Annotated in this window: 50 protein-coding genes and 1 pseudogene (1 of these 51 cut by a window edge); 27 read left to right on the top strand and 24 right to left on the bottom strand. The window is 58.0% G+C overall.

Annotated elements, in window-relative coordinates:
• From bcsB to CSK29544_RS05625, 6 genes are all read left to right on the top strand, one after another.
• Positions 1-282: the 3' portion of a cellulose biosynthesis cyclic di-GMP-binding regulatory protein BcsB gene (bcsB, locus tag CSK29544_RS05600; RefSeq protein WP_029039098.1), read on the top strand. 2,151 nt of this gene lie to the left of the window's left edge; the window shows 282 of its 2,433 coding nt (coding positions 2,152-2,433); its start codon lies beyond the left edge, outside the window; the stop codon is at positions 280-282.
• A gap of 6 nt (positions 283-288) precedes the next feature.
• On the top strand, positions 289-1,404 hold the full coding sequence (gene bcsZ, locus CSK29544_RS05605) for a cellulose synthase complex periplasmic endoglucanase BcsZ (RefSeq protein WP_007852866.1): 1,116 nt from the start codon (positions 289-291) through the stop codon (positions 1,402-1,404).
• Positions 1,386-4,889, top strand: coding sequence for a cellulose synthase complex outer membrane protein BcsC (gene bcsC, locus CSK29544_RS05610; protein ID WP_007895637.1), 3,504 nt, complete (start codon positions 1,386-1,388; stop codon positions 4,887-4,889). Before bcsZ ends, bcsC begins: the two co-directional genes overlap by 19 nt.
• A 123-nt stretch (positions 4,890-5,012) precedes the next feature.
• Positions 5,013-6,971: a sensor domain-containing phosphodiesterase gene (locus CSK29544_RS05615; RefSeq protein ID WP_029039097.1), complete on the top strand. Its 1,959-nt coding sequence runs from the start codon at positions 5,013-5,015 to the stop codon at positions 6,969-6,971.
• Between the two features lie 180 nt (positions 6,972-7,151).
• Entirely contained in the window at positions 7,152-8,438 is a 1,287-nt protein-coding gene (locus tag CSK29544_RS05620) for a dicarboxylate/amino acid:cation symporter (protein ID WP_004387635.1), read from the top strand.
• A gap of 199 nt (positions 8,439-8,637) precedes the next feature.
• Positions 8,638-10,128 (top strand): M16 family metallopeptidase, encoded by a 1,491-nt coding sequence (locus CSK29544_RS05625; RefSeq protein WP_007895643.1) that lies wholly within the window; start codon positions 8,638-8,640, stop codon positions 10,126-10,128.
• Positions 10,129-10,214: 86 nt separating this feature from the next.
• On the opposite strand, the gene kdgK is transcribed toward CSK29544_RS05625, so the two are convergent.
• On the bottom strand, positions 10,215-11,147 hold the full coding sequence (gene kdgK, locus CSK29544_RS05630; protein ID WP_007895646.1) for a 2-dehydro-3-deoxygluconokinase: 933 nt from the start codon (positions 11,145-11,147) through the stop codon (positions 10,215-10,217).
• A 232-nt stretch (positions 11,148-11,379) separates the two neighbouring features.
• Between kdgK and pdeH the strand changes: the two genes are divergently transcribed.
• The gene (gene pdeH / locus CSK29544_RS05635; protein WP_004387638.1) at positions 11,380-12,153 is read left to right on the top strand and encodes a cyclic-guanylate-specific phosphodiesterase; all 774 of its coding nucleotides are present in this window, start codon (positions 11,380-11,382) and stop codon (positions 12,151-12,153) included.
• Positions 12,154-12,217: 64 nt separating this feature from the next.
• Positions 12,218-14,275, top strand: a complete 2,058-nt coding sequence (locus tag CSK29544_RS05640; protein WP_029039096.1) for an AsmA family protein — start codon at positions 12,218-12,220, stop codon at positions 14,273-14,275.
• Between the two features lie 319 nt (positions 14,276-14,594).
• Here CSK29544_RS05640 and CSK29544_RS05645 read toward each other — a convergent pair whose 3' ends face one another.
• From CSK29544_RS05645 to CSK29544_RS05655, 3 genes are all read right to left on the bottom strand, one after another.
• On the bottom strand, positions 14,595-15,923 hold the full coding sequence (locus CSK29544_RS05645) for an MFS transporter (protein WP_004388299.1): 1,329 nt from the start codon (positions 15,921-15,923) through the stop codon (positions 14,595-14,597).
• A gap of 274 nt (positions 15,924-16,197) precedes the next feature.
• Positions 16,198-17,232 carry an inner membrane protein YhjD gene (gene yhjD / locus CSK29544_RS05650; RefSeq protein ID WP_029039095.1) on the bottom strand — a complete coding sequence of 345 codons (1,035 nt, stop codon included), beginning with the start codon at positions 17,230-17,232 and terminating at the stop codon, positions 16,198-16,200.
• A gap of 52 nt (positions 17,233-17,284) precedes the next feature.
• Positions 17,285-18,184: a LysR family transcriptional regulator gene (locus tag CSK29544_RS05655; RefSeq protein WP_007892707.1), complete on the bottom strand. Its 900-nt coding sequence runs from the start codon at positions 18,182-18,184 to the stop codon at positions 17,285-17,287.
• A gap of 118 nt (positions 18,185-18,302) precedes the next feature.
• On the opposite strand from CSK29544_RS05655, the gene CSK29544_RS05660 reads away from it, so the two are divergent.
• Positions 18,303-19,061: an SDR family NAD(P)-dependent oxidoreductase gene (locus CSK29544_RS05660; RefSeq protein WP_004388302.1), complete on the top strand. Its 759-nt coding sequence runs from the start codon at positions 18,303-18,305 to the stop codon at positions 19,059-19,061.
• Positions 19,062-19,105: 44 nt separating this feature from the next.
• Here CSK29544_RS05660 and CSK29544_RS05665 read toward each other — a convergent pair whose 3' ends face one another.
• Both CSK29544_RS05665 and CSK29544_RS05670 read right to left on the bottom strand, forming a co-directional pair.
• On the bottom strand, positions 19,106-19,504 hold the full coding sequence (locus CSK29544_RS05665; RefSeq protein WP_007797247.1) for a YdeI family stress tolerance OB fold protein: 399 nt from the start codon (positions 19,502-19,504) through the stop codon (positions 19,106-19,108).
• A gap of 314 nt (positions 19,505-19,818) precedes the next feature.
• A complete protein-coding gene (locus CSK29544_RS05670; protein WP_007892709.1) occupies positions 19,819-20,385 on the bottom strand; it encodes a GNAT family N-acetyltransferase in 567 nt (188 codons plus the stop codon).
• Positions 20,386-20,418: 33 nt separating this feature from the next.
• Here CSK29544_RS05670 and CSK29544_RS24540 point away from each other — a divergent pair, with 33 nt between their 5' ends.
• Both CSK29544_RS24540 and CSK29544_RS05675 read left to right on the top strand, forming a co-directional pair.
• A complete protein-coding gene (locus tag CSK29544_RS24540; protein ID WP_162140774.1) occupies positions 20,419-20,583 on the top strand; it encodes a hypothetical protein in 165 nt (54 codons plus the stop codon).
• Positions 20,584-20,656: 73 nt separating this feature from the next.
• Entirely contained in the window at positions 20,657-22,258 is a 1,602-nt protein-coding gene (locus CSK29544_RS05675; protein ID WP_007892712.1) for an STY4199 family HEPN domain-containing protein, read from the top strand.
• A 390-nt stretch (positions 22,259-22,648) separates the two neighbouring features.
• Here the strand turns inward: CSK29544_RS05675 and nudI are convergent, their stop codons facing one another.
• From nudI to CSK29544_RS05700, 5 genes are all read right to left on the bottom strand, one after another.
• Complete coding sequence (gene nudI, locus CSK29544_RS05680) at positions 22,649-23,074, bottom strand: nucleoside triphosphatase NudI (protein WP_029039094.1); 426 nt, start codon at positions 23,072-23,074, stop codon at positions 22,649-22,651.
• Position 23,075: 1 nt separating this feature from the next.
• Positions 23,076-23,783: a deoxynucleoside kinase gene (locus CSK29544_RS05685; protein ID WP_029039093.1), complete on the bottom strand. Its 708-nt coding sequence runs from the start codon at positions 23,781-23,783 to the stop codon at positions 23,076-23,078.
• On the bottom strand, positions 23,773-24,645 hold the full coding sequence (locus CSK29544_RS05690) for a radical SAM protein (protein ID WP_029039092.1): 873 nt from the start codon (positions 24,643-24,645) through the stop codon (positions 23,773-23,775). Before CSK29544_RS05690 ends, CSK29544_RS05685 begins: the two co-directional genes overlap by 11 nt.
• A gap of 282 nt (positions 24,646-24,927) precedes the next feature.
• Positions 24,928-26,280 carry a glutathione-disulfide reductase gene (gorA, locus tag CSK29544_RS05695; RefSeq protein WP_007852840.1) on the bottom strand — a complete coding sequence of 451 codons (1,353 nt, stop codon included), beginning with the start codon at positions 26,278-26,280 and terminating at the stop codon, positions 24,928-24,930.
• A gap of 74 nt (positions 26,281-26,354) precedes the next feature.
• A complete protein-coding gene (locus CSK29544_RS05700) occupies positions 26,355-27,197 on the bottom strand; it encodes a 23S rRNA (adenine(2030)-N(6))-methyltransferase RlmJ (protein WP_007899956.1) in 843 nt (280 codons plus the stop codon).
• A gap of 192 nt (positions 27,198-27,389) precedes the next feature.
• Between CSK29544_RS05700 and prlC the strand changes: the two genes are divergently transcribed.
• Together prlC and rsmJ are read left to right on the top strand one after the other, a co-directional pair.
• Positions 27,390-29,432: an oligopeptidase A gene (gene prlC, locus CSK29544_RS05705; RefSeq protein ID WP_007899954.1), complete on the top strand. Its 2,043-nt coding sequence runs from the start codon at positions 27,390-27,392 to the stop codon at positions 29,430-29,432.
• Positions 29,433-29,440: 8 nt separating this feature from the next.
• Positions 29,441-30,193 (top strand): 16S rRNA (guanine(1516)-N(2))-methyltransferase RsmJ, encoded by a 753-nt coding sequence (gene rsmJ, locus CSK29544_RS05710; protein WP_007899951.1) that lies wholly within the window; start codon positions 29,441-29,443, stop codon positions 30,191-30,193.
• Positions 30,194-30,255: 62 nt separating this feature from the next.
• Here the strand turns inward: rsmJ and CSK29544_RS05715 are convergent, their stop codons facing one another.
• The 3 genes from CSK29544_RS05715 to uspA form a co-directional block, all read right to left on the bottom strand.
• Positions 30,256-30,531, bottom strand: coding sequence for a type II toxin-antitoxin system RelE/ParE family toxin (locus CSK29544_RS05715; RefSeq protein ID WP_007797229.1), 276 nt, complete (start codon positions 30,529-30,531; stop codon positions 30,256-30,258).
• Positions 30,531-30,722 carry a type II toxin-antitoxin system RelB family antitoxin gene (gene relB, locus CSK29544_RS05720; protein WP_007899949.1) on the bottom strand — a complete coding sequence of 64 codons (192 nt, stop codon included), beginning with the start codon at positions 30,720-30,722 and terminating at the stop codon, positions 30,531-30,533. The genes CSK29544_RS05715 and relB overlap by 1 nt, the downstream gene beginning before the upstream one ends.
• Positions 30,723-30,896: 174 nt before the next feature.
• The gene (uspA, locus tag CSK29544_RS05725) at positions 30,897-31,334 is read right to left on the bottom strand and encodes a universal stress protein UspA (RefSeq protein WP_004388310.1); all 438 of its coding nucleotides are present in this window, start codon (positions 31,332-31,334) and stop codon (positions 30,897-30,899) included.
• A gap of 390 nt (positions 31,335-31,724) precedes the next feature.
• Between uspA and uspB the strand changes: the two genes are divergently transcribed.
• Positions 31,725-32,060 (top strand): universal stress protein UspB, encoded by a 336-nt coding sequence (gene uspB, locus CSK29544_RS05730; protein ID WP_007899947.1) that lies wholly within the window; start codon positions 31,725-31,727, stop codon positions 32,058-32,060.
• A gap of 50 nt (positions 32,061-32,110) precedes the next feature.
• Here the strand turns inward: uspB and pitA are convergent, their stop codons facing one another.
• Positions 32,111-33,613 (bottom strand): inorganic phosphate transporter PitA, encoded by a 1,503-nt coding sequence (gene pitA / locus CSK29544_RS05735; protein ID WP_004388312.1) that lies wholly within the window; start codon positions 33,611-33,613, stop codon positions 32,111-32,113.
• A 229-nt stretch (positions 33,614-33,842) separates the two neighbouring features.
• Here pitA and CSK29544_RS05740 point away from each other — a divergent pair, with 229 nt between their 5' ends.
• On the top strand, positions 33,843-35,033 hold the full coding sequence (locus tag CSK29544_RS05740) for a BaiN/RdsA family NAD(P)/FAD-dependent oxidoreductase (RefSeq protein ID WP_007899945.1): 1,191 nt from the start codon (positions 33,843-33,845) through the stop codon (positions 35,031-35,033).
• A gap of 137 nt (positions 35,034-35,170) precedes the next feature.
• On the opposite strand, the gene CSK29544_RS05745 is transcribed toward CSK29544_RS05740, so the two are convergent.
• Positions 35,171-36,586, bottom strand: coding sequence for a glutamine synthetase family protein (locus tag CSK29544_RS05745; protein ID WP_075199979.1), 1,416 nt, complete (start codon positions 36,584-36,586; stop codon positions 35,171-35,173).
• A 294-nt stretch (positions 36,587-36,880) separates the two neighbouring features.
• On the opposite strand from CSK29544_RS05745, the gene CSK29544_RS05750 reads away from it, so the two are divergent.
• Complete coding sequence (locus CSK29544_RS05750) at positions 36,881-37,393, top strand: NlpC/P60 family protein (protein WP_029039090.1); 513 nt, start codon at positions 36,881-36,883, stop codon at positions 37,391-37,393.
• A 4-nt stretch (positions 37,394-37,397) separates the two neighbouring features.
• On the opposite strand, the gene CSK29544_RS05755 is transcribed toward CSK29544_RS05750, so the two are convergent.
• The gene (locus CSK29544_RS05755) at positions 37,398-38,462 is read right to left on the bottom strand and encodes an AI-2E family transporter (RefSeq protein ID WP_014727870.1); all 1,065 of its coding nucleotides are present in this window, start codon (positions 38,460-38,462) and stop codon (positions 37,398-37,400) included.
• 147 nt (positions 38,463-38,609) lie between these two features.
• Here CSK29544_RS05755 and CSK29544_RS05760 point away from each other — a divergent pair, with 147 nt between their 5' ends.
• Positions 38,610-39,800 carry an MFS transporter gene (locus CSK29544_RS05760; protein WP_007899942.1) on the top strand — a complete coding sequence of 397 codons (1,191 nt, stop codon included), beginning with the start codon at positions 38,610-38,612 and terminating at the stop codon, positions 39,798-39,800.
• A gap of 38 nt (positions 39,801-39,838) precedes the next feature.
• On the opposite strand, the gene CSK29544_RS05765 is transcribed toward CSK29544_RS05760, so the two are convergent.
• The gene (locus CSK29544_RS05765; protein WP_007899941.1) at positions 39,839-40,396 is read right to left on the bottom strand and encodes a DcrB family lipoprotein; all 558 of its coding nucleotides are present in this window, start codon (positions 40,394-40,396) and stop codon (positions 39,839-39,841) included.
• Positions 40,397-40,469: 73 nt separating this feature from the next.
• Positions 40,470-41,135, bottom strand: a complete 666-nt coding sequence (locus CSK29544_RS05770) for a 7-cyano-7-deazaguanine/7-aminomethyl-7-deazaguanine transporter (RefSeq protein WP_007899940.1) — start codon at positions 41,133-41,135, stop codon at positions 40,470-40,472.
• A 205-nt stretch (positions 41,136-41,340) separates the two neighbouring features.
• On the opposite strand from CSK29544_RS05770, the gene tusA reads away from it, so the two are divergent.
• From tusA to CSK29544_RS05790, 4 genes and pseudogenes are all read left to right on the top strand, one after another.
• Positions 41,341-41,586, top strand: coding sequence for a sulfurtransferase TusA (gene tusA / locus CSK29544_RS05775; protein WP_007899939.1), 246 nt, complete (start codon positions 41,341-41,343; stop codon positions 41,584-41,586).
• Positions 41,587-41,773: 187 nt separating this feature from the next.
• Positions 41,774-42,757, top strand: a complete 984-nt coding sequence (locus CSK29544_RS05780) for a TRAP transporter substrate-binding protein (protein WP_007871738.1) — start codon at positions 41,774-41,776, stop codon at positions 42,755-42,757.
• Between the two features lie 48 nt (positions 42,758-42,805).
• Entirely contained in the window at positions 42,806-43,315 is a 510-nt protein-coding gene (locus tag CSK29544_RS05785) for a TRAP transporter small permease (RefSeq protein WP_007899938.1), read from the top strand.
• Positions 43,316-43,326: 11 nt separating this feature from the next.
• A pseudogene (locus CSK29544_RS05790) lies at positions 43,327-44,616 on the top strand (TRAP transporter large permease); the annotation flags it as partial.
• A 295-nt stretch (positions 44,617-44,911) separates the two neighbouring features.
• Here CSK29544_RS05790 and zntA read toward each other — a convergent pair.
• The gene (gene zntA, locus CSK29544_RS05795) at positions 44,912-47,128 is read right to left on the bottom strand and encodes a Zn(II)/Cd(II)/Pb(II) translocating P-type ATPase ZntA (RefSeq protein ID WP_007899933.1); all 2,217 of its coding nucleotides are present in this window, start codon (positions 47,126-47,128) and stop codon (positions 44,912-44,914) included.
• A gap of 107 nt (positions 47,129-47,235) precedes the next feature.
• Entirely contained in the window at positions 47,236-47,862 is a 627-nt protein-coding gene (locus CSK29544_RS05800) for a lysoplasmalogenase (protein WP_004384836.1), read from the bottom strand.
• 140 nt (positions 47,863-48,002) lie between these two features.
• Between CSK29544_RS05800 and CSK29544_RS05805 the strand changes: the two genes are divergently transcribed.
• Positions 48,003-48,368, top strand: coding sequence for a DUF2500 domain-containing protein (locus CSK29544_RS05805; protein WP_007899908.1), 366 nt, complete (start codon positions 48,003-48,005; stop codon positions 48,366-48,368).
• A 57-nt stretch (positions 48,369-48,425) separates the two neighbouring features.
• Here CSK29544_RS05805 and CSK29544_RS05810 read toward each other — a convergent pair whose 3' ends face one another.
• Positions 48,426-48,695 (bottom strand): DUF1145 family protein, encoded by a 270-nt coding sequence (locus CSK29544_RS05810; protein ID WP_007899903.1) that lies wholly within the window; start codon positions 48,693-48,695, stop codon positions 48,426-48,428.
• Positions 48,685-49,281 (bottom strand): 16S rRNA (guanine(966)-N(2))-methyltransferase, encoded by a 597-nt coding sequence (rsmD, locus tag CSK29544_RS05815; protein ID WP_007899901.1) that lies wholly within the window; start codon positions 49,279-49,281, stop codon positions 48,685-48,687. The genes CSK29544_RS05810 and rsmD overlap by 11 nt, the downstream gene beginning before the upstream one ends.
• 189 nt (positions 49,282-49,470) lie before the next feature.
• Between rsmD and ftsY the strand changes: the two genes are divergently transcribed.
• The 4 genes from ftsY to rpoH all read left to right on the top strand — a co-directional run bounded on the left by ftsY (position 49,471) and on the right by rpoH (position 53,862).
• Positions 49,471-51,024 carry a signal recognition particle-docking protein FtsY gene (ftsY, locus tag CSK29544_RS05820; RefSeq protein ID WP_029039089.1) on the top strand — a complete coding sequence of 518 codons (1,554 nt, stop codon included), beginning with the start codon at positions 49,471-49,473 and terminating at the stop codon, positions 51,022-51,024.
• 2 nt (positions 51,025-51,026) lie between these two features.
• Positions 51,027-51,695 carry a cell division ATP-binding protein FtsE gene (ftsE, locus tag CSK29544_RS05825; RefSeq protein WP_004384842.1) on the top strand — a complete coding sequence of 223 codons (669 nt, stop codon included), beginning with the start codon at positions 51,027-51,029 and terminating at the stop codon, positions 51,693-51,695.
• On the top strand, positions 51,688-52,743 hold the full coding sequence (gene ftsX, locus CSK29544_RS05830) for a permease-like cell division protein FtsX (protein ID WP_007899897.1): 1,056 nt from the start codon (positions 51,688-51,690) through the stop codon (positions 52,741-52,743). The genes ftsE and ftsX overlap by 8 nt, the downstream gene beginning before the upstream one ends.
• 261 nt (positions 52,744-53,004) lie before the next feature.
• Complete coding sequence (gene rpoH, locus CSK29544_RS05835; protein WP_007899894.1) at positions 53,005-53,862, top strand: RNA polymerase sigma factor RpoH; 858 nt, start codon at positions 53,005-53,007, stop codon at positions 53,860-53,862.
• A 48-nt stretch (positions 53,863-53,910) separates the two neighbouring features.
• Here the strand turns inward: rpoH and pdxR are convergent, their stop codons facing one another.
• Entirely contained in the window at positions 53,911-55,404 is a 1,494-nt protein-coding gene (pdxR, locus tag CSK29544_RS05840; protein WP_029039088.1) for a MocR-like pyridoxine biosynthesis transcription factor PdxR, read from the bottom strand.
• 118 nt (positions 55,405-55,522) lie between these two features.
• Here pdxR and CSK29544_RS05845 point away from each other — a divergent pair, with 118 nt between their 5' ends.
• Entirely contained in the window at positions 55,523-56,788 is a 1,266-nt protein-coding gene (locus CSK29544_RS05845) for a 4-aminobutyrate--2-oxoglutarate transaminase (RefSeq protein WP_015387162.1), read from the top strand.
• Positions 56,789-56,936 lie beyond the last annotated feature (148 nt).

The following is a 56,936-nucleotide window of genomic DNA, read 5'->3' on the forward strand; positions in this document are numbered from 1 at the left end:
TATGAGCTGCTCAACGACGCGCTCAACGATAGCGGTAAACGTGCCGCGATGTATGGCTCGGTCTCGATTATTCGTGAATCGGGCGTGAACAGCCTGCGCGTGGGTGATGTTTACTACGTGGGCCACCTGCCGTGGTTCGATCGTATCTGGTACGCGCTGGCGAACCACCCGATTCTGCTGGCGATTTTCGCGGCTATCAGCGTCGTGCTGCTGGCGTGGGTGCTGTGGCGTCTGTTGCGTATCCTGAGCCGCCGCCGTCTTGATCCGGGCAACCATGAGTAACGCGCCATGAAGAATCTGTGCAGATGGCTTGCGGCGGGGCTGCTGCTGGCGACCGTTTCAGCCCATGCCGCCTGTGGCTGGGCTGACTGGGACCGCTTTAAAGGCGGCTATATCAGCGAAGAAGGACGCGTGATTGACCCAAGCGATCCGCGCAAAATCACGACGTCCGAAGGGCAGAGCTACGCGCTGTTCTTTGCCCTTGCGGCCAACGACCGCGAGGCGTTCGATAACATTCTTCAGTGGACGGAAAATAACCTTGCGCAAGGCTCGCTGAAAAACACGCTGCCCGCCTGGCTGTGGGGCATGAAAGGGCCGGACGAATGGACGGTGCTCGACACCAATTCCGCTTCCGACGCCGATCTGTGGATAGCCTGGAGCCTGCTTGAAGCGGGACGCTTGTGGAAAGAGCCGCGCTACAGCGACACCGGCAAAGCGCTGCTGGACCGCATCGCCAAAGAAGAAGTGGTGAACGTGCCCGCGCTTGGCGACATGCTGCTGCCGGGTAAAGTGAGCTTTGCCGAGCCGACGCTCTGGCGCTTTAACCCGAGCTATATGCCGCCGCAGCTGGCGCGCTATTTCACCCGTTACGGCAAACCCTGGACGACCATCCGCGATACCAACCTGCGCCTGCTGCTGGAAACGGCCCCGCAGGGCTTTTCGCCGGACTGGGTGAGCTATGAGGCGAAGAAAGGCTGGGTGATGAAACCTGCGGCACCGCAAAAACCGCTGATTGGCAGCTACGACGCCATTCGCGTTTATCTGTGGGTCGGCATGATGAACCCGGCGGATGAACAGCAGGCGCCACTGCTCAAAAAACTCAGCCCGATGGAAACCGCCACAATCAAAGCGGGCGTGCCGCCGGAAAAAGTCCGTGTTATCGACGGTAAAACCCAGGGTAACGGGCCGGTGGGCTTCTCCGCCGCGCTGCTGCCGTTCCTGCAAAACCGCGATATCCAGGCGCTGCAACGCCAGCGCGTGGCGGACAACTATCCGCAGCAGGACGCCTACTTTAGCTATGTATTAACCCTGTTTGGCCAGGGATGGGATGAACACCGTTTCCGCTTCACCGTTGACGGTGAGCTGCAACCCGCCTGGGGAGAGTCATGCACAAGTTCGCGTTAAGTATCACCGCGCTGGCGCTCGGCGTCGCCCTCAGCGGGCCGGCGCAGGCGCAGACGGATATCCGACAGCAGTTGCTCGAACAGGTGCGGCTTGGCGAAACGGCCAAACGAGACGATCTGGTGCGCCAGTCGCTCTACCGTCTGGAGCTGATGAACCCGGACGATCCCGATTTTATCGCCGCTAAAATGCGTTATCTGCTGCGTCAGGGCGATAACGCGGGCGCGCAGCAGCAGTTTGCGCGCTTGGGCAAGCTCGCTCCGCAATCCTCAGCGTACCAACAGGCGCGTATCACGCTTGCGCTGGCCTCGCCGGAAGGGCGTCAGCAACTGCAACAGGCGCGTCTGCTCGGCACGACAGGGCATACGCAGGAAGCGCTGGCGGCGTATCAGAAGCTGTTTAACGGCGCGCCGCCGGATGGCGATCTGGCCGTTGAATACTGGGCGCTGGTCGCAAAAGATCCGGCGCGGCGTGACGAGGCTATCCGCCAGATGCAGGCGCTAAACGACCGCGCGCCGGGCAATGACCAGCTACGCACGCAGCTTGCGCTACAGCTCTTTTCCGCCAACCGCCAGCAGGAAGGTTTCAGCGTGCTTGAGCAGATGGCGAAATCGGGCGGCGGGCGTGAAACGGCGGCAGACCTCTGGTATCAGCAGATTCAGGGTATGCCCGCAAGCGACGACAGTGTCGCCGCGCTGGAGCGTTTCTTACAGGTGTTCAGCAGCGGTGATACCGCCGATAAAGCCAAAGGGCTGCTCGCTGAACAGCAAACTAAACTCGCCGATCCGGCTTACCGCGCCAGAATGCAGGGCATCGCGCGGGTGGAAGAGGGCCAGGGCGCCAAAGCCGTTTCGGAACTGACCAGCGCCGTAAAAGCGAACCCGAATGACAGCGAAGCGCTGGGCGCGCTGGCGCAGGCGTATTCTCAGCAGGGCAACCGCGCGCGCGCCGTGCCGCTGCTGGAGCAGGCGCTCAAACAGGATCCGAACAGCCCTAACAGCGGTCGCTGGCAGAGCCTGTTACAGGTGAACCGCTACTGGCTGTTGATACAGCAGGGCGACGCGGCGCTGAAAGCCAACAATCTGGCGCTGGCGCAGCAGAAATATCAGCAGGCCGCGACGGTGGATAACACCGACAGCTACGCGGTCCTTGGCCTGGGCGATGTCGCCGTGGCGAAGAAAGACGACGCGGCGGCCGAGCGCTATTACCGGCAGGCGCTGCGCATGGATAACACCAACAGCAACGCGGTGCGCGGGCTTGCGAATCTCTATCGTCGTCAGTCGCCGGAGCGCGCCGAAGCGTTTATCGCCACGCTCTCCGCCAGCCAGCGGCGCAGCATTGACGATATCGAACGCAGCATGACGAACGATCGCCTTGAGCAGCAGGCCGCCGCGCTGGAAGCCGAAGGGCGCTTCGCCGACGCCGCCGCGGTGCAGCGTCAGCGTCTGGCGCTCGACCCGGACAGCGTCTGGATAACCTACCGGCTGGCAAGCGATCTGGCTTCTGCCGGCCAGCGCCGCGACGCCGATACCGTGATGGGGCAACTGGCGCAGCGTAAGCCGGGCGACCCGGAGCAAGTGTACGCTTACGGGCTTTATCTCTCCGGCAGCGATCGTCAGCGCGCCGCGCTAAGCCACCTCAATACGCTGGCGCGCGACAAATGGACGCCGAATATTCTTGAGCTGTCGCAGCGTTTACAGACCAATGAACTGATGGAGACGGCCAACCGCCTGCGCGACAGCGGGCAGGAGGCGCAGGCCATTGCGCTGTTACGCCAGCAGCCGCCTTCAGACCGTATCGATTTAACGCTGGCCGACTGGGCGCAGCAGCGCGGCGATAACGCCACGGCGCGCGCGCAGTATCAGACGGTATTAACGCGCTCGCCCGCCAGCGAAGAGGCGCGGCTGGGGCTTGCGGAAGTGCTGATCGCGCAGGGTGATAACGCGGCGGCGCGTGAGCAACTCGCGGCGCTGCAAACGCCTGCCGCAGGCGGCGAACCTCGCTCGCCGGGCACGCAGCGGCGCATTGCCAATGCCGAGGCGGCGCTTGGCGACACGGCGCGTGCGCAGCAGGCTTTCGCCGTGCTTGCCGCTACCGCGAAAACGCAGCCGCCATCGCAGGAAAGCGCGCTGGTGCTGCGCGACGCGGCGCGCTTTCAGCGTCAGAACGGGCAGCCGCAGCAGGCGTTGCAGACCTATCGTGACGCGATGGTCGCCTCCGGCATCACCCCGACGCGCCCTGGCGATAACGACGCTTTCACGCGGCTTACCCGCAACGACGCCAGCGACGACTGGCTGAAGCGCAGCGTGCGCGGCGATGCGGCGGATCTCTATCGCCAGCAGGATTTAAACGTCACGCTCCAGCACGACTACTGGGGCTCCAGCGGTACGCCGGGGTATTCGGATCTGAAAGCGAATACCACGATGTTGCAGGTGGATGCGCCGCTGCGCGACGGGCGGCTGTTCCTGCGTACCGACGCGGTGAACATGAATCCGGGCAGCTTTAGCGGCAACAGTTATAGCGAAACCTGGGGCACCTGCGCCGAAACGCCCTGTTCCGGCAACGCGAAACAGCGCGCCTCCGGCGTGAGCGTAGCGGCGGGCTGGCGCAACGACACCTGGGATATGGATATCGGCACCACGCCGATAGGCTTTGATGTTGTCGATGTGGTGGGCGGCTTAAGCTACAGCAGCGATCTGGGGCCGATTGGCTACACGCTGAACGCGCATCGACGTCCGATTTCGAGCTCAATGCTGGCTTTCGGCGGGCAGCGCGACGCGCCGTCCAACACCGGCACGACGTGGGGCGGCGTGCGCGCCACTGGCGGCGGGGCGAGCCTCAGCTACGATCGCGGCGAGGCGCACGGCGTCTGGGCCAGTCTTAACGCCGATCAGCTCACCGGTAAAAATGTCGCTGATAACTGGCGGGTGCGCTGGATGAGCGGCTATTACTACAAGCTGATTAACGAAAATAATCAGCGCCTCACCATTGGGCTCAACAACATGGTGTGGCACTATGAGAAAGATTTGAGCGGTTATTCTTTAGGCCAGGGCGGCTACTACAGCCCGCAGGAGTACGTCTCTTTCGCGGTGCCGGTCGCCTGGCGGATGAGAACGGAAAACTGGTCGTGGGAGCTTGGGGCGTCAGGCTCGTGGTCGCACTCCCGCACGAAGACCGAGCGCCGCTATCCGCTGTCGGGGCTTATCCCGACGCCTGTGATAAACGCGCAAAATCCGGCGTTAAGCCGTTACGCCGACAAGGACGCGCTGGAAGAAGGCAGCAGCAGCAGCGGCTGGGGTTATACCGCCAACGCGCTGATTGAAAGACGCATTACTTCAAACTGGTCGGTGGGTGCCGCCATTGATATTCAGCAGGCGAAGGATTATACGCCGAGCAATTTCTCGCTGTTTATCCGCTACTCGCAGGGCGGCTGGCAGGGCGATATGGATATGCCGCCGCAGACGCTGACGCCTTACGCCGACCGGTAACAAGATTAATGCGCGTTCGGCCCGCCCGCGCGGTTAAATTCCACAACAATGCAGTATACTCCCGCCCGCAATGATAATTATGAGTGATTATCATGCGGGCAGTGGCATCAGTGGAGAATCAAGTTGCGAGTCAGTCGTTCCCTCACGATAAAACAGATGGCGATGGTTTCGGCCGTTTCCGTCTTTTTTCTTTTTATTTTCAGCGTCGTTTTGCTGTTTCATTTCGTGCAGTCGCATCGCTACCACACCGCCATGCAGATGGAGAGCATCGCCCGCTCGGTGCGCCAGCCGCTCTCTGCGGCCATTCTGAAAGCCAATATTCCGGAAGCGGAGGCGATCCTTCGCGAAATTAAACCCGCCGGCGTGATTAGCCGTGCGGATGTCGTGTTGCCTAATCAGTTCCAGGCGTTGCGCATGCGCTTTACGCCTGAGCGCCCGATTCCGGTGACGCTCGCCCGCGTCTTTGAGCTGCCGGTGCAGATCTCCCTGCCGCTCTATTCGCTGGAGCGGCCCGCCAACCCGCAGCCGCTCGCCTATCTGGTGTTGCAGGCCGACTCCTGGCGGATGTACCGCTTTATCATCAATGCGATTTCGACCCTGCTGACCACCTTCCTGCTGCTGGCGCTGATCCTCTCGGTGGCGATCACCTGGTGCATCAACCGCCTGATCCTGCACCCGCTGCGCGACATCACACGCACGCTGAACGCGCTGGACGCGCATGAACTGGCGCATCATCAGCTCACTATTCCGCGTCTGCATAAGGATGATGAGATCGGTATGCTGGTGCGCACTTATAACCGTAACCAGCAGGCGCTTGCGCAACAGCTCGACGAGGTGCGCACCAGCGGCACCCGTTTCCCGCTCACCGGTTTGCCGAACCAGGCGTTGCTCGTCGCACTGCTTGAGCAGGCCGTCGCGGGCGGCGGTGCCACCGCGTTGCTGTATGTGGCTTGTGAGCCGCTGCGTGATATTGACGAATCGCAGCGCGAGGCGCTCCTGCGCGCGCGCGTTGAGAAGCTGCGCTCGGTACTGACGCCGCGGATGGTGCTGGCGCAGATAAGCCAGGATGATTTCGCGATTATCGCGCACGGCGTAAAAACGCCGGAACACGCGGTGACGCTGACGCAACAGCTGCTGGCGGCCCTTAACGAACCGCCAGAGTCGGACAGCGGCGCCCCAGCGTGCGCGGCAAGCATTGGTGTGGCGATGTTCGATGGCCGCCAGAGCGCCTCGACGCTTTACCAGAGCGCGATTTCCGCCGCGCTGGACGCCCGGCGCAACGGCGTCAATCAGGCGGCGTTTTTCGGCGAATCCCCGGTGAGCGCGCAGGAAAGCGCGATGCAAAATGCGCTGGCGCGCCGCCAGTACGCCGTCTGGCTGCAGCCGCAGGTGGATATGCGCAACGGCAACATTGTGGGTGCCGAAGCGCTGCTGCGCGAGCGCCAGCCGGATGGCGAGTGGACGTTACCGGTAGGGCTTATTGATAACATTGAGTCGAGCGGGCTTATCGTTACCGTGGGCGACTGGGTGCTGGACGAGGCGTGTCAGTTACTGGCGCGCTGGCAGGCGCACGGCATTATGCTGCCGCTGTCGGTGAATGTGTCGTCATTGCAGTTGTTAAAACGCGATCTAGTACAAACGATGCTGCAACGACTGGAACGCTACGCCATTGCGCCCGGCACGCTGATTCTGGAGATGACGGAAAGCCAGCGTATTGACGATACCGAAGCCGCCATCGCCATTCTGCGCCCCCTGCGCGAGGCGGGCGTGCGCATCGCGCTGGACGATTTCGGCATGGGGTATTCGAGCCTTAGCCAGCTACAGAAAATGAAAGCGCTGCCAGTGGACAGCCTCAAAATCGATAAGAGCTTTATTGATAACCTGCCGGACGATGACAGCGTGGTCGCGGCCATCATCAGCATGGCGAAAAAGCTTAACCTTGAACTGGTGGCGGAAGGCATTCAGAACGAGGCACAGCGTGACTGGCTGTTAAACGCGGGCGTGACGGTGGGCCAGGGGTATCTTTTCGGCAAGGCGGCGACGCCTGCGGCGTTTGAAGACGTGTGGCTGACAGCGCCGTGACGTCGCTGCAAAAGGTGTAAGGCATCATGGGCTGACGCGTTTCAGCTCATAAATCTTAACATTTATGTTTCCAATTTGATGCTCTGATATATCTGACATGTTTTACGGGTGTTACTTTTAGCGCTGCAGGCGGGATTTTAACACACAATTCCTGTGGTTATTACCTTCAAGGACACCCCTATGAAACGCTCTCTTTTCAAAAGCCTCTATTTTCAGGTCTTGACTGCAATAGCCATCGGGATATTGCTCGGTCACTTCTACCCGGAGCTTGGCGCACAGATGAAGCCGCTGGGCGACGCCTTCGTGAAGCTGATTAAAATGATTATCGCGCCGGTGATTTTCTGTACCGTCGTGACCGGCATCGCGGGTATGGAAAGCATGAAGGCGGTAGGGCGTACGGGCGCGGTCGCGCTGCTCTATTTCGAAATCGTCAGTACCATTGCGCTGATTATCGGTCTGGTGATTGTGAACCTTGTCCAGCCGGGCGCGGGCATGAACGTTGACCCGGCGACACTCGACGCCAAAGCCGTCGCGGTATACGCCGAGCAGGCGCAGCAGCAGGGCATCGTCGCCTTCCTGATGGATGTTATCCCTTCAAGCGTGATCGGCGCGTTCGCCAGCGGCAACATTCTGCAGGTACTGCTGTTCGCGGTACTGTTTGGGTTTGCGCTGCACCGCCTGGGCCGTAACGGTCAGCTGATTTTCAACGTCATTGAAAGCTTCTCGCAGGTCATTTTCGGCATCATCAATATGATCATGCGTCTCGCGCCCATCGGCGCGTTCGGCGCGATGGCGTTCACCATCGGTAAATATGGCGTCGGCACGCTGGTACAGCTCGGCCAGCTGATCGTCTGCTTCTACATCACCTGTATTCTGTTTGTGGTGGTTGTGCTGGGCAGCATCGCTCGCGCCACCGGCTTTAACATTTTCAAATTCATTCGCTATATCCGTGAAGAGCTGCTGATCGTGCTTGGCACGTCGTCATCGGAATCCGCGCTGCCGCGTATGCTCGATAAAATGGAAAAACTGGGCTGTCGCAAATCGGTGGTGGGGCTGGTTATCCCGACCGGCTACTCGTTTAACCTCGACGGCACCTCCATTTACCTGACGATGGCGGCGGTGTTTATCGCCCAGGCGACCAACAGCCATATGGATATTTTCCATCAGATAACGCTGCTGGTAGTGCTGTTGCTGTCCTCAAAAGGCGCTGCAGGCGTGACGGGAAGCGGATTTATCGTGCTGGCGGCGACCATTTCCGCCGTGGGCCATCTGCCGGTGGCCGGGCTTGCGCTCATTCTTGGTATCGACCGCTTTATGTCGGAAGCGCGCGCGTTAACCAACCTGGTCGGTAACGGCGTGGCGACGATTGTGGTTGCGAAGTGGGTGAAAGAGCTCGATGAAAAACAGCTTAATGACACGCTGAATAACAAGAATTCTGCCGCTAAAACGCAGCAAATCTCCTCCTGATCTCACTCTTTAGCCCGCCGCTGCTTGCTCTGGCGGCGGGTGCCTGCGCATAATTAACGTTTATTTCACTCTATTGCGCGACATTTCCGCTTTTTTGCGGTCTAACGAAAAGTTTAAGCGCTATCTTTGGCGACGGGCCACAGCAGCCTTTTGTCGCCATTTGACTGTTTTTAACCAGGAATGTTGATCAGGGGTACACATGCAGGGCACAAGAATTCGACTTATCGCTGGCGGTTTACTGATGGCCGCCGCCAGCCTCGTGCAGGCAGAACCGCTCCAGCCCGACCCGGCCTGGCAACAGGGCACGCTGAGCAATGGCTTTCAGTGGCAAATCCTCTCCACGCCGCAGCGCCCGAGCGACCGCATTGAAATTCGCCTGACCGTTAACACCGGGTCGCTGGCTGAAAACACCCAGCAGAGCGGCTATACCCGTTTTCTGCCGCGTCTGGCGCTCACCCAGAGCGGCAGCCTACAGGCGGTGCAGGCGCGTTCTCTCTGGCAGCAGAGTATCGATCCGAAGCGCCCGATGCCCCCGGTCGTGGTTTCTTACGATTACACGCTGTTTAACCTGAGCCTGCCGAATAACCGCAACGACCTGCTGAAAGAAGCGCTGACATATCTTTCCGATACTGCCGGGCGGGTCGCCATTACGCCGGAAAGCATCACCAAAGCCCTGCAAACCCAGGATATGGTCGCCACCTGGCCGGACACGCAGGATGGCTGGTGGCGTCAGCGCCTGAAAGGTTCGACGCTGCTGGGCCACGATCCGTCCGTTGACCTGAAGCAGCCGGTAGACGCAAAACAGCTCGAAGCCTACTACAAGAAGTGGTACACCCCGGACGCCATGACGCTTATCGTGGTCGGCAACGTTGACAGCCGCGCGGTGGCGGAGCAGATCAACAAAGCGTTTGGCGAGCTAAAAGGCAAGCGTGAAACTCCGGCCCCGGTGCCGACGCTGTCGCCGCTGCGTCGCGAGCCGGTCGCTATCATGACCGACAGCGTGCGCCAGGATCGCCTCTCCATTATGTGGGATAACCCGTGGCAGCCGATCCGCGAATCTTCTGCGCTGCAGCGCTACTGGCGTGCGGATCTGGCGCGCGAGGCGCTGTTCTGGCACGTTCAGCAGAACCTGAGCAAGAACAACATCGAAGATATCGGCATCGGCTTTGACTGCCGCGTGCTGTTCCAGCGCGCCCAGTGCGCCATTAACGTTGAATCGCCGAATGATAAGCTCGACAGCAACCTGGCGCTTATCGCCCGCGAGCTGGCGAACGTGCGCGAAAACGGCCTGTCGGTGGATGAGTTCAACGCGCTGATTGCCCAGAAAAAGCTGGAGCTACAGAAGCTGTTCGCCACCTATGCGCGCACCGATACCGATGTGCTTATCAACCAGCGGATGCGTTCGCTGCAAAATCAGGTGGTGGATATTGCGCCGGAGCAGTACCAGAACCTGCGTCAGAGCTTCCTTAATAACCTGACCGCCGCGGAGCTGAACCAAGATTTACGCCAGCAACTCTCTCAGGAGATGGCGCTTATTCTGCTGCAACCGAAGGGTGAGGAAGAGTACAGCGTGAAGGCGCTTCAGGAGACCTGGAACCGCATTATGACGCCTGTCGCCGCAGCGCCTGCGCCGGATGACGCGCGCCCGGATGTCACCGACATTCCGCCTCCCGCTGACAAAAGCAATTAATGACCACCCGGCTCCGGCCGGGTTTTTTATGCGCGGCGGAAATAAAAAGCCCGGCGCGCAGGCCGGGCTCGTCGAAGACGTCAGGTTTAGCGCGGCATCGCCTCGCGCGGGATTATCGCGCCGCGATACTGAATCACGGTGCTGGCGGTCAGATGGCCGCGTTTTGCCGCCGCTTCGGCGCTGCCGCCGGTGAGACGCACCGCCAGATAACCGGCGCTGAACGAGTCGCCTGCGGCGGTGGTGTCGATGACGCTCTCTTTCGGTAATTTCACCGCAGGTACCTCGCACAGCGCTTCGCCCGCCACCGCGACAAGGCACGATTCGGCACCACGCTTAATCACCACTTCACGCACGCCCGCCGCCTGGGTGCGCGCAATGACCTCATCAACCGGCTTCTCGCCCCACAGCGCGTCTTCATCATCCAGCGTCAGGAAGGCGATATCGTTGCAGCTAAGCATCTGCTGGTAAACCTGCTGCGTCTCTTCACGGCTCGCCCACAGGCGCGGGCGGTAGTTATTATCGAAAATCACTTTACCGCCGTTGGCGCGGCAGGTTTTCAGCAGGCCGAGCAGTTTTTCACGGCTGTGCGGGCTTAAAATCGCCAGGCTAATGCCGCTCAGGTAGAGATAATCAAAGTGCGCCAGCTGCGCGCAGATGGCGTCGGCCTCGTCGCTCTCCAGCCAGAACTTCGCGGCGGCCTCGTTGCGCCAGTACCAGAAGGTGCGCTCGCCGCGCTCGTCGGTTTCGATGTAGTAGAGCCCCGGCAGACGGTTATCCATACGCTGCGTGAGTTCGGTGTGCACGTTTTCGGCCTGCCAGGCATCAAGCATCTGCTGGCTGAAAGGGTCTTTGCCAAGTGCGGTGACATAATGCACCGACAGTGCCTGCGGGCTCACCTGACGGGCGATATAGACCGCGGTGTTGAGCGTATCCCCGCCAAAGCCGCGGTTCATCTGCGCGCCTTTTTCCGACAGTTCAATCATGCATTCGCCAATCACGGCAATCTTGTGCTCTGACATAGTGACTCACCTGAAAACGAGAAGATGGGCATTAGTGTGTGCCGCCGCGATCGCGCAGTCAAACCTTTTAAAACGCTGTTCCATTATTTTTTGAGCTGCGCCCCTGTTTCTGAAGAAAAGCATTATTCTTTATAACCCTACGGGTCGGACAACTGTGCATAAAGTTCTCAACCGCAGCGCCGATAATTCCAGGACGAGTCCGGTAAACCCTCACATCACAGGACCCTTTACCATGAATTTAAAACAGGTCACTCACCGGCTGGCGCTGCCGTCGGCGAGTGTCGAAAGCCTGCAAGAGCGGCGTTACTGGCTGCAATGCGAGCGCACCTACACCTATCAGCCGATTTACCGCACCGACGGGCGTCTGCTGGCGGTTGAGTTGCTGACTATCGTCACGCACCCGAGCGATCCCTCGCGCCGCATCGCGCCGGACCGCTATTTCGCGGGGCTGCCGGTACGCTATCGCGTGGACGTCATTGAAGAGCAGCTACAGGTGCTGTCATCGCGCGCGCCGTTTTTCACAGAAAATAACATTCTCGCCTCCGTGAACGTTGATGGCCCGACGCTCATGGCGATGCGCGACATGCCGAAAATCCGCGCGTTAACGGAAGCGTTGCCGTGGGTGCGCTTTGAACTGGTAGAGCACATCAGCCTGCCGCAAGACTCGACGTTCGCGAGTTTCTGCGAATTCGGCCCGCTGTGGCTGGACGATTTCGGCACCGGCATGGCGAATTTCTCAGCGCTTAACGAAGTCCGTTATGACTACATCAAAGTGGCGCGCGATCTTTTCATCATGCTGCGTCAGAGCAGCGAAGGCCGCAATCTGTTCACCATGCTGCTGCAACTGATGAATCACTACTGCGAAGGCGTGATTGTTGAAGGCGTGGAAACCCTGGAAGAGTGGCAGGATGTGCAACAGTCGCCTGCGCTGGCCGCGCAAGGCTATTTTCTCTCGCGCCCGGTGCCTTTCGAAACGCTGGAAACGGTAATACTCAGACTCTCCTGATGAGCTTTGCGCTTTCGTCAACTATCTTTAGTTGAGGCAGGCATCATCAGGACGAGGTGTGAGGATGACAAAAACAACCAAAATTATCAGCGTGGTAGCAGGGGTTTTCTTGTTGCTGGTCGTGGTCGCCATCATCATTATCGCGACGTTTGACTGGAATCGGCTTAAGCCGACCATCAACCAGAAGGTCTCCACGGAGCTTAACCGCCCCTTTGCCATACGTGGCGATCTGGGCGTGGTGTGGGAGCGTAATAAAGACGAACCCGGCTGGCGAAGCTGGGTGCCCTGGCCGCACGTACACGCTGAAGATGTTGTGCTCGGCAACCCGCCGGATATTCCGCAAGTCACCATGATCCATCTGCCTCGCGTTGAGGCGACGCTCGCTCCGCTGGCGCTGCTCACCAAAACGGTTTATCTGCCGTGGATTAAATTCCAGAAGCCGGACGCGCAGCTGATTCGCTTGTCGGAAAAGACCAATAACTGGACGTTCGACATGAAGCAGAGCGAAGGCGAAGCGGCGCAGCAGCCATCTTCCTGGTCTTTCCGGCTCGACAATATTCTCTTCGATCAGGGCCGCGTGCGGGTGGACGATAACGTCAGCCGCGCCGATGTGGAGATCCTCATCGATCCGCTTGGCAAACCGCTGCCGTTTAACGAAGTGACCGGTGACAAAGATAAAAAAGGGAATGATAAGGTCGGCGACTATGTCTTCAGCCTGAAGGCGCGCGGCACCTATAACGACCAGCCGCTGCGCGGCAGCGGGAAAATCGGCGGGATGCTGGCGCTGAAAAGTGAAGGCACGCCGTTCCCGGTGCAGGCCGATTTGCGCTCCGGCGACACCCGCGTGGCGTTTGTCGGGACGGTCAACGATCCGATGAACATGGGCGGCGTCGATTTACAGCTGAAATTCGCGGGTAATTCACTGGGCGATCTCTATGAGCTGACCGGTGTGCTGCTGCCCGATACGCCACCGTTTGAAACGGATGGCCGGCTGGTCGCTAAAATCAACAGCGACAAAGGCTCGGTCTATGATTATCGCGGTTTTAACGGGCGCATCGGTGAAAGCGATATTCACGGCTCGCTGACCTACAGCCAGCGCAAACCGCGACCGAAACTGGAAGGGGATCTGGAATCGCGCCAGCTGCGGCTTGCCGACCTCGGCCCGCTGATTGGCGTCGATTCCGGTGCCGGGGCGGAGAAGAGCAAAAATTCCGAGCAGAAAAAAGGCGAAAAACCGGCGCAGCCGGGCGATAAAGTGCTGCCGCACGACACCTTTGAAACCAACAAATGGGACGTGATGGATGCCGATGTGCGCTTTAAAGGCCGTCGTATCGAACACAGCACGCGCCTGCCGATTAGCGATCTCACCACCCATATTGTGCTCAACAACGGCGATTTGCATCTCAAGCCGCTGAAATTCGGCATGGCGGGCGGCACTATCGACGCCAATATCCATCTCGACGGCGACAAGCAACCGATGCAGGGCGTGGCGGAAATTCAGGCGCGACGGCTGAAGCTCAAAGAACTGATGCCGGACGTCGAGCTGATGCAGCGCACGCTTGGCGAGCTGAACGGCGATGCGAAACTGCGCGGCACCGGTAACTCGGTCGCGTCGCTGCTTGGCACCAGTAACGGCAACCTGAAGCTGTTGATGAACGACGGCGTTATCAGCCGTAACCTGATGGAAATTCTGGGGCTGAACGTGGGTAACTTTATCGTTGGGCAGATTTTTGGCGACGACGAAGTGCGGGTCAACTGCGCGGCGGCGAACCTGAACCTGACCAACGGCGTGGCGCGCCCGGAGATTTTCGCCTTTGATACTGAAAACGCGCTGATTAACATCACCGGCACCACCAGTTTCGCCGACGAGCGGCTGGATCTCACCATTAATCCGGAAAGCAAAGGGGTGCGTATCGTGACGCTGCGCTCGCCGCTGTACGTGCGCGGCACCTTTAAAGATCCGGATTACGGCGTGAAGCCGGGGCCGTTGATTGCGCGTGGCGCGGTCGCGGCAGCGCTCGCAACGCTGGTGACGCCCGCCGCGGCGCTGCTGGCGCTGATTTCGCCATCCGAAGGCAACGAGAACCAGTGCAGCGCGATCCTGGGGCAGATGAAGAAGTAACAGGGTTTCATGGGGAAGGTGGGTGCGCTGCGCTTACCCACCCTACTGAAGATATACGCCTGCCTCAGTTTGTAGGGCGGGTAAGCATAGCGCATCCGCCATAACGCAAAGGTGGGAGCGCTGGCGCTTACCCACCCTACTCAAGAAGATAAACGTCTCAGTTTGTAGGGCGGGTAAGCGCAGCGCACCCGCCGCCAGGTGGATGCCGTCAAATCACCCGCCGCCAGGCGGATGCCGTCAAATCACCCGCCATTTTCGCTCTCAAATCCAAAAACAAAAAAGGCCGCCCGCGGGCAGCCTTTTCGTTAAATGCACACCATCACAGCGACTGGTGGCGCGTCTCTTTGGTGGCAATTAGCGCGATAAGCGTCAGTGCCGCCATCGCCGCAAGATAAATCCCTACATAAAACAGCCCGTAATTCGCCTGCAGCCAGGTGGCGATATACGGTGCCACCGACGCGCCGAGAATCGACGACACGTTGTAGGAGAACGAGGCACCGGTGTAGCGCACTTCGGTCGGGAACAGCTCCGGCAGCAGCGCGCCCATTGGGCCGAACGTCAGCCCCATCAGACTCAGGCCGATCAACAGATACGCCATTACCATCGCCTCACTGCCGGAACCCAGCAGCGGCGGGAACACAAACAGCGCGAACAGCAGAATCAGCGTGGTGATAACAATCATGCTCTTACGACGCCCGAAACGATCCGCCAGCAGGCCCGCTACCGGCACCATCAGGCCAAAGCCAATTACTGCCATCATCAGCATCCACAGCACATCGTTACGCGGGAAGCCCAGCCCGCCCTGCGCCGCTGGCGTGGTGCTGAAGGTCATTGAATAGACCGTCATGATGTAAAACAGCGTATAGGTGGCGAGCATGATGAACGTGCCAAGTACGGTGACGCGCACATGTTTCGTCAGCAGCGTGCCGAGCGGCACTTTCACCTGTTTCTTCGCTTTGGCGATTTTGGCGAATACCGGCGTTTCATGCAGCGACACGCGCACATACAGGCCAATCAACACCAGCACGGCGGAGAAGATAAACGGCACGCGCCAGCCCCAGCTCATAAACTGTTCGTCGGTGAGCAGCCACGACAGCAGCAGGAACGTGCCGTTAGCGAAGAAGAAGCCGATAGGCGCGCCGAGCTGCGGGAAAGAGCCATACAGCGCGCGTTTATGCGCCGGGGCGTTCTCGGTCGCGAGCAGCGCCGCGCCGCCCCATTCACCGCCAAGGCCCAGACCCTGGCCAAAGCGCGCCAGCGCCAGCAGCAGCGGAGCCATAATGCCGATCGATTCATAGCCCGGCAGCAGGCCAATCAGCACCGTAGAAATCCCCATGGTCAGCAGCGAGGCCACGAGCGTCACCTTACGGCCCACACGGTCGCCGAAATGGCCAAACACGGCCGAGCCTATCGGGCGCGCCACAAAGGCGATGGCAAACGTCGCCAGCGACTGTAGCGTGGCGGCGGTCGGGTCGCCCTGCGGGAAGAAAATGTGCGGGAACACAATCACCGCCGCGGTGGCGTAAATGTAGAAATCGAAGAACTCAATGGCGGTGCCGATGAGCGAGGCGATGACGACCTTACTGCGCGAGTTGACGGGCGCGGCGTCGTGTTCGTTGTCGATGCTGGTGGCGATGGTTGCTTGCATAGAATTTTCTTATTGTAGTCACGTCGAAACCCCATATTAGCCACAGCAAAAACGACATTTCAATTCAGCGGGCGCCGCAAGAGTGCGCAAAAAACAGGCAAAAAGCGGATAGTTTTAGCGCCAGCTTATTCTCTTCTATGAAATGCTTCACAGAATTTCATATTCAGTCGATAAAACTGGTTTTAGGTTAAATAAAAGTTACACCCTGGATTTTTATACTGAAAGGGAGGCGGCGGGCTGAAAAAATGCGTTTTTCCAAGCCCGCGCGAAGGGATTACGCAGGGTTTTTACCCGGCATTTGCGGATCGTCTTTGTACTGTGCCGTCGCAATCCAGGCGGAGCAGAACAGCGTCAGGCGTGCAAAGAAATAGAAAAACGCCATCAGCCCCAGCACCGAGCCGAATGCCGCGCCGGACGGCGATTTCACGAGCGACGGCAGCGTATAGGTCATAATGATTTTGATAACCTCAAAGCCAATCGCCGCAATCACGGTGCCGCGCAGCAGCGCTTTGCGACGCGGCCGGTGGCGCGGCAGACGCCAGAAGATCCAGAAGAAAAGCAGATAGTTGGCACAGAAAGAGACGGCAAGGCCAATCAGATGCCAGACCGGCTTCAGCCAGCCGATGGCGTCCAGATGCAGCAGCCGGATAATCGTCTCCTGGGCGGAACCTGCGACGGACGTAATCGACATCGTGATGACCAGCGCCACCAGCAGCCCAATCAGGGAGATAAAATCGCGCAGGTATTTCACCCAGAATTTCTCTTTGTCGTCTTCCGCGCCGCGCTCCCAGTCGTCACGGAACTGCGCGCGGATCGCTTCTCGCAGGTAGCCCATCCAGTTCACACCGGAGTAGAGCGCTACGGCAAAGCCCACAATCCCGACCGTGGTGCGCTGCTCCACCGCGGCGTTAATGCTGCTGCTGAGAGTTTTGGCGAGCGTCGGGTCACTGACGCTTTGCAGAATTTTATTAAAAATGTCCTGAAGCAGGGTCGGGTGCGAGGCGAGCACAAAGCCTGCGACCGCAAACGACACCATCAGCACCGGGATCATCGATAAAAACGAAAAGTAGGTGATCGCGGCACCAAACTGGTTGCCCATACGTTCGTTAAACCGCTCAAAGGCGCGAAGCAGATGCGCGACTGCGGGACGGCGCTCTACTTTTTCCACCTTTTGTTTCACCGTACCGATGACACCCTCGGCGGGTTTATCGTCGGCTTTCTTCTCCTCGGGGCGCGTATCCAGCTGCGGGACAGGCTGATATTTCAGATCTTCGGTCGGGCGTTTAGCAGGCTGCTCCGGCGTGGTCATTAGCGTTGATTCCTTTTATTTTTTACAACTTGCTTCCAAGTATAGCCCGCAGCTAGTCAACGTAACCTTTCATGACGGTCGCCAGCCACTCCATAAACAGGTGAACGCGCCGTGAGAGGTGCCGACGGTGCGGATAAATCAGCGAGACCGGCATCGGCGCGGCGCGGTATTGCGGCAGCACTTCCACGAGTTTGCCGCTGCGCAGCGCCTCGCGAACGCCGATGCGCGGCACCTGAATAATCCCCAGCCCGGCGAAACAGGCGGCCTGGTAGGTTTCGGTGCTGTTGACCGTCAATACGCCACCGGTTGGTATCCACTCACTACCGCTCTCACGCCCAATTTCAAAGCCCGCCGGACGCGTGCCGAGCGTTGGCGTGTAATGCACCAGCGCGTGCGAAGCGAGATCGTCGAGCGTTTCAGGAATGCCGAAGCGCGCCAGATAATCCGGGCTGGCGCAGTTGACCTGGCTTAATTTGCCAAGCGGGCGCGCCACCAGCCCGGAATCTTTCAGCTGGCCGACACGCACCACGCAGTCGAAGCCTTCGCGCACCACATCCACCAGCCGGTCGCTGCTGCTCAGCTCAAGGGCGATGCCGGGGTAGTGGTGAAGAAATTCCGGCAGACGCGGGATTACTACGTTTTGCGCTACCGCCACCGGCATATCGACACGCAGCCGCCCGCTGACGCTCGCCGGATCGTGCAGAAACAAGCCGTCGAGTTCGTCGAGATTCGCGAGCAGATCGCGCGCGCGCTCGTAATAGACCTGGCCGTCCTGGGTGAGATGCACCCGTCGCGTCGTGCGGTGCAGCAGGCGCGTGCCGAGCGCGCTTTCCAGCGCCTGCACCTGCCGCGATACGCTGCCTTTCGGCAGGCTCAGCGTCTCGGCGGCGCGGGTAAAGCTCTCCAGTTCCGCCACTCGCACGAATAAACGCATTGCGTGAATTTTATCCATCGCTGCCCCTCATTGTTGTTATATATGAAACAGTAAAGCGTATTTTGCGATCTTTATCGTTCTATTGTCAGCTAATAAGCTCTTTTTTAATCATCACCCAGACCATGACGAGGTATTTATGACGCAACGTATCGCAATCATCACCGGTGGCAGCCGCGGGCTTGGTAAAAACGCAGCGCTGAAGCTCGCAGAGCGCGGAATTGGCATTTTGCTGACGTACCAGCGTCGGCGTGAAGACGCCGAGGCCGTTGTGCGTGAAATTGAACAAAAAGGCGTGAAAGCGGCAGCGCTGGCGCTGAACGTCGCCGATAGCGCCTCCTTCCCGGCATTTGTTGCACAGGTGAAGGCGCAACTGCAACAGACCTGGCAGCGCGACAGTTTTGATTATTTAATCAACAACGCGGGTATCGGGATTTATGCGCCGTTTGGCGAGTTCAGCGAGGCGCAGTTTGACGAGTTAGTGAACATTCACTTCAAGGGGCCGTTCTTTCTGACGCAGCAACTGCTGCCGCTGATTAATAACGGCGGACGCATCCTGAACGTCTCCAGCGGGCTGACGCGTTTTGCGCTGCCGGGCTATTCAGCGTATGCCTCAATGAAAGGCGCGATGGAGGTGCTGACGCGCTATCAGGCCAAAGAGCTTGGCAGCCGGAATATCGCGGTGAATATCATCGCGCCAGGCGCGATTGAGACGGACTTCGGCGGCGGACAGGTGCGTGATAACGACGAACTGAACCGCTTTATCGCCTCGCAGACGGCGCTGGGGCGCGTGGGGCTGCCGGATGATATCGGCGCGGCGATAGCGGCTATTATCGGCGATGAGCTGGGCTGGATGAACGCGCAGCGGATTGAAGTCTCCGGCGGGATGTTCCTGTAAAGCGTTGCCTTGCCCGGCGCAACCGGGCAAGGCGTTCTGGCAGGTTACTCTTTCTGGAAGTGCGTCACGCGAATGCGGTACGGCTGCTGTTTTTTATCAAGCGTACCGCTGATGCCCACCAGTTCATCCGGGCTGACCTCTTTGCCCTGAAAAACCGCATGCGGGATCATCACGTCGATATCACCGCCTTTATCGCGGAATTGATAGACGTCATCGCCTTTTTTCTTGATCAGATAGCCACGCAGCGTCACGGAGGCGCCGTCGTGCATCTCTTTTGCCTGCTTCACGTCGATCGAGCGGGCATCGGTAATGCCGCGGTAGCCCTCTTTAAGCTGATGCGGCGGCGGCGGGGCTTCATCGTTCTTGAAGCCGCCTTTCTCTTCTGCCAGTGCAGGCAGGGCCAGTAACGCGGAAAGCGTGGCGATAATCACTGTTTTTTTCATACGTCTCCCTGTGTTGTTGCAGGTTTATGTTCTTTAAGCCTGGCACAAGGAAGTAAAAACGTCTTTCGGCGGAGTCGCATGTGGGGGCAGACGGCGGGTGCGCTACGCTTACCCGCCCTACGGGCTGAAACCGGCGTATCTATTTTTGCGTCATGGCGGGTGCGCTAGGCTTACCCGCCCTACGGGTTAAAATCGGCGTATCTATTTTTGCGTCATGGCGGGTGCGCTGCGCTTACCCGCCCTACGGGTTAAAACCGACGTATATGTTTTTGCGTAGGGTGGGTAAGCGTGAGCGCACCCACCGTGCGTCAGAATTAACTCTCCGGTGAAGAGTCGCGTGCCAGTAGGCCAAACAGCCAGTCGTCATGCCAGCGTCCGCCGATAAAGTAACTTTCCCGCAGCGTGCCCTCCTGAAGAAATCCCGCTTTTTCCAGCGTCTTTTTCGAGGCGATATTGCCGCCGGTGACGGTCGCCACCAGACGCCGCAGGCTACAGCCTTCAAAAGCGAGGCGACAGATGGCGCGCAGCGATTCATGGCCGTAGCCCTGGCCCTGAAAGGCGCTCGCCAGCAGAAACCCGACTTCAGCAATCCCCTCACCGCGCATCACAAAGCCCGTTACGCCCACCGGCTGCCCGCTGTGCCTCTCGCTAATGAGTAAACAGAGCCAGCGGGTGCTTGCGGGCGTCCAGGGCGGCAGGCGCAACGTGAAATCCTGCATCCGCTGCGCGTCAGAGCGCGGGTCGGCCACGAAACGCATCACCGTATCGTCACGTTGCAGGCTTAAAAAGAACGGCCAGTCGTCGGGCGTGAGGGGCCGGTAATCGAGGCGTGTGGAATTAAACGTCAACAACGCGTCGTTAAAGGGCGTGTCAGGGTGCATAGGGTTTCCACGTGGTAAGTACAGCAAACAGTGTTGCCTGAAAAACGCGCCGCTGTCATTCGCGCCGCCATTTACCTGCTAATTCAGGCAGGAAAAGGCGATTTTTCACGCAAAAACCGACGTGTCACTTTTTTTCCGGCTATTTTCAGCTATGTTGTCTCACTGCCCGTCAGCGCAGATAAAAAAATTCAGAAATAACAAGATACTTAAGTGAAATTTCGCCCGCTCCGCCCACCTTTATGACGGGGCGTTGAGCGCAAAAGGATGCAACATGGCCCGCTTCACACAGCCTCTGGTAAGAGAAACATTTGAAACTGCGCTCACGGTGATCCGCCAGGCGTCGGTTGAAATCCTGGTTTTGCTTGGCGTTAACGTTGCGGAGGGCAAAGATCCGCAGTGGTTCTTACAACAGCTCGACCAGGCGCGTCTGAATCTCGGCAACTGGGCGACGGTCGCCCGCCGGCTGAACCTTAACGACGCCGATATGTCGCAGTTCACGTTGCAGCTGCGTCATTTACAACAGCTGGTGCCGCAGTATGAGAGCGGCCAGGACGTGACGGAGAACCAGCTTTTCGCGGCGCTGCGTTTTGTGACGTGCCTTGAGAAAGTGCGTAACCAGCAGCCGAAACTGGGCTATTCCACTGAGATGAATGTCGATAAAACGGCGATGCAGCCCGACGCGCTGCGCCAGCTGCGCGCGCTCGATTTCACCCTGCGCGGCATGGTGCGCGAAGCCTGGCCGGACGAGCAGCAGCGCGTCAATCAGCTCAAACAGTTGTGCGGCGGCGATAAAGTGCGCCGCTGGCTGAAGATGTGCGACAAGGGCGACATCCTGAGCGGCATGTTATTCAGCGAGCTGGCGATGCTGGTGGTCGATAAAAAGCTCTTCGCCCGCCACTACGACAAACTTTTCCAGGGCGCGACATCGCTGACGCTGTTTGTCGAGCCACGCAAAACGCTGCAAACCCTGCTGGATGATATCCGCGAAATCCGTAACGTCGCCGCGCTCGGCAAACCGCTTTCCGGCGCGCAGGAAGTGATGCTGGATAACTATTTCAATGCCATCAGCGCTCCGCTGCATAAAGCCTGTGGCGAAGGGCGCACGCGCGTGAACCCGGCGGCGCTGATGAAAGCCGATGACGCACAGCTGAAAGCGTTTATCGATCATGCCGCGAAGAAAAACAGCGTGGTCGGTGGGGATATTTTTGACGTTCGCGATGCCATCGAAAGCCCGAGCCGTCGTCAGGACGGCAAAAAGCAGGAGACGCGCCAGCTGGTGATGGGCGCGGTCTGGGGCGCAGTAGGCCTCGGCGCGATTGCGATGGTGGTCGGCGCGCTGTTTGTCGCAAGCGATGCGCTTAAACCCCCTGCGGCAGAGGAGGTGACCGCGCCTGTCGCGACCGCCATGGCCGCAGAGCCTGAGAACAACGACGACAGCCCGCGTCATAAGCTCAGCAAAATGGGCATCACGTGGGATGAAGAGAACCTGCGCGCGGCTATCGATCGCGATGACAAACTGGTTACGCGCCTCTTTCTCGAAGCCGGAATGAACTGGAAAGTGGCCTGGACCGAGCAGGCGCTCGCGAAAAATCATGAAGAGACGCTGGAAACGCTGCTGCGCTATCGCCTCCAGATGGATGAAAAAAAACCGTGCCGCCGGATGATCACGACGTTAAGCCACGCGCTGTCGCAGGGCGAGAAAATGACGTCCATGCGTAAAGAGTATTTGCAGACGTTTTGCACCGTGCCCGCGGTCGTGGAGCGCCAGAAGCATGAACTTGAGCAGGCGCAACTGCGCGCGCAGGCGAACCCGAATGATGAAACGAAGAAATGGGTGAAAATCCGCGAGGCGATTTACCAGACGATCCGGTAAATTCGCGGCGGTAAAAGCGCGGCAGCAAAAAGGGGAAGCAGACGCTTCCCCTTGTTTATTTATAAGGAATGGGCACCAGGCATAAATAATAGAGGTATTAACCAGCCCTAGGGACCAAGTGTCGCCTTAAAATATTATGTTATGGTGATGAATCACAATCATTTAATCCATAGTCCTTAGGGAATTGCCGGGTGTAAATGTTATTTCTTGTATTAAAATAATAGCTTTAACATGATAGATAATATTAGTAATGTAGAGTATTTTCTTATTAAAAAATAAATTATTAAAGACTCAAAAGAACATCATTATTATTGATATCTAATGACCAATAGATCTTTAACAATAAATTACTCACTGTTATGATGCCCCTGCCCGCAGGCAGGGGCTATTTCATATAAATCCCTTTTGTGTAAAAGTGATTCGGGTTGCCTCATTTAAATCCATGCTTTTTAATGCTTCAGGAGATACCCACATGATTTCCTGAAACTCTTCGTTAAACGTAATATTTCGGTTGGCGCTGATACAATCAAATATGAGATAAATCATATAAATTTCTTCGGTAGTACCATCCGGGTATGTTTTCATTCGGATGTCATCACGAAAAGCCCAGGGCTGAACATCAGTAATAAGCAGTTTATCTCCTAACTCTTCTCTGATTTCTCGTCTCAATGCCGTCTCCATTGTTTCCCCTGGCTCCATTCCTCCGCCAGGCAAAGCCCACTGCCCCGGGAAAACGCCACGATCAGAGGCCATTTTACAAAGAAGAAACTCACCATTGTTTTGAATAACAGGGCAAACAATAATTCTTTGGCGCATTTTATCTCCTTAAAGTCATCGCTTTATTAGTGACCAGAGTAGTGAAATTTTCTATATCATCAGGATGAGTACATGCCATAACTCGCTCACGAAGATGCACAGGAAGCTTATCTGTAAAACTTTGATACTCTGTATGCCATCCCGTTATCCATTTTACTTTTGTTGCTTCATCAGGAAATTCTTTTGGCCGGATGCCATTAATTTCGTCATGCTTTAAATGCGCGAGTGAGTGTTCAATGGGATAATTTATAAAAGCAATAATGTCCGGCTCGATCAGCAGTTCATTTATTGATTCCCAAAGTTTAATGTACGAGTCATACTGCCACTTGCTTATATAGCCAGCATTGAGCATAAAGTTAATAAATATATAGTCTTCAAGATGTGAACGTTCCATTATTAAATTGAATCCCTTATCCAGCCATGATTTTATGATGAGAGCCCGCTGTATCATAAAATTGAGCTGAATAAGGTAACCATAGTTATTTGTATCATCGAACAAATAAGGAAGAAGGGAATGATGTACGCTTTTTTCATCGATAGCTATGGTATCAGGATCTGTCGAGAATAATCTGGAAGATAACTTTTTCAAAAGTGTACTTTTGCCTACGCCAGAATTCCCGGTCAAACATATATAAATAGGCTTTCTTTTTTTGTTGGTTACGACTTTGTCTGCAGACCAGGGATCCATATAAAGGTAACTATATCTCATTGTTAAACTCCCTTTCCTCCAGCCAAAAACGATTTATTTGGCATTTGCTAATGATTTCACTATTCCCGAAAATGGCACTTATAATTTTTTCTGGCGGATCCGTTAGCATATTTCCGAGTCTGGTGTAATTTTCACCGTCGGGAATTATAATGTCAAAATTTGGCTCCATAACAACATTAGCTTTATCTCTTTCTTCAAACGTTGCCCAACTGATTGGTACAGACGGATACTGTTTTTTTAGTTTGTTCATATTATTTATGAATAGGTCAGTATCGATCTCTAGCTTATTCCTTTTTTCTTTTCCTACACCTAATGGGCAAAATTGATAGAATCGCCATGCCTGGATTTTATAGGGAAGATTGTCAACCCAGCTAACAATATTACTTAATACATTAATATTCGATTGAGAAACCACAGTTGTAAGTTTTATATTAATACGATTATTATTATATGGGAGCCAGTCTAGTATATTTTTAATGACTCTATGCTGGTTGCTCATTTTTTCACTTCTGATATCGGAATTTACAATCCTGTCAATTCCGTCGATTGGCATTCCTACCCAGTCCAAAATTGGATTTAATCGTTCGTGATCCATTATGAAACGATGCCCGACCGTTGAGAGGTACGTCATAAAACCCATCTGTTTTGCGTATTCAATCAAATGGATATAGTCTTCTCTGGATGTTGGTTCGCCACCAGTAAAACCGATACGGCGAAAGCCCATCCTGTACATACGTTCAATGACATCAAAAATAGTGGTTAGCGTAGAATCTGTTATGCCGGGGTTACGAAAACACAAGTCACATCCGAGATTGCAATGTGAAGTAATTCTGAAATCCAAAAGCAGGTTGCTGATATCCATATACCACCTCTGATTGCTTTGCTGGAAAGTCTATAACCCCTGCAAAAACATGGTTAATGTTGGATGGTACTCCTCGATTGATTAATTTTAAAGCACATCTGTTACATTGATGACACATAACCTGGATAAAGCTGCAGCACCCCGCTGCGTGATGCTATTTCTGGGTGCGTAAAATGCGCAGCCGATATGCCGAGCCATTTTGAATCGCGGGAATAAGAAGATAAAAAAACTGGCCTAAACGGCCAGTTTTATAATGAGGAACCCCTGGTTGCATTTACGTGCTTAGCGCATCGTCACAAACTCTTCCGCGGCGGTCGGGTGGATGGCGACGGTGTTGTCGAAGTCTTTTTTGGTCGCGCCCATTTTCAGCGCCACCGCAAAGCCCTGCAGCATTTCGTCCATGCCGAAACCGATGCCGTGAATGCCGACGATTTTCTCCTCAGGCCCGACGCAGACCAGCTTCATGCGGCACGGCTGGCGGTGCGTGGTGACAGCGGTGTACATCGCGGTAAACGACGATTTGTAGATTTTCACGTTCGCATCGCCATACTGCTCGCGCGCCTGCGGCTCGGTAAGCCCGACGGTGCCGATAGGCGGATGGCTGAAGACCACGGTCGGAATATTGCTGTAATCCAGATGCTCATCCGGTTTGTTGTTAAACAGGCGCTCGGAGAGGCGACGGCCCGCGGCAACCGCGACCGGCGTCAGCTCGACCGCGCCGGTATTATCGCCGACCGCATAAATACCCGGCACGTTCGTGTTCTGGTATTTATCAACGACGATATAGCCTTTTTCGTTGGTTTTAACGCCTGTGGCCGCCAGGTTGAAATTATCGGTTTCCGGCTCGCGGCCAATCGCCCAGATCAGCGCGTCGACCGTTTCTGAACGGCCATCTTCCAGGTGCAGCGTCAGGCTGCCATCGCTGTTTTTCTCCACGGCTTTCGGCGTCGCATGCGTGTGAAGCTGCGGGCCTTCGGCCTGCATCACTTCCACCAGCGTTTCCGAAAGCATCGGATCGAACGTGCGCAGCGGCGCGTGTTTACGCACAAACAGGTGCGTCTTCGCGCCCAGCGCGTTGATAACACCCGCCAGTTCAACGGCGATATAACCCGCGCCCACGACCGCCACGCGTTGCGGCATCGCCGAGAGCGCGAAGAAACCGTCAGAATCGATACCGTATTCCGCGCCCGGAATGTCCGGGTGGCTCGGACGCCCGCCGGTCGCGATCAGGATGTGATCGGCGGTGATCCGCTCGCCGTTGACTTCAACGGTGTGCGCGTCCACAAAACGAGCGAAGCCCTGGATCACATCGACATTATTCTTGCCCAGCACATTGTCATACGACGTATGAATGCGGTCGATATAAGCGGTACGGCTCGCCACCAGCTTCTGCCAGTCGAAATGGTTCACCGTGGTGTCAAAGCCGTAATCCGGGCCATACAGATGGATCGCCTCGGCGATTTGCGCGGCGTGCCACATGATTTTTTTCGGTACGCAGCCCACGTTGACGCAGGTGCCGCCCAGCGCTTTGGCTTCAATCAGGGCGCATTTCTGGCCGTACATGGCCGCACGGTTGACAGAAGCGATACCGCCACTGCCGCCGCCGATGGCGAGGTAGTCGTAGTGTCTGGTCATGGCTGTTACCTTTTAATGATTCGAATTAACGCGATTGTAGTCCTGACGAACAGGGGTTCCACCTATAGCTGCGATTACTCCGGCACGACCCATTTCAGCGTCGTGTGGCCGGTACCCGCCGGCACCAGCGCCTTGTGCAGCCACGGCAACAGCGTCGCCATTTGCTGTTCCAGCTTCCACGGCGGGTTGATAACAATCATGCCCGAGGCGGTCATGCCGCGCTGATCGCTGTCCGGGCGCACCGCCAGCTCGATTTGCAGAATGCGGCGAATACCGGTGGCTTCCAGATCGTTCATCATACGCTTGATTTGGTTGCGCAAAACGACCGGATACCAGAGCGCGTAGACGCCGGTCGCAAAGCGTTTGTAGCCTTCGCTGATGCACTGAACCACCGCCTGGTAGTCGGTTTTGATTTCGTACGGCGGGTCGATAAGGATCAGGCCGCGGCGCGAGGCGGGCGGCAGCTTCGATTTCAGCTGCTGATAGCCGTCGGCGCGCTCAACGCGGGCGCGTTCATCTTTCTGAAATTCGCCGCGCAGCAGCGGGAAATCGCTCGGGTGTAGCTCGGTCAGTTGCAGGCTGTCCTGCGGGCGCAGCAGCTGGCGCGCGATGAGCGGCGAGCCGGGGTAGTAGCGCAGCTGGCCGCTGCGGTTGAAGTGCGACACGGCGCTAATGTACGGCGCAAGTTCGGCGGGCAGATCGTCCTGCTGCCAGATGCGCGCGATGCCTTCCAGATATTCCCCCGTGCGCTCGGCATGTTCGCCGCTCAGCAGATAGCGCCCGGCGCCCGCGTGGGTATCCAGATACAGAAACGGTTTTTCCTTCTCTTTGAGCGATTCAATGATCAGGCTCTGGACAGTGTGTTTGAGGACATCGGCGTGGTTGCCGGCGTGGAAGCTGTGGCGGTAACTGAGCATGGAGGATGGGTTTCCAAAAGGCGTAAATGAACATCGATTTTGAACAGTATACCGGAAAGTGACCGCTTACGGGATGTGCTGTCGTGCCCCTTAAAGCCCAGCGCCAGCCATTGAAATTAACTACACTAAACCCCATGCTACAAGACATTGTCGCTGCAAGATGCGCTTAACAACACTAATCAGGACGCGCTTATGACCAATCCATTACTGACGCCTTTTGAACTGCCGCCGTTTTCCTCCATTAAACCCGAACACGTGGTGCCTGCCGTTACGAAGGCGCTGGAAGATTGCCGCGCGCAGGTGGAGGCGGTAGTCGGCCGCGGCGCGCCTTACAGCTGGGAATCGCTCTGCCAGCCGCTGGCGGAAACCGACGATCGACTGGGCCGTATTTTCTCGCCGATAAGCCACCTGAACTCCGTGAAAAACAGCCCGGAACTGCGCGAAGCCTATGAACAGACGCTGCCGTTGCTCTCTGAATACAGCACTTGGGTGGGCCAGCATGAAGGGCTTTACCAGGCCTATCGCGATTTACGCGACGGCGAGAACTACGCGAAGCTCGACACCGCGCAGAAAAAAGCGGTCGATAACGCGCTGCGTGATTTCGAGCTTTCCGGTATTGGCCTGCCGAAAGAGAAGCAAAAACGCTACGGCGAAATCGCCGCGCGCCTCTCTGAGCTTGGCTCGCTCTACAGCAACAACGTGCTGGACGCGACCCAGGGCTGGACGAAGCTGATTACCGATGAATCTGAGCTTTCCGGGATGCCGGAAAGCGCGCTGGCGGCCGCGAAAGCGATGGCGGAAGCCAAAGAGCAGGAGGGCTTCCTGCTGACGCTGGATATCCCAAGCTACCTGCCGGTGATGACCTACTGCGACAACCAGGCGCTTCGCGAAGAGATGTATCGCGCCTACAGCACGCGTGCCTCTGACCAGGGGCCGAACGCGGGCAAATGGGACAACACGCCGGTGATGGAAGAGATCCTGGCGCTGCGTCACGAGCTGGCGCAACTGCTCGGCTTTGACAGCTACGCCGACAAATCGCTCGCCACCAAAATGGCGGAAAACCCGCAGCAGGTGCTGGATTTCTTAACCGATCTGGCCAAACGCGCCCGCCCGCAGGGTGAAAAAGAGCTTGCCCAGCTGCGCGCCTTCGCCAAAGAACACTTCAGCGTTGACGAGCTGCAACCGTGGGACATTGCGTACTACAGCGAAAAACAGAAACAGCATCTCTACAGCATCAGCGATGAGCAGCTGCGCCCGTATTTCCCGGAAAACAAAGCGGTTAGCGGCCTGTTTGAAGTAGTAAAACGCATTTACGGCATCAGCGCCAAAGAGCGCAAAGATATCGACGTCTGGCATCCGGACGTGCGCTTCTTCGAGCTGTATGACGAGAGCGGCGAGCTGCGCGGCAGCTTCTACCTGGACCTCTACGCGCGTGAGAACAAGCGCGGCGGGGCGTGGATGGACGACTGCGTCGGCCAGATGCGCAAAGCGGACGGCTCGCTGCAAAAACCGGTCGCCTACCTCACCTGTAACTTTAACCGTCCGGTGAGCGGCAAACCGGCGCTGTTCACCCATGACGAAGTGATCACGCTGTTCCATGAATTTGGTCACGGTCTGCACCATATGCTTACCCGTATCGAAACCCCAGGGGTGGCGGGTATCAGCGGTGTACCGTGGGATGCCGTCGAGCTGCCGAGCCAGTTTATGGAAAACTGGTGCTGGGAGCCGGAGGCGCTGGCGTTTATCTCCGGTCACTATGAAACCGGCGAGCCGCTGCCGCAGGAACTGCTGGATAAAATGCTGGCCGCGAAAAACTACCAGGCGGCGATGTTCATCCTGCGCCAGCTGGAGTTCGGCCTGTTCGATTTCCGTCTGCATGCGCAGTTCAGCCCGGAGCAGGGCGCGAAAGTGCTGGAGACGCTCGCGGAGATCAAAAAACAGGTCGCCGTGGTGCCAGGCCCGGCCTGGGGCCGCTTCCCACACGCGTTCAGCCATATCTTCGCGGGCGGCTACGCGGCGGGCTACTACAGCTACCTGTGGGCCGACGTGCTGGCGGCGGATGCCTATTCCCGTTTCGAAGAAGAGGGGATTTTTAACCGCGAAACCGGTCAGTCATTCCTCGACAACATCCTGACGCGCGGCGGCTCCGAAGAACCGATGGAGCTGTTTAAACGCTTCCGCGGCCGTGAACCGCAGCTCGACGCGATGCTGGAACACTACGGCATCCAGGGCTGACGACACGCGTGAACATTTGTCTGATTGATGAAACAGGCGCCGGAGACGGCGCCTTATCTGTTCTGGCGGCCCGCTGGGGGCTGACGCACGACGCCGATAACCCAATGGCGCTGGTGATGACGCCCGCACGTCTTGAACTGCGCAAGCGCGACGAGCCAAAGCTTGGCGGGATTTTTGTCGATTTCGTTGAGGGCGCGATGGCGCACCGGCGTAAATTCGGTGGTGGTCGCGGCGAGGCGGTGGCGAAAGCCGTTGGCATCAAGGGCAGTTATCTGCCGCAGGTGGTGGACGCCACGGCGGGGCTTGGGCGCGACGCGTTCGTGCTGGCGTCGGTCGGGTGTCACGTGCGGATGCTGGAGCGCAACCCGGTTGTCGCAGCGCTGCTGGACGACGGTCTCGCGCGCGGCTATCAGGATGCGGAAATCGGGCCGTGGCTGCGCGAGCGGTTACAGCTCATTCACGCCTCCAGCCTGACGGCGCTTGAGGCGATAACGCCGCGCCCGGATGTGGTCTATCTCGATCCGATGTTTCCGCACAAGCAGAAAAGCGCGCTGGTGAAAAAAGAGATGCGGGTGTTTCAGTCGCTGGTGGGGCCGGATCTCGACGCCGACGGGCTGCTGGCACCGGCCCGCAGGCTCGCCATCAAGCGCGTGGTCGTCAAACGCCCGGATTATGCACCGCCGCTTGGCGACGTTGCGACGCCAAACGCCGTGGTGACGAAAGGCCACCGGTTTGATATCTACACGGGCATGCCAGCGTAAACAGTCAGGCCCGGTAAGCGCGTGCGTACCGGGCGGTCTGTTCGCCAGTATCAAAATAATCATCAGGGGTAGCGCTGACGGGCATGCAGAACGCTCAGCACCAGCAGATATTCAGAAGTGACTTTATAAACGACGATGTAATTCGGGTGAGCAATGATTTCACGCGTATCTGGCACTCTGCCTTCGCGGAACATCTCCGGATAGTACGCTGCGGGTAAAATTGATTCTTCAATACGCGTTAACAGCGCCTGCGCGGCGGAAGGATTATCACTGGCAACAAAACTAATAAGCGCAAAAAGATCCGTTTTTGCTTCTTCAGTCCATTGAATGGGGAGCATTACGCCATTTTTCTCCTCACTTTTGCGCTCTCAATGATCTTGCGCGCGCTTGCCATCACATCGTCATGCGGCGTAATGGGCTGGCGGCTTGCCGCTGCGGCTTCCACTTTTTCACGAAACCACAGCTTGTACTGTTCCGCCTGTTTATGGGTGTTGAGACTGGAGACGCCGGGCGAGTCATGTTTTGGCATACGCGTTTTCTCTGCGATTCATTTTTAAGCAGTATAACGCCCGGGTGGGAGTAAACCAATTAAAGCGGAAATGAAAACCGCGGCCTGTGCCGCGGTTTGGGGACAATGAAATCCGAAATGACTGCCAACGAGATTCTGTAGGGCGGGTAAGCGTTGCGCACCCGCCGTCGCCACTTACGCCTCTTCGTCGTCGCGCAGCGGGACGATCAGCATATCGATGTGAACCGTGTTGATAAGCTGGCGTGCGGAAGACATCAGCTTGCTCCAGAAATCCTGATGGTGACCGCATACCACCAGATCCACATCGTATTTCTTGATGGCGTCGACCAGCACCTGGCCCAGATCGCCGCTGCCGCTCAGGGTTTCGGTAATCGGATAGCCCGCGTTGGTGGAAAGCTCGGTCAGCGCGTGGTGCGTCTCTTCAGAGATGCGCTTCTGCATGTCGCCCAGGTTAACGTCAATTAACCCGGTGTAAAGATCGGAATAATTCACATCGACATGAATCAGAGAAATTTTCGCGTTGTAGGGACGCGCCATGGATACCGCTTTATCTACCAGTACCTTGCTCTCAGGGGACAGATCGACCGCGATAAGAATATGTTTATAAGCCATAGTGTTACTCCTTCCATAAGATGTCGATGACCAGTGGACTGGATGGCGCGTGGCTACCTGCGGCGTCATCCCCGTGCCCGCGTCCTGCGTACCACAATCGCGGGAACTCATTCCGGCGTAAAGACTTAGTGCTAAAGCTAATTTCACCTTATAGCGCCCTGGTACATCCGTCAATCCGCCGGGGTCGCATACATTGAAGCGGAAAATAGGTCTGCAAGCGTTGATAAGGATTAACGATGTGGTAAAAAAATTACCGGATCTCCTACACTATTAAAAAAGCCGTTCGGGTGAATAAATGTGAACCTGATCGACTTTTACGCACGCTTCACAGAACAGTCTTTCAGGTATTGGAGAGCCATTGCTTTCCAGGCGAGTCGTCGGGGGGAAGGTATGATCAGCACCGTCGCGCTGTTTTGGGCCTTATTCTTGGTTTGCGTTATTAACATGGCGCGTTATTTCTCATCGTTACGCGCGCTGCTGGTGGTGCTCAGAGGATGCGATCCGTTGCTGTATCAGTATGTGGATGGCGGCGGTTTTTTTACCGCGCATGGCCAGCCCAGCAAGCAGATCCGCCTTGTGTGGTATATCTACTGGCAACGTTATCTCGATCATCATGACGACGAATTTATTCGCCGCTGCGAACGCGTGCGCCGCCAGTTTATTCTGACCAGCGCTTTATGCGGTCTGGTGATTATCAGCCTTATCGGGCTGATAATTTGGCATTAAAAAAGCGGGCCAGTTTCCTGACCCGCTTCTTAACGTTCACGCAAATTCGCTTACACGAAACGCAACGCAATCCAGTACAGCACGCCTGAGAGCATGATAGAGGCCGGCAGAGTGAAGACCCAGGCCATCAGAATGCTGGTGACGGTTTTGCGCTGCAGACCGCCGCCGTCGACGATCATGGTGCCCGCGACCGACGATGACAGCACGTGCGTCGTGGACACCGGCATACCGGTGTAGCTTGCGATACCGATGGACACGGCCGCCGTCATCTGCGCCGACATGCCCTGTGCGTAGGTCATGCCTTTCTTACCGATTTTCTCACCGATGGTGGTCGCCACGCGGCGCCAGCCAATCATCGTACCGACGCCAAGCGCCAGCGCGACCGCCATGATTATCCATACCGGCGCGTACTCGATGGTGCTGAGCATATCGGCTTTCAGGTTTTTCAGCAGACGCTGATCGTCCGCGCTGGTGTCTTTGAGCTTCGCCACCTTATCGGTGGTGTCAGAGATACACAGCATGATGCGGCGCAGGTGGCTGCGCTGCTCAACGGTCAGTTTGTCGTAGCTGTCGATGTTGTTAAGCATCCCTTTAGCGCGATCCAGCGCCACGATGGCGCGGCTGGCGTCGCAGTGGAACTCTTTCGGATTATCCGTCGGGTTCACCTGCTCCGGCGTTGGGATCACCGGGTCTATGCCCGCCACCTGACGCAGCGCCGCCGGGTGCTGCTGGAAGTACGTTTCAACATTGCTGATAGCATCGCGGGTGCGGGTGATGTCATAGCCGGAGGCGTTCATATTCACCACAAAACCCGCCGGTGCCACGCCAATCAGCACCAGCATAATCAGGCCAATGCCTTTCTGGCCGTCGTTCGCGCCGTGCGAGAAACTCACGCCGATAGCGGAGAGGATCAGCGCGATACGTGTCCAGAATGGCGGCTTTTTCTTGCCGTCTTTCTTTTCACGCTCGGCTGGCGTCAGGTGGATACGGGCGCGTTTTTTGGTGCCGCTCCAGTAACGACGCAGCAAGAACACCAGCCCGCCCGCGAACACCAGACCGACAATCGGCGACACAATCAGCGAGCCGAAAATGTTCAGCACTTTCGGGATATTCAGCGCATCCACAACGGACGTGCCGGTCATCAGGGCGTTGGTGAGACCAATCCCGATGATAGAGCCGATAAGCGTATGGGAGCTGGACGCTGGCAGACCGAGATACCAGGTGCCAAGGTTCCAGACAATCGCGGCCAGCAGCATGGAGAAAACCATCGCCAGGCCATGCGCGGAGCCCACATTCAGCAGCAAATCAGTCGGCAGCATATGCACAATCGCATAGGCTACGCTTAAGCCGCCAAGCAGAACACCGAGGAAGTTAAAGAGAGCCGCCATAGCCACCGCAAGTTGCGATCGCATAGCGCGTGTGTAGATAACCGTTGCGACTGCGTTTGCCGTATCATGGAAGCCGTTGATAGCTTCATAAAACAGTACAAATCCCAGAGCAAGCAATAGTAACAGGCCAGTGTGTAAATCCAGCCCGGCAAACAAATGTAGCATAGGACGTTACGCCATTTTGAGGACATGAACGCGGCGCATTATCTAAGACAACGGCGGCGTGGGCAAAGTGAAATATAGACTTTTTTTAATCGCCGTCACTGAAGTGTCAATTTCCCTAAAGAGATTACCTTTTAAATTCAATTTATTAGAATTTGTAACAGGGTTTTGTCTGGTGCGACCAGAGAGGAAACTTTACAATTCGCGGCCTTAACGGCAATGAGGAAGGGTTGTGGAACAGTTTGATGCCATCATCGTAGGGGCGGGCGCGGCAGGATTATTCTGCGCGGCGCTGGCAGGGCAGGCGGGACGCCGGGTATTAGTGCTGGATAACGGCAAAAAACCGGGGCGCAAAATCCTGATGTCCGGCGGCGGGCGCTGCAATTTTACCAACCTCTACGTTGAGCCCGCCGCTTACCTCAGCGCCAATCCGCACTTCTGCAAATCGGCGCTGGCGCGCTACACCCAGTGGGATTTTATCGATCTGGTGGGCAAGCACGGCATCGCCTGGCATGAGAAAACCCTCGGCCAGCTCTTCTGCGATGACTCAGCGGAGCAAATCGTCACGATGTTAATGGCGGAGTGCGAGAAGGGCGGCGTCACCGTGCGGCTGCGCAGCGAAGTGCTGGCGATTGCGCGCGACGACAGCGGTTATACCCTGACGCTTAATGGCGGCACCGTGACCACGCCGAAGCTGGTCATCGCCAGCGGCGGTCTGTCGATGCCGGGCCTCGGCGCCACGCCGTTTGGCTATAAAGTGGCGGAGCAGTTCGGCCTGAAAGTGCTGCCAACCCGCGCGGGCCTGGTGCCATTCACGCTGCATAAGCCGCTGCTTGAGCAGATCCAGACGCTTTCCGGCGTCTCGGTGCCTGCGGTGGTCACTGCCGATAACGGCACGGTCTTTCGCGAAAGCATTCTCTTTACCCATCGCGGGCTCTCCGGCCCGGCGATCTTGCAGATCTCCAGCTACTGGCAGCCGGGTGAGTGGGTCACCGTTAACCTGCTGCCGGATACGGACGCTGCCGCGTTTATCGATGAACAGCGCGCCGCGCACCCGAATCAGAGCCTGAAAAACACGCTCGCCATGCTGCTGCCGAAGCGGCTGGTGGAGTGTCTGCAAAGCCTCGGGCAAATCCCGGACGTCACGCTGAAACAGCTCAACAGCCGCCAGCAGCAGGAATTGCTGGAGACGCTCCACGGCTGGCGCGTCCAGCCCAACGGCACCGAAGGCTACCGCACCGCGGAGGTGACGCTCGGCGGCGTTGATACCCACGAGCTTTCGTCGCGCACCATGGAAGCGCGCAACGTGCCAGGACTCTATTTTATCGGCGAAGTGGTGGATGTGACCGGCTGGCTTGGCGGTTATAACTTCCAGTGGGCGTGGAGCTCCGCCTGGGCCTGCGCCCAGGCGCTCGCTGAATAACGCCTCAGCAGAGAGTCCGGGGCGTGAAAACCCCGGATGTCGCGCAGGGCTTGCGCCTGCGCATCGGCACCGTGCGGTACGCCGCAGCGGCTTAATATCATGACGAAGCGAGACAGGATTCGCCTCTTTTCACGTGACTAGTGGGGATGGGCGCGTTTTTCTGCGTCGGTGACTTCGCTTTCAAACCGGGCCAGCTCCTGGCGTTTACAGGCAAGCCAGGCGTCGCTGAACGGCGCGCCCAGTTGCTCCTGTAACCACTTCGCCTCCTGAAAACGCGCCAGCGCGTCCGGCCAGAAAAGCGGCAGGGCGGGCAGCTCCGCGATTGCGCCTGGTTCGGGCAGCGTTAACGGACGATCAAGGCCATAAAGAATGCCCGCGAGGGCCGCCGCCGCCACGAGATACGGGTTGGCGTCGGCGCTGGCGAGCCGGTATTCGATGCGCTGAGACGCCGGGGACGCGCAGGGCAGGCGCAGAGCCGCCGAGCGATCGTTGTAACCCCACGATGAAAACAGCGGTTCGTTCAGGCTCTTTCGCAGCCGCCGGAAGGCGTTGGCGCCAGGCGTGACCAGCGCGACGCTTGCGGGCATCAGCGCCAGCAGGCCGCTCAGACTGCGGCGCATCATCACGTTCGGGTTTCCCGCGTCACTGGCGAACAGATTATTGCCCTGCGCGTCGTTCAGGCTGATATGAATGTGCAGGCCGCTGCCGGCCAGCGCTGCTCGCGGTTTGGCCATAAAGCTTGCCCGGTAGCCCTGTTTTTCCGCCACCTGATGCACCAGCCGTCGCGCCGCCAGCACCCGATCGCACATCTCCACCACGCGCGGGGTGTGCGGAAAATTGAGTTCGAACTGGCCCGCTTGCGCTTCCGCCACAATGCCGCAGACAGGCAATCCCTGACGCCGCGCCTCGGTTTCCATCGCCTCCAGCAGCGCGCTGTCGCGCTCTGGCATGTCGATATCAAAACAGCGTGATGACGGCGGCGCGCCGTCCACCGCCTGCAAATAAAACTCCACTTCCGGGGCTATCACCGGGTAGAGGCCGCGCGCGTGAAACTGCGCCAGAAGGCGCTCCAGCACAACGCGCGGCTCCAGCGCGCAGCCTGCGCCGTCCGGCTCCTGCATGGCGAGCAGCAACTGGGCGTGATGCGCTGGATCGCTTGCACAAGGGCGCAGCGTACCGCTGACCGGCAGGCAGAGCCTGTCCGGCTCGCGCTGCGCGAGGGCGCTTTCAACGACATGCCCTTCCATATCCATGGCGTAGACCGACAGCGGAAAATAGCAGCCCTGGGCGAGCGAGCGCAGGCTCTCAGCGCTGATGCGCTTGCCGCGCCGACAGCCGTTCAGATCGTGCAGATAAATATCGACATGGCGGGTATGCGGATATTCCCGCAGGTAAGCATCGGCTTCCTGGCGAAAGGACATAAGTGCGCCCTGCGGCGTGCCCGCCAGCATCCAAGTATTCAGCAATGTAGAAAACATAATCGGTTCCTGACCAGAAGGCGCTGCGGTCGGGCTCGGGGTTTTAAACCAGGGAGTGAGTGCAAAGGAGAACATAGGTCACGCTTCTTGTGGGCCGCTCGGGCGATGGTCAAAGGCTAGCGCTTTCCAGCGTGCAGCGGCGTAAAAATCCCGTAAAAAGAAAGGGCTGGCGTATAAAAATGGCGTTTATTCGGTGTGGGATGAAGGGGTTATAGAGGTCAATGAAAGAGGAGTAACAAACGAATGTAGTGAGAGTCGATAGTCTGTTTTATCGCCAGTCGTTAACGTTGCGGCCTGTCAGAGGAAGCACATACGGAGCGCACTTCCTGACCGGGTAAGGAGTCACAACACGAGACGGTAACGATCGCGATGCGTTTTTTATTAATGATACTTTTTTATTGTACCTCACTGCTTGCAGCGCCGGCGTTCAGCGCCGTACTGCCTGCGTCCTGGCATTATCACGATGATGATAATGACTATTCCTGGCACCTCACAGAGACGGCACCGCCGCACCCGCTGCTTAAACGCGCGCTGTTAAACCGCTACGTGAGCTGGAAAGGCACCCGCTATCACTTTGGCGGTACGACCCGCCACGGCGTTGATTGCTCGGCGCTGATGCAGCATCTGTTTGCCGAATCGGCGAGCGTATCGCTGCCGCGCACCACCTTGCAGCAACTTAAAAAGGGCACAGCGGTAAGAAAAACGGCGCTGCAACCGGGCGATCTGGTGTTTTTCAGTACCGGCCCGCAACAGCGCCATGTGGGAGTGTATATCGGCGATAATCAGTTTATTCACGCCTCGAAAGAGAAAGGCGTGACCATCTCCAGCCTCACTAACGAATACTGGCGCGCGCGTTATCTCGCCGCGCGCCACGTAGTGTAATGGCCTACCCCGGCAGCCGGGTTTTCGGACGGCCCGGGCCAAGCAGCACGGCGAGCTTACTGCCGCCGTGCGTGGTTTCCATCCAGATCTTACAGACGCTGGTGAGCGGCACCGACAACAGCATGCCGACCGGCCCAAGTAACCACCCCCAGAACAGCAGCGAGAGGAACACCACCATTGTGGACATCCCGAGGCGGTGGCCCATCATGCGCGGCTCGACGATATTGCCCAGAATCATATGCACCAGCGAGAACAGCACCCCCACCATCACCACTTCATACACGCCATTAAACAGCAGCGCCTGGATCATGGGCGGGATTGCCGAGAGCACCGCGCCGATATTGGGAATGTAGTTGAGCAGAAACCCGAGCACGCCCCACATCAGCGCGAACTGGATATCGAGCAGCGTCAGGCCGAGCCAGATAATGACGCCGGTCCACAGGCTGATGAGCGTTTTCAGCGCCAGATAGTGGCTGACGCCTTTTAACGCACGGTGCAGCCCGGCGATATGCAGTTGCGGATTTGAGAGCGCAAAGCGCAGCTTATAAGGCACGTGGCGCACTTCAAACAGCATAAAAACGACGGTCATCACCAGCAGCACGACGCTTGCCATCGCGCCGGAGAGTTGCGTCATCAGCGTCGTGGCGAAGGTCATCATCTTGTCGGAATCCATGCGTTGCAGCATACGCTCCGGCGAAAGATGCAGGTGCATAAACGGCACCATTTCCTGAAGATGCAGCAGTTTTCGCGTCAGTTCCTTATTATATTTCGGCATTAACGCGACAAATTCATTAAACGACGCCGCCAGCACGCCCAGCAGCAGCGTCAGGCCTATCAGCATCACAAACACGACGATAGTAATCGCGACAGGGCGGCGAAAACCGCGGCGCATAAACCAGGTCACCAGCGGGTTGAGCACAATCGCCAGAAACAGCGCCAGCAGAAGCGGGACAATCATATCCGCGGCGGCGTGAATACCGGCCAGAATAATCACCAGCGCCGCCAGCTTTTGCAGCATATGCAGGCCGACTTTATCTTGTTGAGGTTGGGGTCGTTGTGGACCAATCATAACCAATTCCTTTGATGAGGGCTTTCTTAGTGTAGTGTGCAATGGGCATTGCGCCGCAGGGAGGAAGTCTGAAACGCGGGCGTTTCCGTTGAAGGAAATTTCAGGTTTATACTGACGCTACCGCTGTTGCCAAAAAAGTGAAATGTCATGCCGGATGTAAGCGCCGAACCCGCATTAAGCGGCTTACGGCTGAATCTGAAAATCGTCTCTATCGTTATCTTCAATTTCGCTACCTTTCTGACCATCGGCCTGCCGCTCGCGGTACTGCCGGGCTATGTCCATGATGTGATGGGGTTTAGCCCGTTCTGGGCGGGGCTGGTTATCAGCCTTCAGTATATCGCCACGCTGATAAGCCGTCCTCATGCGGGGCGCTATGCCGATCTCTGGGGGCCGAAAACCGTGGTGATCGTCGGGATGTCCGGCTGTCTGCTGAGCGGCGCGAGCTATTTTCTGGCGTGGTGGGGGGCCGGCGCGCCGATGGTGTCGCTGGCGCTGTTGTGTCTCGGGCGCGTGGTGCTGGGCTTTGGGCAGAGCTGCGCGGGAACCGGCTCGACGCTCTGGGGCGTCGGCGTGGTCGGCTCGACGCACATCGGCAAAGTGATCTCCTGGAACGGCGTGGTCACCTACGGCGCGATGGCCGTGGGCGCGCCGCTCGGCGCGCTGCTGTACCGCCACGGCGGCCTGCCGCTGGTGGCGGGCGTCATTATGGGCGTCGCGCTGCTTGGCATTGTGTTAGCGCTGCCGCGTCCGGCCGTGAAGGCGAGTAAGGGAAAACCGCTGCCGTTTCGCGCGGTGCTCGGCAAGGTCTGGCCGTTCGGCATGGCGCTGGCGCTCACCACTTCCGGCTTTGGGGTAATCGCCACGTTTATTACGCTGTTCTATCAGGCGAAAGGCTGGGACGGCGCGGCGTTCGCCCTGACGCTGTTCAGCGGCGCGTTTGTCGGCACACGCTTGTTATTCCCTAACGCGATTAACCGGCTGGGCGGCATTAACGTGACGCTTATCTGCGGCGTGGTGGAAACGGTCGGGTTGCTGATGGTTGGGCTGGCGGTGGAGCCGTGGATGGCGAAAGCAGGGACGTTTCTCGCAGGCGCAGGGTTCTCGCTGGTTTTCCCGGCGCTTGGCGTCGTGGCGGTGAAAGCGGTGCCGCAGAGTAATCAGGGCGCGGCGCTCGCCACTTATACGCTGTTTATGGATCTGTCTCTTGGGATAACCGGCCCGGCGGCGGGCGTGCTGATGGCCTGGGCGGGCGTACCGGCGATTTATCTGGCGGCGGCGGGGCTGGTGCTGCTCGCCATTCTCTTAAGCGTACAGCTAAAAAAACGGCCCGCCCCGTAAAGGGCAGGCCGCGTTTTAAGCGTCATTTTTACTGCGGATTACTTCACAACGATGGTGTTGATGATGTTCTCTGCGGTGCTCTGCGCCTGCTGCTGGTTATCGGCAGGCAGCGTGATTTGCAGGGTCAGCAGTTTGTCATCGACATTGCCCAGCACCACGGATGAGTAAGCGGTCTGGCCTTTGGCAGAGATGACGGTGTCGAGCTGCTGCATCTTCTGGCCTTTGATTTCAATCGCTTTATTGGTCACGACCTGCAGTTGCGGGTCGCGGGCGCGCTGCTGATCTTCCAGACGCTTCGCCAGCACTGCCAGCGATTCCTGGCTTTTCTCGCCGACGATAACGATCACGGCTTTCTGGCCGGTCTGATCGGAGTAGACATGCATGTTGTTCGCCTGGGTGCCCACTTTACCGCTCTGATCGGTCATATCCGACGGCAGGGAGAAGCTGAGTTTACCGTCCAGCAGGCTGACCGGCTGGCCGGAAGCTTCGCTCTGTGAGGCACCGGCGCTGGCCGGCGCGTTGCTGTCTTTGTTATCGCAGGCGGCAAGCCCCATCACCAGCAGGCCAATACCGACATATTTCACCAGATTGCGCATTCACTTATTCCTTTACAAGAGACGGTCAACACGACCCATCCCTGCATCTTAACACAAGAAATTCCGTGAACCTTTAACCGCGCTGCAGCACGTGGAAATCGGATTTATCCGCCAGCTTTTTCAACAGCATATTCAGCAGTACGCCGTACATCGGCAGGAAGAACACCAGGCTGATAAGCACCTTGAAGGTGTAGTCCACCAGCGCGATTTCCATCCAGTGTTCGGCCATGAACGGGTCCGGGCTGCGCCAGAAGGCGATAAAGAAGAACGACAGCGTATCGCTGACGTTGCCGAGCAACAGCGACGCGCCCGGCGCCAGCCACCAGCGCGGGCTTTGGCGCAGGCGGTTAAACACATGCACGTCGAGGATCTGCCCGAGCGCATAGGCCATAAAGCTGGCGGTCGCGATGCGCGCGACGAACAGATTGAAGTGCGACAGCGCGTCAAACCCTTGCCAGCTCCCCATATAAAACAGCGAGGAGATCACATAGGAGACCACCAGCGCTGGCACCATCACGGCGAAAATAATGCGACGAGCCAGCGGCGCGCCAAAAATGCGTACGGTCAGATCGGTGGCGAGGAAAATAAACGGAAAGCTAAACGCGCCCCAGGTGGTGTGAAAACCAAAAATGGAGACGGGCAGCTGCACCAGATAGTTGCTGGAGGTGATCACCAGCAAATGAAACAACGAAAGCCAGACGAGCGCGTTGCGGCGCTGACCAGGAGTAAAGGGCGTCATATTGTGACCTTTTTGTTAGTTGGGGTGAGGGAACCCAGTTCATCTTCATGCTAAGGCAGACGCAGCGCGTTTGCGCAAAAGCCGCCGCATAATACTGCTTTGTCTCGCCAATGCAATGGTTAATTTTAACGCAATCGTTCACATGAGTTGCGTCACAAAAAACGGGGGGTAAACTAAGGCGGTTTTTGACAACGCCGAGAGAAGCATGACCGAACTGTTCGCCAACCCTGACCACACCCTGGACGCCCTCGGGCTGCGCTGCCCTGAGCCGGTAATGATGGTGCGTAAAACCGTGCGTAATATGCAGCCCGGCGAAACGCTGCTGATCGTGGCCGATGATCCGGCGACGACGCGCGATATTCCTGGATTCTGCCGCTTTATGGAACACGAGCTGGTAGCCTCGCAAACTGAAACGCTGCCGTATCGTTATCTGCTGCGTAAAAATCAATAATTCCTGCCGTAAGCCGCGCGCATGCGGCTTTCTGAACTCACGTCACATTCTTTTTAAACCTTTGTTTCAAAGTTGTTGCTTTTGTGAGGCGCTTCACCCTGCCTTTACAGGACGTCGTCTAGTTTATAACCGACAAATCAAAACACCGTTTTATAACTAGCCTGTCCTTATCCTCTGGAGCGACCCGATGAAAAAGCGATTTATCCCGGCGCTGGCCGGTCTTTGCCTCTCCACCGCGTCACTGCTGTTTGCGCCCGCTCTCCATGCGCAAGTGATTAAAGCGGCCGATGTTCACCCGCAGGGCTACCCGAACGTCGTCGCCGTGCAAAACATGGGTGAAAAGTTAAAACAACAAACCAACGGCGAGCTGGAAATTAAAACCTTTCCGGGCGGCGTGCTGGGCGATGAAAAGCAGATGATAGAGCAGGCGCAGATGGGCGCAATCGACATGATCCGCGTTTCAATGGCACCGGTTGCCGCGATTTTGCCGGAGATCGAGGTTTTTACGCTGCCTTACGTGTTTCGTGACGAAGACCATATGCACAAGGTCATCGATGGCGATATCGGCAAACAAATCGGCGATAAACTCACCAGCAACCCGAAATCGCGGCTGGTCTTTTTAGGCTGGATGGACTCCGGCACCCGCAATTTGATCACCAAAAATCCGGTCGTGAAGCCGGACGATCTCAAGGGCATGAAAATTCGCGTACAGGGTAGCCCGGTCGCTATCGGCACGCTGAAAGCGATGGGCGCGAACGCCGTGGCGATGGGCGTGAGCGAAGTCTACAGCGGCCTGCAAACCGGCGTTATCGACGGTGCGGAAAACAACCCGCCGACTTACATTGCGCACAACTACCTGCCGGTCGCGAAGCACTACACCCTGAGCGGCCACTTCATCATCCCCGAAATGCTGCTCTACTCGAAAGTGAAATGGGACAAGCTAAAACCTGAGCAGCAACAGAAAATCCTGACGCTCGCCCGCGAGGCGCAAATGGAACAGCGTGAGCTGTGGAATGCCTATAACAAACAGGCGCTCGACAAAATGAAAGCGGGCGGCGTGCAGTTCCACGACATCGATAAAGCGTTTTTCGTTAACGCGACCGCGCCGGTGCGCGACCAGTATGGCGCGAAGCATCAGGATCTGATGAAAGCCATCGCCGACGTCAAATAACGTCTAACGCCGGGCTGGCCCCGGCGCCTCATCCTCTGCGGAGTATTTATGTCCCGATTCTTTCTGGTCTGGATGGATCGCCTGTACCTGCTCGCCATGATGGTGGCCGGGTTCGCGCTGTTGATCATGACGGTCGTGATCCCGATAGGGATTTTCTCGCGTTACGTGCTCAACCGGGGTGAGTCCTGGCCTGAGCCGGTCGCCATTATCTGTATGGTGACGTTTACCTTTATCGGCGCGGCAGTGGGCTACCGCGCAGGCTCGCATATTGCGGTGAACATGCTGACCGATCGTCTGCCGCCGTTTGCGCAGCGGGTCTGCGCTCGTGTGGTCGATCTGCTGATGCTCATCATTTCCGTGGTGATGTTTTACTACAGCGCCCTGTTGTGTATGGAGCTGTGGGAACAGCCCGTCGCGGAATTTCCGGTGCTTACATCAGGAGAAAGTTATCTGCCGCTGCCCATCGGCTCGGCGGTGATGATTCTGTTCGTCATCGAGCGGCTGCTGTGGGGTTCTCAGGAGAACCGCCCGGTCGTGCTCATTGGCAACCATAGCTAGCGGGGAACGTTATGGACGCATTTATCTTACTGGCCACGCTGGCGGTGCTGCTGGCGCTCGGAATGCCGGTCGCTTTCGCGGTGGGCCTGAGCGCCATCGTGGGCGCGCTCTGGATAGATCTGCCGCTGGAGGCGCTGATGATCCAGATAACCAGCGGCGTTAACAAATTTACGCTACTGGCGATCCCGTTTTTTATCCTGGCGGGCGCGATTATGGCTGAAGGCGGCATCGCCCGACGGCTGGTGAACTTCGCCTATCTGTTTGTGGGGTTTATCCGCGGCGGGCTGTCGCTGGTAAATATTGTCGCCTCGACGTTTTTCGGCGCGATTTCCGGCTCGTCGGTGGCGGATACCGCATCTATCGGCAGCGTGATGATCCCGGAGATGGAAAAGAAAGGCTACCCGCGCGAATACGCCGCGGCGGTCACGGCGAGTGGCTCGGTGCAGGCGATTCTTATTCCGCCCAGCCATAACTCGGTTATCTATTCGCTGGCGGCGGGCGGCACCGTCTCTATCGCGACGCTGTTTATCGCGGGCGTGTTGCCGGGGCTGCTGCTGGGACTGAGCCTGATGATTCTTTGCATCGCCTTCGCCCGGCGGCGCGGCTACCCGAAAGGCGAGCGGATCCCGCTCAGGCAGGCGCTGAAAATTTTCATGGATGCGCTGTGGGGGCTGATGACGGTCGTGATTATCCTGGGCGGCATTCTGACCGGCGTGTTTACCGCGACGGAATCGGCGGCGGTGGCGTGCCTGTGGGCGTTTTTCGTGACGATGTTTATCTATCGCGATTACCAATGGAGCGAACTGCCGAAGCTGATGTTCCGCACCGTGAAAACGGTGACGATCGTGATGATCTTAATCGGGTTTGCGGCGGCGTTCGGCGCGGTAATGACCTATATGCAACTGCCGACGAGAATTACGGAATTCTTCACGACGCTGTCGGATAACAAATATGTCATCCTGATGTACCTCAACATTATGCTGCTGTTGATTGGCACGCTGATGGACATGGCGCCGATCATTTTGATCCTGACGCCGGTGCTGTTGCCGGTCGCTAACCAGCTCGGTATTGATCCGGTGCATTTCGGGATGATCATGATGGTGAATCTTGGGATCGGGCTGATTACGCCGCCGGTGGGTTCGGTGCTGTTTGTGGCGAGCGCCGTCAGTAAGAAGAATATCGAAACCGTGGTGCGCGCCATGCTGCCGTTTTATGGGGTGTTGCTTATTGTGCTGGCGATGGTGACTTACATTCCGGCCATTTCGCTCTGGCTGCCGCGGGTGTTAGGGATGATGTCAGGGCGGTGGCGGGTGTTGAGGTGGCGGGTGCACTTCGTTTACCCGCCCTACGAGTATTCCGGCCGCTGTAATGTAGGGTGGGTAAGCGAAGCGCACCCACCCTGTTCCATGTTCCCCGTCAGCACGTAGGGTGGGTAAGCGCATTTGAGGTGGCGGGTGCACGTTGTTTACCCGCCCTACGAGTATTCCGGCCGCTGTAATGTAGGGTGGGTAAGCGCAGCGCACCCACCGTATCAACCCTCCGCCCTGAACGTAGGGTGGGTAAGCGAAGCGTACCCACCCTGTTTCATATTCCCCGTCAGCCGCGTTTACGCAACAGCCTTAACGCATTGGCGGTCACCAGCACCGTCGCACCCGTATCGGCCAACACGGCCAGCCACAGGCCGGTCAACCCGAGCAGCGTCGTCACCAGGAAAACGGCCTTTAACCCCAGCGCAATCGCGATGTTCTGACGAATATTACGGTGCGTGGCGCGGGCAAGCGCGATCATCTCCGGCAGCGCCGCCAGCCGGTTGTGCGTCAGCGCCGCGTCGGCGGCCTCCAGCGCCACATCGGTGCCGCTGCCCATCGCAATGCCGATGGTCGCGGCTTTCATCGCAGGCGCGTCGTTAATACCGTCGCCGACCACCGCCAGCGGCGCGCGGGCGTTAAGCGCATTGACCGCTGTCACCTTATCCGCAGGCAGCAGCCCGGCGCGATATTCCATACCTAACTCTGCGGCAATTGCCGCCGCCGCGCGCGGGTTATCGCCGGTCAGCATCACACTCCCCACGCCGAGCGCCCGGAGTTTCTCCACCGCGTCGCGTGCGTCGGCGCGCTGCGTATCGCGAAGCGCCAGCGTGCCGAGAAGCCGATCGCTTGCGGTCACCACGATCACCGTCTGGCCCTGCGCTTCCTGCGCTCGGATGCGCGCCTGCCAGTCCGCCGGAAGCGCAATGGACACCTTATCCGGCGCGCTGATGCGAAGCAGGCGGCCCTCCACCTGCGCTTCAACACCCGCTCCCGCCAGCGTGCGCTGCGCACCGGCGCGAAGCGTCGCCACGCCGCGCGTGGTCGCCTCGCGCACCACCGCCTGCGCCAGCGGATGCGTGCTGCCCTGCTCAACGGCTGCGGCGTAAGCCAGCAGCGCTTCCGCTTCCAGTCCGTCGACCGGATCGATTGCCGTGACTTGCGGCGTGCCCGCCGTCAGCGTGCCGGTTTTATCAAAAGCAATTTGCTCAACGCGCCCCAGCGCTTCCAGCGCGGCACCGCCTTTAATCAGCGCGCCAAAGCGCGTGGCGGCGGCAAGGCCTGATGTGATCGCCGCTGGCGTCGAGATCACCAGCGCGCACGGGCAACCAATCAGCAGCAGCGCCAGCGCTTTGTAAATCCACGGCAGCCAGGGCGCGGCAAACAGCAATGGCGGAATAAGCGCCGTCAACACCGCCGCCGCCATAATGACCGGGGTATAGATGCGGCTGAAGCGATCGATAAAGCGCTCAATCGGCGCGCGTTTCGATTCCGCCTCTTCAATCAGATGCAGAATGCGGTCAATGGCGCTGTCGCCGGGACGCGACGTGACTTCGAGCGACACCAGACGATCGACGCTGGTCGCGCCAGCAGGGACTTTTTCGCCCGGCTGGCGCTCAACCGGCAGCGATTCGCCAGTCAGCGCGCTCTCATCGAAACTCGCCGCCGCGGCGAGCAGTTTGCCGTCTGCCGGAAGCCTGCCGCCTGCGGCCACTTCAATCACATCGCCGGGCTGAAGCTCGCTTATCGCTACGGTTTCGCGCGCCTCGCCGCGCAGGCGCACCGCCGTTTCCGGGCGTAACGCCACCAGCGCGCTGACGCCGCTGCGCGCACGATTCGCCGCCCATCCTTCCAGCCGCTCGCCGACTAAAAAGAGCAGCAGCACCATCGCCGCTTCTTCACTGGCCCCGATAATCAGCGCGCCGGTGGCGGCCACGCTCATCAGTGTTTCGATGGCGAACGGGTTGCCGCTGCGGATAAGACGCCATGCCTGACGCGCGACCGGGAACAGCCCGACCAGCGTGGTGACGGTGAACGCGATGCGTCCCGCCAGCGGATGCACCTGCTCCAGCGCCCAGCTTAGCGCCATAAAGACGGCGATAGCGATAATCGGCAGGTTTTCACGTAAGCCGGAAGGCGTCGCGGGCGCGGCGGTATTGGCCTCGCGCAGTGTATAACCGGCGGCGCGTACCGCCTGTTCAATTGCCTCGCGCTGTGAGGCGGGGGCGTCCACCACCAGTTTTTCGGTCGCGAATAATACCTGAACCTGACGCACCTCCGGCACCTGACGCACGGCGTTCTCCACTTTGCGGGCGCAGGCGGCGCAGTCCATACCGGCGACCTGCCAGCGTAGCGCGCCTGCGGCTTCCTGCACCGGTTGCGGGTTTTCGCAAGAGTCGCTTTCGCAACAGGCTGCTTTGCTGATGGCCGGTTTTTGCGGTGCTGAAATCGGCGTCATTTTCGCGAACTGCGGCGTCGCGCGAGGCTTTTCAGAAGGGATGCGCATAGCGTCCTCCGGTAATGATAATTTTCTCATTACCAGAGCTTACACTCTGGAGTCGACTCCAGAGTCAAGGAGATTGTGGGCGGAATTTCACCGCCCGTCGTGGTTGTTTACAGGTACAGCGAGCGGACAATCATAAAGTGGCCCGCGAAATAGCAGGCGGCGGCGATGGCGCTGTCGGCAGTAAAGCGCTTACGGTAGTGGCTGCCGAGCCAGACGACCGCGTTCAGCAGCAGCAGCACCGCGCCGACGAAGCCGGAGAAGCTGGTGTCGGTCGGGCGGAAGAAATAGAGCTCGCCCGCAAGCCACACCATTACCAGCGTCATGCCGATATAGGTACAAATCGGCCAGCGGAGATCGCCAAGGCGCGTCCAGATGGTCGCGATCAGCGCCGCGCCTATCACCAGCAGCGCCAGCGGCAACGGCCAGAAAAAGGAGAGCGTCATCTGGCTCGCGAACCAGACGGTATAAAGCAGGTGCGACAGGAAAAACGCCCCGAAGGCGTACAGCAACTGCTGGCGCGGCAGCAGCGTCAACGCATCACCCGCGAGCGTCGCCACCAGGCCTGCCAGCACCAGATAGCCTGTGGGGCTCGCGAGCGGTGCCTGCCAGCCGAGCAGCAGTAACAGCAGCAGCGTTAAAGGTTTAAAGATCCAGCGTTGCCAGGTGGCACCGCGGTAAGATGCATCGACATACAGCCAACCGGATAAAAAGACAGCAATAAACGACCAAAGCATGATAAGTCCCTGATTCAGTTATTGTAACGTGCGCATACCGCGCACGGCCCTTGATTTCAGTCTAGTGGTCAGACGGGCGAGATGACAACGCCTGGCGCTGCGGGGTATTCTTAAAAAGAGTTGAGCCGCCGGGATCTGTCATGAGTAAGCCACCGCTTTTTTTCATTATTATCATCGCGTTAATCATCGCGGCCGCTTCATTTCGCTATGTGCAGCAGCGGCGCGAGAAAACAGAAAATGACGCGGCCCCGGTCACGCAGCAAGACGTAGTAGTGGCCAGCAAGCGGGAAAAACCCGTAAACGGGCGGCGTTCGCGGGAGCAGCAGGTCGCGCCGCCTGCGCAAACCATGCGGTATGAGGCGACGTTTCGCCCACAGGAAGGCGGGGCGGAGATGCGGTTTCGGCTGGATGAGGCCCATTACCACCAGTTGACGGTGGGCGATGAGGGCCAGCTGGTGTATCAGGGAACGCGGTTTCTGGAGTTTGTTCCTGCGCCCGCGCGTTAAGGCGGCACGGCGGGTGCGCTTCGCTTACCCGCCCTGGGAAATTACCTGCCGCGTTTGTTAGCGCGGCTTCTTCTGATTTTTCTGCCAGGCGATCAGCTCAAACACACCGAAGATAAAAATACGCGCCTGCTGGAAACGGCTTAACGGCGGGGCGTCTTTCGGCTGCGTGGCGCGCAGCAGCGATAATTGCAGAATATGCATGATTATCATGAAAAATAGCGCCACGTTGACGAAAATATTCAGCGGGCGCGGGAACGGCTGGATCATGTTCAGCAGCAGAAAGCCCCACACGCCCAGCATCAGCAGGCGTCCCAGATTAATCAGCATTTTGCTCTCCTTGTGATTCGCGCAGATAAAGCCGGTACGCCACCTGGCCCGCCACTTTCTCGCGATGCAGTTGCCAGCTTGCAGGCACCGGCGGCAGGCCGTTTTCTACTTCGCTTTCAACGTAAATCAGCGCCTGAGGCGCCAGCCAGCCGCGCGTCTCCAGCAGGTTCAGCGTCTCTTCCAGCAGCCCTTTACGAAACGGCGGATCGACAAACACGATGTCGTGCGGCTCGCCGGTCTGGTTCAGAAAATTAAGTGTGTTAGTGTTCACTACCTTTGCTGCGCTGGATTTGAGCGTAGCAAGGTTTTTCTGAAGCTGCTGCGCGACGCCGCGTTCCATCTCTAAAAGCGTGGCGTCGGCGGCGTAGCGGGAGAGCGCCTCCAGGCCCAGCGCGCCGCTGCCGGCGAAGCAGTCCAGACAGCGCGCGCCCACCAGATACGGCGCCAGCCAGTTAAATAAGGTTTCGCGCACGCGGTCGGTGGTGGGGCGCAGACCGGGGCTGTCAGGCACCGGCAGTTTTCTGCCGCGCCACTGTCCGCCAATAATGCGGATCTGGCCGCTACCCGAGGAGGTTGGTTTCTTCATTATGCTCACACGCTTTTCTGTTCAGGCTGCTATTCTAGCGGCGCAAACGGGCGGGCGAAACCTCCGTGCGGCGGTATGCCGCCCCGGCGGGAAAGTGGTAGACTCACTTATTCATTCGCAATTTTTTCAGTACCCTGAGCCAGACGACGGGACTGCGCCATGTATTAACCGCGAGGAGTGCATTCGCCAATGGCAAAAGAGAAGAAACGTGGCTTTTTTTCCTGGCTGGGTTTTGGCCAGAAAGAGCAGGCAGAAACGGAAGCCGAACAACAAGAACAACACGTAACAGAACAACCCGCGGCGACAGAAGCGCGCGTTGAGCCTGACTCGCAGACGCAAACGACCGCGCAGGAGACCACGCACTCCCTGGCCGAGTCTGAAAAATTCGCCGATGACGTCGTGGCCGTCAGCGAAAGCGTGGTGCATGAAGAAAAAGAGGCCGCGCAGCCGGAAACTGTCGAGACGTCGGTTGAGGCAGAGCCGGAAGCCGTAAAACCAACGGCTGCGCAAGCGGAAGAGTGGCTGCCGGAGCAGGAAGAAAACCGCGCGCCGGTAGCGCTTGCGCCTGAAGTTGTCGCTGAGCCACAGCCAGAAGCGGCCCCGGAAACGATCGTTGAAGAAGACGTCATTGAAGATGCGGCTGTTGAAGAAAAAGCCGTCGAGCCTGCGGTGGAAACGCCGCACGATGCACACGAGATTGCTGAAGATGCGCCGATTAGCGAAGAAGAATTAGTCGCGCTGGCGGCTGACCCGGAAGCGGCGCTGGAAACCGAGCCGGAAGAGGAAGAAACCGCGCCGGTTGCAGAGCAGGAAAAACCCACTAAAGAGGGTTTCTTCGCGCGCCTTAAACGCAGCCTGCTGAAAACCAAAGAAAATCTCGGTTCCGGATTTATCAGTCTGTTCCGCGGCAAAAAAATCGACGACGATCTGTTCGAGGAGCTCGAAGAGCAGTTGCTGATTGCTGATGTGGGCGTGGACACCACGCGTAAAATTATCGCCAATCTCACCGAAGGCGCGAGCCGCAAGCAGTTGCGCGATGCCGAGGCGCTCTACGGCCTGTTGAAAGAAGAGATGGGCGAGATCCTGGCGAAAGTGGACGAGCCGCTGAATGTCGAAGGCAAAACGCCGTTTGTTATCCTGATGGTTGGCGTCAACGGCGTGGGTAAAACTACCACCATCGGTAAACTGGCGCGTCAGTTTGAGCAACAGGGCAAATCGGTGATGCTGGCGGCGGGCGATACCTTCCGTGCGGCCGCGGTGGAGCAGCTCCAGGTCTGGGGCCAGCGCAATAACATTCCGGTTATCGCGCAGCACACCGGCGCGGATTCCGCCTCCGTGATTTTCGACGCCATCCAGGCGGCGAAAGCGCGCGGCGTAGATGTGCTGATTGCCGATACCGCCGGGCGTTTGCAAAATAAATCGCACCTGATGGAAGAGCTGAAAAAAATCGTCCGCGTGATGAAAAAGCTCGACGAGAACGCGCCGCATGAAGTGATGCTGACTATCGACGCCAGCACCGGGCAGAACGCCGTCAGCCAGGCGAAGCTGTTCCACGAGGCGGTAGGGCTGACCGGGATTACGCTCACCAAGCTTGACGGCACCGCCAAAGGCGGCGTGATCTTCTCGGTGGCCGATCAGTTTGGTATTCCGATTCGCTACATTGGTGTGGGCGAACGTATTGAAGATTTGCGTCCGTTTAACGCGGGCGACTTTATTGAGGCACTTTTTGCCCGAGAGGATTAACCATGATTCGCTTTGAACATGTCAGCAAAGCCTATCTCGGTGGGAGACAAGCGCTGCAGGGGGTGACGTTCCACCTGCGGCCAGGCGAGATGTCATTTCTTACCGGCCACTCCGGCGCCGGTAAGAGTACGCTGCTGAAGCTGATTTGCGGTATCGAACGGCCGAGCGCCGGGAAAATCTGGTTTGGCGGCCACGAGATAAGCCGTCTGAAAAACCGTGAAGTGCCGTTCCTGCGTCGTCAGATCGGCATGATTTTCCAGGATCACCATCTGCTGATGGACAGAACGGTCTACGATAATGTGGCGATCCCGCTGATTATCGCGGGCGCCAGCGGCGAAGATATTCGCCGTCGCGTATCGGCGGCGCTGGATAAGGTCGGTCTGCTGGACAAAGCGAAAAACTTCCCGATTCAGCTTTCTGGCGGTGAACAGCAGCGCGTGGGCATCGCCCGCGCGGTGGTCAATAAACCTGCCGTATTGCTGGCGGATGAACCGACGGGCAACCTGGATGACGCCCTCTCGGAAGGCATTCTGCGTCTTTTCGAAGAATTTAACCGCGTCGGGGTGACGGTATTAATGGCGACGCACGACACCGGGCTTATCTCACGGCGCAGCTACCCGGTGCTCACCCTGAGCGAAGGGCATTTGCATGGAGGCCGTGTTGGTGAATAAACGTGACGCGCTGAATGAAATCCGGCGCTTTAGCAACAAACTGGATAATTTCCGTAAACAGCGTTCTTCCGGTGAAACAGGACGGCCTGTGCAGAAGCGAAATAAAGGCTCCAACACCAAAGGCAAATCGCGTCAGGGCGGCATCAATGAACAGGTGCGTTACGCCTGGCAGGGCGCGCTTGCCGATTTGAAAAGCAAACCGCTCGCCACGTTTTTAACGGTGATGGTAATTGCCATTTCGCTGACGCTGCCGAGCGTCTGCTACATGGTTTATAAGAACGTCAGCGAGGCGGCGACGCAGTATTACCCGTCGCCGCAGATTACGGTCTATCTCGATAAAACGCTCGACGATAACGCCGCGCAGCAGGTGGTGGGGCAGCTCCAGGCCGAGCCGGGCGTGGCGAAGGTCAATTACCTCTCGCGTGACGAGGCGCTTGGCGAATTCCGCAACTGGTCGGGCTTTGGCGGCGCGCTGGATATGCTGGAAGAAAACCCGCTGCCAGCGGTAGTGGTGGTCGAGCCGAAGCTCGATTTCCAGAGCAGCGAAGCGCTCAACACGCTGCGTGACCGCGTGGCAAGGCTTCAGGGCGTTGACGAAGTGCGCATGGATGACAGCTGGTTCGCGCGGCTGTCGGCGCTCACCGGGCTGGTCGGGCGCGTCGCGGCGATGATAGGCGTACTGATGGTCGCGGCCGTGTTCCTGGTTATCGGCAACAGCGTGCGCCTGAGCATTTTTGCGCGCCGTGACACCATCAACGTGCAGAAACTCATTGGCGCGACGGATGGTTTTATCCTGCGTCCCTTCCTGTACGGCGGCGCGCTGCTCGGGTTTACCGGCGCATTACTTTCACTGATTCTGTCAGAAATTCTGGTGATGCGGCTATCCGCCGCGGTGACGGATGTGGCGAAAGTTTTCGGCACCACCTTTGAAATCAGCGGGTTATCCTTCGATGAGTGTCTGTTGCTGCTGCTGGTCTGTTCGATGATCGGCTGGGCGGCCGCCTGGCTTGCCACCGTGCAACATTTACGTCACTTTACCCCCGAGTAAAAAATATTTGTTATAATCATCCCCTGCTACGAGTTCCCGTCAGCAGGGGATGCGTACCGTGAACTTCTGCTTCTCCTGCCCACGCTTTTTCATAGCAATGTCACATTTTGTGCGTAATTTATTCACAAGCCTTACGTGAACTTGTGGATAAATTCACGGTCTGATAAAAGAGTGGCTGATATTCTCGTTGCTCAAACATGCTGGCCCGTTTGTTGCCTGATGGGGACGAACGCCAGTCCGATGTCGATTGAGAGGATTTGAATGACCAAAGAAATGCAAACTTTAGCTTTAGCCCCGGTCGGTAACCTGGATTCCTATATCCGGGCGGCCAACGCCTGGCCGATGTTGTCGGCAGACGAAGAGCGGGAACTGGCTGAAAAGCTGCATTACCAGGGCGATCTGGAAGCAGCGAAAAAGCTGATCCTGTCTCACCTGCGTTTTGTTGTTCATATCGCTCGTAACTACGCGGGCTATGGCCTGCCGCAGGCGGACCTGATCCAGGAAGGCAACATCGGCCTGATGAAAGCGGTGCGTCGCTTCAATCCGGAAGTGGGCGTGCGTCTGGTTTCCTTCGCCGTGCACTGGATCAAAGCTGAAATTCACGAATATGTGCTGCGTAACTGGCGCATCGTGAAAGTCGCCACCACCAAAGCGCAGCGTAAGCTGTTCTTTAACCTGCGTAAAACCAAGCAGCGTCTGGGCTGGTTTAACCAGGACGAAGTGGAAATGGTGGCCCGCGAGCTGGGCGTTTCCAGCAAAGACGTGCGTGAAATGGAATCGCGTATGGCCGCGCAGGACATGACCTTTGACATGTCCCCGGACGATGACGCGGGTGACAGCCAGCCGATGGCTCCGGTGCTGTTCCTTCAGGATAAGTCTTCTAACTTTGCCGACGGCATTGAGGATGACAACTGGGAAGAACACGCCGCCGACAAACTGACCGACGCCATGCAGGGTCTCGACGAGCGCAGCCAGCAGATCATTCGCGCGCGCTGGCTGGATGAAGACAACAAAAGCACGTTGCAGGAACTGGCCAACCGCTACGGCGTCTCAGCCGAACGCGTGCGTCAGCTTGAAAAAAATGCGATGAAAAAGCTGCGTGCCGCGATAGAAGCGTAAGCCGCGTCAGCCTGATGACACACCCCGCCTTAAGCGGGGTGTTTTGTTTTATACGCGGCGTAAAAGCGCCGGATAAGCCGCTTCAATACATGCCAGCAGCGCTTTAAATGCGCCCTCCATTTTCTCCTCCGCCACGCAGGCGAATCCCATCAGCAGGCCGCGACGCCGGTTTTCCGTCAGGTAATAGCGCGACAGCGGGCGCACCAGAATATCGCGCGCGTTGGCAAGACGGGCTATCTCCACATCGTCCGCGTCATCCGGCAGATTCAGCACCAGATGCAGCCCGGCGTTATCGCTGAAATCCGACAGCGCCTCCGGCCCCAGATAGCGCGTAATCAGCGTTGTCAGACACGCTCTGCGACGGCCATACAGCAGCCGCATCCGCCGGATGTGGGCACTGTAATGCCCGGCCTCGATAAACTCCGCCAGTGCCGCCTGGATAATCGAATGGCCGCCGCGATAAAGCTCGGCATGCGCGGTTTTCATCTCGTGCGCCAGCGCGCGCGGCAGCACCACATAGCCGATGCGCAGGCCCGGATAGAGCGTTTTGCTGAAGGTGCCGATGTAAATCACCGGCGGGTCCGCAACCAGCCCCTGCAATGCCGGGATCGGCTGGCCGGAAAAGCGAAATTCGCTGTCGTAGTCGTCTTCCACGATCCAGCTGCCGGTCTGGCGCGCCAGCGTTAACAGGCGCTGACGCCGCTCAAGGCTCATGACCGCGCCCAGCGGATACTGGTGCGACGGCGTGACGAAAATCAGCCGCGGCGGTGTTCCGGCGCTCTCCGGCGGCACCATGCCCGCGCGGTCGACCGTCACCGGCGTAATGTTTACCTCATTCATCTGCAACACATGGCGGATGCCCCAGTACGAGGGCTCTTCCACCCACGCCGTATCACCGCCGTCGCACAGCATACGCGCCACCAGGTCGATAGCCTGATGAATGCCCTCGGTGATCAACACCTGATCCGCCGTGCAGTGAACCGATCGCGACACCCGCAGATAATCCACCAGCGCGCGCTGTAGCTCCGGCGTGCCGCCCTGACAGCTGTAGGTGAGGCGCTGCGGGCTGGGGCGGCGGCTGATCCGCGCCTGAATTTTGCTGAAAAGCTGATGCGGAAAGGCATGTACGTCCGGCACGCCGGGGATAAACGCGCCCCACTGTTTGGGGCTGGCGCTGACCTGCCCGAGCAGCGTTTTCCCGCGCGAAGAGAACCCCGCATGCGCAACGCGATCGTGCTGCCCCTGTGCCACCGGCGGCGCAGATAACAGGCTGTCCGGCAGCATTCCGGCGACGAACGTGCCGCTGCCGGCGCGAGAGGTCACATATCCTTCTGCGAGCAATTGTTCATAAACTGTTAACACTGTGTTGCGAGAAAGGCCGAGCTGTTGCGCGAGATCCCGCGAGGCGGGCAGACGGCTTTGCGCAGGCAGGCTGCCGTCAAGGATAGTCAGGCGCAGCGCGTTATAAAGCCGCTTATGCAGGCGTTCATCGCGTTGTTCGCCGAGGCGAAGCAATAAGAGATCGGACACTAAAGAATGCAATTGGATCCCTCATTTATTCGAAACTGGTACTCGATTATAGGGCCATAGCCTGGGTAAATAAACGTCACTGTTTCAGGTTTGTTGCTAAAAAGTGACGTTTATCAGCAGGAGAATGCGGGTGAAAAATTCAGAATTGAACCAACGTCGTCAGAGCGCCACCCCACGTGGCGTCGGTGTCATGTGCGGCTTCTATGCCGAAAAAGCCGACAACGCCACCCTGTGGGACGTGGAAGGCAACGAGATTATCGACTTCGCAGCGGGGATTGCGGTGCTGAACACCGGCCATCGCCATCCGCGCGTGGTGGAGGCCATCGAAAACCAGCTGCGCGCCTTTACGCACACGGCGTACCAGATAGTCCCTTACGAAAGCTATGTGGCGCTTGCGGAGCGCATCAACGCCTGCGCGCCGATTGACGGCCCGGCGAAAACCGCGTTCTTCACCACCGGCGCGGAAGCGGTGGAAAACGCCGTGAAAATCGCGCGCGCGTATACCCGTCGCCCTGGCTTAATCACTTTTGGCGGCGGCTTTCACGGGCGCACGTTTATGACGATGGCGCTCACCGGCAAAGTGGCACCGTACAAAATCGGCTTCGGCCCGTTCCCGGGCTCGGTGTTCCACGCGCAATACCCGAACGCGCTGCACGGCGTGTCGGTGGATGACGCGATGGCAAGCCTGGAGCGTATTTTCAAAGCCGATATCGCGCCGGATCAGGTCGCGGCCATCGTGCTGGAGCCGGTACAGGGCGAAGGCGGTTTCAACGTCGCGCCGCCGGCGTTTATGGAGGCCCTGCGCGCGCTGTGCGACGAGCACGGCATTCTGCTGATTGCCGATGAAGTGCAGAGCGGCTTTGCGCGCACCGGCAAACTGTTCGCGATGGAGCATTACGGCGTGAAGCCGGATCTGCTGACGATGGCGAAAAGCCTTGCGGGCGGGATGCCGCTCTCGGGCGTGGTCGGGCGCGCGGAAGTGATGGACGCGCCTGCGCCGGGCGGCCTTGGCGGCACCTACGCCGGTAACCCGCTGGCGGTGGCGGCGGCGCACGCGGTGCTGGATGTGATTGAGCAGGAAAATCTCTGCCAGCGCGCGAACGAGCTGGGCCAGCATTTACAGGAAGTGCTCAACCAGGCACGCACCTACTGCCCGGCGATTGCCGAAGTTCGCGGGCAGGGCTCGATGGTGGCGGTAGAGTTTAACGATCCGCAGACCGGCAAGCCGTCGCCTGAGTTTACGCAGCAGGTGCTGACGCGCGCCCGTGAAGAGGGGCTGCTGCTGCTGAGCTGTGGTGTTTACGGCAACGTTATCCGTTTCCTTTACCCGCTGACCATTCCGGATGCGCAGTTCAGCAAGGCGCTGGAGATCCTCTCCCGCGCGCTGGGGCGCTAAATCTGGGGCTTAAACGGCGGGTGCGCACGGCTTACCCGCCCTACATAAAAGCACAGCCCCTGGCCCGTAGGGCGGGTAAGCGCAGCGCACCCGCCATGTGAGGCAAAAAACAGCCCGTAGGGTGGGTAAGCGCAGCGCACCCACCGAA

This window comes from Cronobacter sakazakii (assembly GCF_000982825.1).
Taxonomy (GTDB): Bacteria; Pseudomonadota; Gammaproteobacteria; order Enterobacterales; family Enterobacteriaceae; genus Cronobacter; species Cronobacter sakazakii.

What these genes read in the sequence shown, in the direction of transcription:
- bcsZ (WP_007852866.1), top strand. Translation starts at nt 289, where the DNA reads ATGAAGAATCTGTGCAGATGGCTTGCGGCGGGGCTGCTGCTGGCGACC.
- bcsC (WP_007895637.1), top strand. Translation starts at nt 1,386, where the DNA reads ATGCACAAGTTCGCGTTAAGTATCACCGCGCTGGCGCTCGGCGTCGCC.
- CSK29544_RS05620 (WP_004387635.1), top strand. Translation starts at nt 7,152, where the DNA reads ATGAAACGCTCTCTTTTCAAAAGCCTCTATTTTCAGGTCTTGACTGCA.
- CSK29544_RS05625 (WP_007895643.1), top strand. Translation starts at nt 8,638, where the DNA reads ATGCAGGGCACAAGAATTCGACTTATCGCTGGCGGTTTACTGATGGCC.
- kdgK (WP_007895646.1), bottom strand. Translation starts at nt 11,147, where the DNA reads ATGTCAGAGCACAAGATTGCCGTGATTGGCGAATGCATGATTGAACTG.
- pdeH (WP_004387638.1), top strand. Translation starts at nt 11,380, where the DNA reads ATGAATTTAAAACAGGTCACTCACCGGCTGGCGCTGCCGTCGGCGAGT.
- CSK29544_RS05640 (WP_029039096.1), top strand. Translation starts at nt 12,218, where the DNA reads ATGACAAAAACAACCAAAATTATCAGCGTGGTAGCAGGGGTTTTCTTG.
- CSK29544_RS05645 (WP_004388299.1), bottom strand. Translation starts at nt 15,923, where the DNA reads ATGCAAGCAACCATCGCCACCAGCATCGACAACGAACACGACGCCGCG.
- yhjD (WP_029039095.1), bottom strand. Translation starts at nt 17,232, where the DNA reads ATGACCACGCCGGAGCAGCCTGCTAAACGCCCGACCGAAGATCTGAAA.
- CSK29544_RS05655 (WP_007892707.1), bottom strand. Translation starts at nt 18,184, where the DNA reads ATGGATAAAATTCACGCAATGCGTTTATTCGTGCGAGTGGCGGAACTG.
- CSK29544_RS05660 (WP_004388302.1), top strand. Translation starts at nt 18,303, where the DNA reads ATGACGCAACGTATCGCAATCATCACCGGTGGCAGCCGCGGGCTTGGT.
- CSK29544_RS05665 (WP_007797247.1), bottom strand. Translation starts at nt 19,504, where the DNA reads ATGAAAAAAACAGTGATTATCGCCACGCTTTCCGCGTTACTGGCCCTG.
- CSK29544_RS05670 (WP_007892709.1), bottom strand. Translation starts at nt 20,385, where the DNA reads ATGCACCCTGACACGCCCTTTAACGACGCGTTGTTGACGTTTAATTCC.
- CSK29544_RS05675 (WP_007892712.1), top strand. Translation starts at nt 20,657, where the DNA reads ATGGCCCGCTTCACACAGCCTCTGGTAAGAGAAACATTTGAAACTGCG.
- nudI (WP_029039094.1), bottom strand. Translation starts at nt 23,074, where the DNA reads ATGCGCCAAAGAATTATTGTTTGCCCTGTTATTCAAAACAATGGTGAG.
- CSK29544_RS05685 (WP_029039093.1), bottom strand. Translation starts at nt 23,783, where the DNA reads ATGAGATATAGTTACCTTTATATGGATCCCTGGTCTGCAGACAAAGTC.
- CSK29544_RS05690 (WP_029039092.1), bottom strand. Translation starts at nt 24,645, where the DNA reads ATGGATATCAGCAACCTGCTTTTGGATTTCAGAATTACTTCACATTGC.
- gorA (WP_007852840.1), bottom strand. Translation starts at nt 26,280, where the DNA reads ATGACCAGACACTACGACTACCTCGCCATCGGCGGCGGCAGTGGCGGT.
- CSK29544_RS05700 (WP_007899956.1), bottom strand. Translation starts at nt 27,197, where the DNA reads ATGCTCAGTTACCGCCACAGCTTCCACGCCGGCAACCACGCCGATGTC.
- prlC (WP_007899954.1), top strand. Translation starts at nt 27,390, where the DNA reads ATGACCAATCCATTACTGACGCCTTTTGAACTGCCGCCGTTTTCCTCC.
- CSK29544_RS05715 (WP_007797229.1), bottom strand. Translation starts at nt 30,531, where the DNA reads ATGCTCCCCATTCAATGGACTGAAGAAGCAAAAACGGATCTTTTTGCG.
- relB (WP_007899949.1), bottom strand. Translation starts at nt 30,722, where the DNA reads ATGCCAAAACATGACTCGCCCGGCGTCTCCAGTCTCAACACCCATAAA.
- uspA (WP_004388310.1), bottom strand. Translation starts at nt 31,334, where the DNA reads ATGGCTTATAAACATATTCTTATCGCGGTCGATCTGTCCCCTGAGAGC.
- uspB (WP_007899947.1), top strand. Translation starts at nt 31,725, where the DNA reads ATGATCAGCACCGTCGCGCTGTTTTGGGCCTTATTCTTGGTTTGCGTT.
- pitA (WP_004388312.1), bottom strand. Translation starts at nt 33,613, where the DNA reads ATGCTACATTTGTTTGCCGGGCTGGATTTACACACTGGCCTGTTACTA.
- CSK29544_RS05745 (WP_075199979.1), bottom strand. Translation starts at nt 36,586, where the DNA reads ATGTTCTCCTTTGCACTCACTCCCTGGTTTAAAACCCCGAGCCCGACC.
- CSK29544_RS05750 (WP_029039090.1), top strand. Translation starts at nt 36,881, where the DNA reads ATGCGTTTTTTATTAATGATACTTTTTTATTGTACCTCACTGCTTGCA.
- CSK29544_RS05755 (WP_014727870.1), bottom strand. Translation starts at nt 38,462, where the DNA reads ATGATTGGTCCACAACGACCCCAACCTCAACAAGATAAAGTCGGCCTG.
- CSK29544_RS05760 (WP_007899942.1), top strand. Translation starts at nt 38,610, where the DNA reads ATGCCGGATGTAAGCGCCGAACCCGCATTAAGCGGCTTACGGCTGAAT.
- CSK29544_RS05765 (WP_007899941.1), bottom strand. Translation starts at nt 40,396, where the DNA reads ATGCGCAATCTGGTGAAATATGTCGGTATTGGCCTGCTGGTGATGGGG.
- CSK29544_RS05770 (WP_007899940.1), bottom strand. Translation starts at nt 41,135, where the DNA reads ATGACGCCCTTTACTCCTGGTCAGCGCCGCAACGCGCTCGTCTGGCTT.
- tusA (WP_007899939.1), top strand. Translation starts at nt 41,341, where the DNA reads ATGACCGAACTGTTCGCCAACCCTGACCACACCCTGGACGCCCTCGGG.
- CSK29544_RS05780 (WP_007871738.1), top strand. Translation starts at nt 41,774, where the DNA reads ATGAAAAAGCGATTTATCCCGGCGCTGGCCGGTCTTTGCCTCTCCACC.
- CSK29544_RS05785 (WP_007899938.1), top strand. Translation starts at nt 42,806, where the DNA reads ATGTCCCGATTCTTTCTGGTCTGGATGGATCGCCTGTACCTGCTCGCC.
- zntA (WP_007899933.1), bottom strand. Translation starts at nt 47,128, where the DNA reads ATGCGCATCCCTTCTGAAAAGCCTCGCGCGACGCCGCAGTTCGCGAAA.
- CSK29544_RS05800 (WP_004384836.1), bottom strand. Translation starts at nt 47,862, where the DNA reads ATGCTTTGGTCGTTTATTGCTGTCTTTTTATCCGGTTGGCTGTATGTC.
- CSK29544_RS05805 (WP_007899908.1), top strand. Translation starts at nt 48,003, where the DNA reads ATGAGTAAGCCACCGCTTTTTTTCATTATTATCATCGCGTTAATCATC.
- CSK29544_RS05810 (WP_007899903.1), bottom strand. Translation starts at nt 48,695, where the DNA reads ATGCTGATTAATCTGGGACGCCTGCTGATGCTGGGCGTGTGGGGCTTT.
- rsmD (WP_007899901.1), bottom strand. Translation starts at nt 49,281, where the DNA reads ATGAAGAAACCAACCTCCTCGGGTAGCGGCCAGATCCGCATTATTGGC.
- ftsY (WP_029039089.1), top strand. Translation starts at nt 49,471, where the DNA reads ATGGCAAAAGAGAAGAAACGTGGCTTTTTTTCCTGGCTGGGTTTTGGC.
- ftsE (WP_004384842.1), top strand. Translation starts at nt 51,027, where the DNA reads ATGATTCGCTTTGAACATGTCAGCAAAGCCTATCTCGGTGGGAGACAA.
- rpoH (WP_007899894.1), top strand. Translation starts at nt 53,005, where the DNA reads ATGACCAAAGAAATGCAAACTTTAGCTTTAGCCCCGGTCGGTAACCTG.